Below are 57,671 nucleotides of genomic sequence, written 5' to 3' on the forward strand. Positions count from 1 at the left end.
TCCGGTCCAGCTCTTTCTTGCCGTTGTAATGTGACAATGAGTGTCCGAGCAGCTCCATTGCACTTTGAAATAAAGGTGACTCTATTGCCACAACTCCTCCTTAGTGACTAACAGAAATTGAACTCAAGCCTAGGAGATTGCGAAAATTTGACCGCTTCGTTATTCCGGTCTTTTCGAGCCCCAGCGCGCCAGCCAAAAATCCATAAAACAACAGCTTAGCCCACCTCATGTATTGCTGCCATGCAGTCGTTTGGCCTCTGCGATTCATACTTTCAATAGCACTGTATAAAACAGCCTCAGGCTGGGAACCAAGGTTGTGACGGGATACGAACCCCGGCCTGGTGCCGGGGGTCGCACAAGTATTTTCGGGAGTTACTGCAGCATTAACCTGTACTTCAGCGGCTACCACGCATAACCAGCGCTCCCGCACCCGCAAGCAATGCCCAAGTCCACAACGGAGCATTCTCTGCCCATTCACGGGCTTCTGGTTGGGTGCCTATAATGGCTGCGGCAATCAGTGCCACGGCGGTAATCCCTCGGCGCCAGCGCCGGTCGGTTCTGCGCTGTTGTTCCTGAAGGAGTGCCAGTGTGTCCTGGTTTTGTTTCTCGGTGGGGCCGGCGCTGCGTATTTGTAGCAGGGCGTCGTGGACCAGTTGCGGCATCTCCGGGGACTGTTCCAGCCATGCGGGCAGGTGGGTTTGTAGGGATTTGATCAGGCCAGAGGGGCCAATTCGCTTGCGCATCCATTTTTCCAGGAAAGGCTGCGCGGTGCTCCACAGGTCTAGCTCTGGGTAAAGTTGGCGGCCCAGGCCTTCTACGTTCAGCAGGGTTTTTTGCAGCAATACCAGTTGCGGCTGCACTTCCATGTTAAACCGGCGTGCGGTCTGGAACAGACGTAGCAGGAAGTGGCCGAAGGATATGTCTTTCAGGGGCTTTTCAAAAATCGGCTCGCATACGGTGCGAATGGCCGCCTCAAACTCATTCACCCGGGTATCGGGTGGTACCCAGCCGGATTGAATGTGCAGCTGGGCCACTTGCCGGTAATCCCGGCGGAAGAAGGCAAGCAAGTTGCGGGCAAGGTAGCTTTGATCATCTGGCGCAAGGGTGCCGACAATGCCGAAATCGATGGCGATGTATTTCGGGTCTGCCGGGTTGGAAACGTCTACAAAGATGTTGCCCGGGTGCATGTCGGCGTGGAAGAAACTGTCCCGGAATACCTGGGTAAAGAAGATTTCAACACCCTTTTCTGCAAGAACCTTCAGGTTTACGCCAGCCGCCTCCAGTGCGGGAACATCGGCAATGGGGATGCCGTATATGCGCTCCATCACCATCACGGTTTTGCGGGTGTAGTCCCAGTTGATAAAGGGAATATAGATCAGCGAGGAGTTCTCAAAATTACGGCGCAGCTGGCTCGCATTGGCAGCTTCCCGCTGCAAGTCCAGCTCGTCGTGAATGGTGGAGTCGTAATCGGCAACGACTTCTACCGGGTGTAGCCGTTTGCCCTCTGTCCAATACTTTTCAAGCAGGTTGGCCATTAAATACATCAGGGCGAGATCTTGGCGAATAACCTTGTCTATACCGGGGCGCAGTACCTTTACCACCACATCCTGGCCATTTAGCAGCGTAGCGGCATGAACCTGTGCCACAGAGGCTGAGGCCATAGGGTCTGGCCCGAATTCTTTAAACAGTTCGGATACCGGCGCCCCAAGGGAGGTTTCAATAATTTTGCGGGCAACGTCGCTGGGGAAGGGGGGCACCCGGTCTTGCAGGGTTTTGAGCGATTCTGCCATGTCGTCTGGCAACAGATCCCGGCGGGTAGAGAGGATTTGGCCGAATTTCACAAACACTGGCCCCAGTTCTTCCAGGGCCAGACGCAGGCGGTCGCCACGGTCGAGCTTTGGTTGGGGGAACAGGTGCCAGGGCGCCAGCAAGAAAAACACTTTCAGCGGTGCGGGAAGCTCCGCCATGGGCAAAAATATATCCAGCCGGTAGCGGCAGAATACCCAGGAAATGCGAAACAGGCGTTGCAGGCGGGTCACGGAGTCTCCGGTTTGTTGTGGGTGCCACGGTTTTCAATCTGGTTTATCCGGGCTTCCAGGCGCTCTGTGCGCAAGCTGAGAGAGTCGATATCCTCAAAGGTGGCTTCCAGTTCGCGGCGGCCGGGCAGGGCTCGGCTTTCTTCGTGCACATATTCTTCAATGTTGGCGTTCAGGGTACTGAACGCTGCTTGCTCCAGCTTACGGCGCTGCGAATGCGCTTGCCGATAAAGTGTGCAGGTACATCGCCTATGTGCCTGGCCATGGCGGCTTCCCAGTCTGGGTTAAGCTGGCCTAAGGCTCGTTGAAACTGGTGTGCCAGGGCGGTATCGCCAACTACCGCCAGGCGGTTATCTGTGAACACGCTGCTGTCGCCTGTAGCCAGTGCAGCGAAGGCTAGGGGCTTACCGATGATTTCCAATGCTGGTTCGTCTGCGGGCTGGCTGCGTACCTGCACTCGGTTGCCGGCTCTGTGTAGGGAGCACGTAAGGGGCATTGGGTCGGTAATGTGGAACTGTACCGGCCCCTCAAGCGCACCCAACAGCGCCTGTTGGCCAGCTGGGTCCAGCTCAAGCGCGTGGTTCAGGGCCCGCTCGATAATGGCTGTTACTGCCGCAAGTAAGGTCGGGCCGGGAAACATTAGGGCTTTATTCCTACGTGCAAGGCAACCACGCCACCGGTCATGTTGTAGTACTTGCAGTTCACCAGGCCTGCGTCCTCCATCATGCCTTTAAGCGTATCCTGGTCTGGATGCATGCGGATGGATTCCGCCAGGTATTTGTAGCTTTCGCTGTCGCCGGCAATAAGTTGGCCCATTAACGGCAGGGCGGTAAACGAGTAGGTGTCATACGCTTTGCTGAGCAGCGGGTTGGTGGGCTTGGAAAACTCCAGCACCATCAGTTTGCCGCCTGGCTTCAGTACGCGGGCCATATCCCGTAGCGCCTGGTCTTTGTCGGTTACGTTTCGCAAGCCAAAGGCTATGGATACGGCGTTGAAGTGGTTGTCCGGGAACGGCAGGTGCTCGGCATCGGCTTGCACGTATTCAATGTTGCCGGCATAGCCGCGATCGGTCAGCCGGCTGCGGCCTACCTGAAGCATGGATGCGTTGATGTCTGCGAGAACCACTTGGCCATCCCGCCCCACCAAATCCGAGAACTTCATGGTCAGGTCGCCGGTGCCGCCGGCAATGTCTAGCACTTTGTGCCCCGGGCGCACGCCGGAAAGCTCAATGGTAAAGCGCTTCCACAAACGATGGATGCCCATGGACATCAGGTCGTTCATGAGGTCGTATTTGCCCGCAACGCTGTGAAAAACTTCGGCTACCTGGCTGGCTTTCTGGCTTTTGGCCACATCCCGGAAACCGAAATGGGTGACGTCGTCCTGGCCATTGTCGGGGTTGGCCGGCGTTTGTTGCTCGCTCATGGGGCATGTCCTGTCAGAATCTGAACTTGGTATTCTAACGGTTGAGAGGGTTGCTACAAGGGTGGCGAGACGTTTAATACCGCCTTACACTGTAAAACTCATAACTTTTGAAGAGAAAACTGATACATGTCTGCAATTGATGTACATCGCGCCCATACTCTTGATAAAGACCATGCCCGCGAAGCCGCCGAGGCGCTGGCCCGGGACTTGTCCAGTCAGTTCGATCTCGATTACCAGTGGGAGGGTGATCACCTGAAGTTTAAGCGCTCTGGCGCTAAAGGCCATCTGAACATTACCGGTGACGACCTGCACGTGCATTTGGAGCTGGGTATGCTGCTGCGGCCCTTCAAATCAAAGATAGAACAAGAGATTTATCGCCAGCTTGATCAAATTCTGAAAGCCTGATCCTTCAGGTGTTTCTTAAAGGTCACCCGGGAGCATAAATGGCTCTGGGTGGCCGCTTAGGATGTTGTCTATAACCTGCTGTTCTCGAACAACTAATCGATCGATCAATAAGTCTACTTTGTCCATTTTCCGAAACGCGGAATACCCCCGGTGAAGGAAGTTGTGCAGGTCGGCGAGGTCGGCCATCTCCGCTGGTGTGCGGCTCATTGCGAGCAGCCAGCCCAATGTGCGGTTGCGCACATATCGGTCAAGTTGGTGCCCCACCTCCGCTACCAGTATTACCTGCTTTTTGCGTTGTTCTATCATCTGGCTGGCGCGGTATACCTCGCAGTAGTGTTCAGCGGTTATCGATTTGGCGGGAGTGCCACGTTCATCCAGCAACTCAGCCAGCTCAAGGTCTAGTTGCTGGGTAAGCAGGTTCAGTTCTACCAGCCCCGCAAGCACCTCCAGCTGTTGATCTGGCAGCCACTTGACCATTTTCGGGAATACGCGGTCTATGTTGTCGTCGCGCCGGGTCATGCTGGCGGGCGCGTAAAGATCGGTGAGCAGGAATTCCAGGCCAGAGTGGTAACCCGGGTGCTGATACAAATCCTGATGCGTCGACTTAAGGCGCTCGGCCTGCCAATCGGCAATCACGAGTGTGCTTTCGAGTAGCTGGTGCTCTGCTTTACGGTGCCGGAAATCGTGATAATCCAATAAAAGTTGTTGCAGGCGGCGAGCGCTTTCTGAGCGCACGTTTGTGCTAACAAGGCGCTCCCGATACATGGTGCCAACTCCGGTGTTCTGCGTAGAGGCGGTTAGTTTACCGGAGGGATGGCTCGCATGCAGTAAACCCGGCCAGTTGCCGGGTGTCGTTTTAGAGGCTGGGTTGTTCGGTTTTAGCCGTGAGCGGCAGCAGGCAGGGATTCAAAGCCGGGCAGCCATTCTTTGCTATCGAGGGTCACGAAGTGGCTGCGTGCCTGGGTTTCAATAATACGCACGGTAGTTGGGCTTTGTTGCGCGCTGGCAAGCATAGCCTGTCTGTCCAGAATGCGATCCAGCTCAGGGATCAGAAAGGTGCCGTGGCGCACATTTTGATAAACAGAGGTATCGGTGCGCGCCATCCATTCGAGCAAGTTCTCTATGTTGCGAACAATGGTCAGGTGGTCGCGGGTGGCGCAAAACAGCTTGCTTAACAGTTGTTTTTTACGCGGGTTCATCTTGCCGAAAAACGTTTGCCCGTAGGCGGATGAGGGCGCGCTGTTAACCAGGCGGATCACCCAAGGCCACATGCCGTGGCTCACTGGCTCTAAAAGTGCTGTTACCAGCGGGTGAACTTTTCCTTGCGGCAGAGCCGAGGCTTCAAGAACCACTTCTACGCCTTCGTAGAGTTCCGGCCGCTGTTTAGTGGCCTCGAGAATGACAGCGCCGCCCCGTGAGTGGCCATGAACCCGAATGTTGCGTGTGCTGGGCAAATTCGCCAGAGCCTGGTTCAGAATGCTGGCATCATACTCAATGGTGCCTTCCAGGTGCTTTATTGGCACTTCCCAATCCGAGGTTTCCGGTGTTACGCCGTTAACCGGTATATGGTAGTTGCTGCAAGTAAGCAGAATCAGCTCGGTGGTTGGTGCGTCGTAAGTCTGGGTGAAGTAGCAGTGGTTTTCCAGAAAGCCATGCACGCCGATAACGGTTTGTTCTGCTTCGCCACTGTGGTTGCGAACAGAAACCGCGCCTTCACCCACACGATAAACCCGCCCCGAGAACATCTCCGAGTAGGCGATATCGATTGGCTTGATCAGCTTGCGAATATGGCTTGCTTTCATAATGCGTCTCCTCCCAGCGCGGCTACAGCCTGTTTTTGGACGTTGGTCGTTCGACCTTGGTTGCGCTGGTACCTCTGTTGTACTCCCATTCGGCCCGATCTTTATTGGCACAGGTAACGCCGCTATTGCCTTGCTGTGGCCAATCGATAACCGTATGGATCGTGACATAACTATTACAGCAAGGCTTATAACCAGTATAGAGTGAAGGTATAACCATGTGTAATTTTTTGTAACCTTGTGCGGCTGGTGTGGTATGTCTGGCACAATGGCTGGCGCTGTGTTTTTTAACTCCACACTTCCGGGGACGTTCGGGTTTGAGTCACGAGAAAACGCACCTTATGCTTCCTGCGGATTCAGCCTGGCTGGCTCTGGAGAGCCCTCGAAACCCCATGACCATTACCGTCATGATGCGGGCAGATGGCCTTACAGCGCCTCGGTTACGGGAATTTTTGGGCGTGTACTGGATGGCTTGGGAGCGTTTTCAGTATATGCCGGTCAAGCGGGCGCCCGTTTGGCGGTGGGAGCCAGATCCGGTTTTTGATCTTAAGCATCATCTGGATGTAGTGCTTGACCGTTTTACAGAATCTTCTCTGCAAGAATGGGTTTCTGCCCGTCTGAACCAACCCTTGCCTTTATATCGCCCTCTTTGGAAGTTTTGGTTGGCACCGAACGCCGAGGGCGGCTCGGTGTTGTTGCTTCGTGTACATCACTGTTATGCCGACGGCGTATCCCTCACGGGCATTTTTGATCGCCTGTGCTCGGTCTCGCCACAGCAGCACCCGGCGGTATACGGCGCGCGACACACCGAGGATTGGTCGCCTTGGGTGTCGGCAGCCAAAGATCGGTTTGAGCAAATGCTTGGTGGGGCAACCGCTACCGCAACGGCCGCCAAAGAACAGAACGCCGCGCCTGAAAGCCACTTGGAGCAGGCCAGTGCGCTGTTCGAGCAACTGGCGAGCAACGGTTTGAAGCTGGTCAATGAATTCAGTGATTTTTTGGCAGAGCCAGAGGACACGCCATCCGACCTCAAGCGCCCGCTACTTGGCGAGCGCCATTGCCGGTGGTCTGCACCCGTTCCGCTGGATCGGTTTCGCTCAATTGCCAAGGCGACCAACGTAACCATCAACGATGTCTTGCTCAGCTGCGTGGCGGCGGCGGTTCGGCCTCGCCTCGGTGTTTCTGGGGCAAGCCTGGAAAACGCAATAATGCATGCAGCGGTTCCTGTTGATATTCGCGACCGCCTTCCGGAAGACCTGAAGCCGAAAGCGGGCTCGCTCGGTAACTACTTCGGCACGGTGTTTGTGCCCTTGCCTGTAGATGGCGAGAGTGCACTGGAGCGGCTTTACCGCATCAAGCAGGAAACCCGGCGGTTGAAAAAAAGCTGGCAGCCCGGAATAGCCTGGGGCTTGTCGGCCTGTGCCTCTCTGATTCCCGAACCCCTGCGCCAGCCGCTTTCGGATGTGTTTTATCGCAAAGCCAGCGCTGTGGTGTCGAACGTGCCCGGCACCCCAGAGGCCCGCTATATTGCCGGCTGTCGTATTACCGAGCAGATGTTTTGGGTGCCTCAGGCCGGTGATATAGGGCTTGGTGTCAGTATTGTTAGCTACGCCGGGCAGGTTCAGTTTGGTGTAGTGGCAGACGAGGCTGTGCTAGCCGACCCCGCAGAGTTTCTGAAAGATTGCCTGCACGAACTGACTGAACTCCCTGGTGGTTCACCTATTGTTGTTTGAGGTCTACAGTGAATGGATAGACGCGAAGCTTCGCGTTGTCATTTACAAACACAACAAGAGGTGACGACCATGATATACGCACAACCTGGAAAACACGGTTCTGTTGTTTCTTTCAAATCCCGTTACGAGAACTATATAGGTGGTGAGTGGGTTGCTCCGGTTAAAGGCCAGTATTTCGAAAACATTACGCCGATTACCGGTGAGGTGATTTGCGACATCCCGCGCTCCTCTGCCGAAGATGTTGATTTGGCGCTCGATGCTGCACACAAGGCCGCGCCCGCCTGGGGTAAAACCTCACCAGCAGAGCGCTCCAACATTCTGCTTAAAATTGCCGACCGTATAGAAGCCAACCTGGAGAAGCTTGCGGTTGCAGAAACCTGGGATAACGGCAAGGCGGTTCGTGAAACCCTGAATGCCGATATCCCTCTGGCCGTAGACCACTTCCGTTACTTTGCGGGCTGTATCCGGGCCCAGGAAGGGCACATGAGTGAGATTGATCAACATACCGTGCTTATCATTTTCATGAGCCTCTTGGTGTGGTTGGTCAGATTATCCCGTGGAACTTTCCGATCCTGATGGCTGCGTGGAAACTTGGGCCCTGCCTGGCCGCCGGCAACTGCACGGTGTTCAAGCCGGCGGAGCAGACCCCCGCCAGTATTCTGGTGCTTATGGAAATTATTGGTGATCTGTTGCCGCCGGGTGTTATCAATATTGTGAATGGCTATGGCATTGAAGCTGGCGAAGCCCTGGCAACCAGTAAGCGCATTGCCAAGATCGCTTTCACAGGCTCGACACCGGTTGGTTCGCACATACTCAAGTGCGCAGCGGAGAACATCATCCCGTCAACGGTTGAGCTGGGTGGCAAATCTCCCAATATCTATTTCTCCGATGTTATGAAGGCTGAGCCGGAGTTCGTGGACAAGTGTGTGGAAGGCCTTGTTCTGGCGTTCTTCAACCAGGGCGAAGTGTGCACTTGCCCATCCCGTGCGCTGGTGCAGGAAGATATGTTTGAAGAGTTTATGCAGAAGGTGGTTGAGCGCACCAAAGCCATCAAGCGCGGCAATCCGTTGGATACCGATGTACAGGTAGGTGCCCAAGCCAGCAAGGAACAGTTCGACAAGATTATGTCCTATCTTGAGATTGGCAAACAGGAAGGGGCGGTCGTTCTTACTGGCGGAGGCAGGGAAGAAATGGACGCCGAATTCAATAACGGCTTTTACGTTCAGCCCACCTTGTTTAAGGGTGATAACAATATGCGGGTGTTCCAGGAGGAAATCTTTGGCCCGGTTGTGGGCGTAACCACGTTTAAAACCGAAGAAGAAGCCTTGGCCATCGCCAACGATACGGAGTTTGGGCTGGGTGCCGGTGTCTGGACTCGAGATACCAACCGTGCTTATCGTATGGGGCGTAGTATTCAGGCTGGCCGGGTTTGGATGAACTGCTATCACGCGTATCCGGCACACGCGGCCTTTGGCGGTTACAAAAAATCGGGTGTTGGCCGTGAAACCCACAAGATGGCGCTTGAGCATTATCAACAAACCAAGTGCATGCTGACCAGCTACGACATCAACCGTTGGGTTTTTTCTGACCTGACGGCGGCAGCGGTCTCGATGAGGCCGCGGCCATATCCTTTAGGTGCGTCGTTAAGCCATCCTGAGGCAGGAATAGACAGGAGCAGCTATGAACAAAAATGGAGTCAGTGAAATCAACACCCAGACCAGAATAGAAACCGACAGCCTGGGCGACGTCCATGTGCCCGTTGACGCACTTTGGGGTGCCCAGACCCAGCGCGCCATTGATAACTTTCCGGTTAGTGGCCAGCCAATGCCCTCGGCCTTTATCTCGGCGGTAGCTCTTGTTAAACAGACAGCGGCAGAAGCCAATGCCAGCCTGGGGCTCTTGGATAACGGCCGTTGCGAGGCTATTGCGGAGGCCTGTCAGGCGCTTATCCGTGGGGAATATGCCGATCAGTTTCCGGTTGATCGTTACCAGACCGGCTCTGGCACCAGCACCAATATGAATGTGAACGAGGTGATTGCGGCCATTGCAGCCAGCAACGGCGTAGAGATGCATCCTAACGACCACGTGAACATGAGCCAGAGTTCCAACGATGTGATCCCTACGGCCATTCACTTGAGTTCGGTTATTGGAGTGCAGGAGCGGCTTATTCCTGCACTGACGCATTTGCGCGGTGTTATTTACGAGCGTGAAGCCTTGTTCTCTGAGCAGGTAAAAACCGGCCGCACCCATCTTATGGATGCGATGCCGATTACGCTTGGCCAGGAGTTACGTACGTGGCGGGAGCAGATACATGCAGCTGAAAAGCGCCTTGATGCCGCAGCAAACGAGCTGCTTGCAGTGCCTCAAGGTGGCACTGCCGTAGGCACAGGCGTAAATGCCTTGCCGGAGTTTTCCCGCCAGTTTGTGAAGTTTTTGAAAGCAAATACCAGTTACTCGTTCCGCTCTATGGAGCACAAGTTCGTAGGGCTGAGCGCGGTGGATGGTCCGGTTGCGCTCTCAGCGCAATTACGTGGATTGGGTATAGTGCTCACCAAGATTGCCAATGATTTGCGTTGGATGAACAGCGGGCCAATTCACGGGCTTGCGGAGATCACTCTGCCGGCCCTGCAGCCAGGCAGCAGCATTATGCCGGGCAAGGTTAACCCGGTTATTCCCGAGTCTGTGGCCATGGTGGGGGCTCAGATAATGGGGCTCGATAGCGCTAATGCCGTTGCAGGGCAGTCGGGTAATTTTCAGCTTAATGTAATGCTCCCCCTCATTGGCGCCAACCTGCTGGATATGATCGGTTTGCTCGGAAACGCAACCAGTATGCTGGCAGACAAAGCCATCCGGGGTTTTTCAGTAAACACCGACACGCTGGATGCCGGTGTTCGGCGCAATCCGGTTTTGGTGACAGCACTTAATCCTGAAATCGGTTACAGCCTGGCTTCGGAGATCGCCAAAGAAGCCTACAAAACCGGCCGGCCTGTAATTGATGTGGCGGAAGAAATGAGTGGCCTTGGCCGGGAGCGTTTGGAAGAATTGATGGACCCGCTTAAATTGACCCGGGGCGGAGTCGCTTGAAATAAACGAATCAGGAGTACCGGCGTTTGCTGATATCCCTGAAGTTATTTGTGATGTTGGTTCTGGCTAATGGCGCGCCAGTGGTTGCTGCAATGTTTCTGCGGCGACGCTGGTCAGCACCGGTGGATGCCGGGCTGAACTGGTTTGATGGTCGGCCGTTGCTGGGCAAAAGCAAAACTTGGCGAGGGATCGTTGCTGGTGCGCTGAGTTGTGCGTTGTTCGCCCTGGCTTCTGGGCAGGGGTTTATGTTCGGATTGCTTTTCGGCGTGCTGGCACTGGCCGGTGATCTGCTCAGCAGTTTTATCAAACGCCGAACGGGGCTTGCGCCCAGCGAGCGCATGCCGTGGCTGGATCAGGTGCCCGAGGCGGCTTTTCCTGTGTTGCTGGCTATGGGGTGGGGGCTGATTGGCGCTTGGGCCGGGTTGTTCATTGTTGTGTTCTTCACGTTATCCAATATGTGGATATCGCCCTTGCTTTATCGCCTGGGGGTCCGGCGCCAGCCTCACTGAGACGGCCCGCGTGTCAGGGTGTGAATAGTCACTTCCGGCGGGCAGTTAAGCCGCACGTTAATCACAGAAGTGCCTGACCCTGGCGATGTGTATCCATGCATGCCGTTTGCTCGCCAGTAGCCGCGGCCGAGATGGCGCGGGCAGTCGGCATCCAGTGTGAGGGGGATACCCCCGGGCAGGCAGATCTGGCCGCCATGGGTATGCCCGCACAGAAACATATCGTAGCCAGCGTGGGAGCTTCCCGCCATATTTCAGGTGAGTGGCTGAGTAGAAGGCTGACACCTCCCGGGGGGATGTCATCGCCAGCACGATGCAGGTTGTGAACCTTGTAGAAGTGCGGGTCATCAACCCCTGCGAGATACAGGTGTTCACCACTGCGCTCTATCGGAACCATCTCATTCATCAATAGGGCGTAGCCCATGTCTTCCAGAGCTGGCACCATGCGCACACTGTCGTGGTTGCCAAGCACCGCGTAGGCTGGGCCCCGGATCGCATCGCGCAGGCGCGCCATACCTTCCAGGGCGGCTTCGATTGGCCCCCAGGTCTGCTTGCGGTAATCGCCAGTGAGCACGCACAGGTCGTAATCCAACGGAGAAATCTGTCGTATAACTGCCTGCAGGTTGGCTTCATCCATATCCACATGGAGGTCTGTCAGGTGGAGGATGCGAAAACCCTCGAAACTCGCTGGCAGGCCTGGCAGAAGAAAGCGATTATGGGCTGTATTCAAACGCAGGCTGTTGGCCTGCCCACGACCGAGGAGCCCTGAGATTTTCAGACAGAAGCGAATAAAGCCGGGCGCAGACGTCAGGTTTTCCAGATGAAATGAGAAGCGATCCCGGCCGAACACTCTGGCTTCTGCTTCACGCTCAATGCCCAGACGCTGGCGAGCATGAACTGGCCCCAACCTCAGGCTCAGGCGGTACTCCAGAAGCTCGTCCTGGTGTTCCGGTTTTCTGGCCAGTGAGGTCATCGGTTGTCCTCTGGTTTCGGGCCGGGTCTGTGCATCGCTTTGCCACACCTTTGTTCCTATTATGGTAGCCAACAGAAGGGATGCAACCCGGTTAGCACAATGTTCATGTATTTGCGGGGAACTTTTTTCATTTCAGTTTTCTAACAATCAGTCAGGGCAAACTCTGACAGACATAATAGCGCCAATTGGAAAAGTGGCCGATTAGCAGCCACAATCTGTAGTCTGTACACATTCAAATTCGTAGTAGAGGTCTTTATGACATCATCTTGCAGTATCCCCGGCCTGAACGTAGCTCGTAGCCGCTTCCCGGAGCCGGAACAGGATCTGCCAGCCGCAGAAGGTGAACAAAGGGTCGTTCTTGCTGGTGGTTGCTTCTGGTGTGTGGAGGCGGTGATTCAGGCAATGGATGGGGTAACCCGAGTGGAGTCTGGCTATGCTGGCGGTTTGCCGGAGACTGCCAACTACGAAGCCGTGTGTTCAGGCACCACTGGCCATGCGGAGGCCGTGGATGTGCACTATGACCCCGCCCGGGTCAGCTTTGGGGAGTTGCTCAGGGTGTTTTTCTCGGTGGCTCACGATCCGACTCAGCTGAACCGCCAAGGAAACGACAGGGGCACGCAATACCGCTCTGCCGTGTTTTACGAAACTCCGGAACAAAAACAGGTTGTGGGATCCTACATTCGTCAATTGAATGAGGCGGGAGTTTACTCGGACCCTATCGTAACCGCCCAGGAGCCGTTAAACGCGTTTTACCCGGCCGAAGTGCATCACCAGAATTTTGCTGCCCGCAATCCACGCCAGCCATACATAATGGCGGTGGCAGCTCCGAAAATGGAAAAACTGATTGATGGTTTTAGTGACCGGCTTAAACCGGAATACACCGATACCAAGTCTGATTGAAATGCCAATTCCCATTCTGATTCCGGGGACAACTCGGCCTGAGGAGATGAACAATGAGCAGTTCTGCTGCAGGTTATGACCTGACGCCTCTTACGGAGGCGCAAAGAGAAGAGAAAGCTGCCAGCCTGACACCTGAAGAACGCCAGGTGTTGCTGGATCACGGAACGGAGCATCCGTTCTGTGGCACGTTGCTAGACAACAAACTTGCGGGTGCATACCACTGCAGGCTTTGCGATTTGCCGCTGTTTAGCTCGAACTCAAAATTTGATTCCGGCACTGGCTGGCCAAGTTTTTTTCAGCCGTTCGACAAGGAACACATTCGTTATATTGAGGATGCAAGCATGGGGATGGCGCGCACAGAAGTGCGCTGTGTTCGCTGTGACAGCCATCTCGGCCACGTATTCCCCGACGGGCCTCCTCCCACAGGCCAGCGCTATTGTCTGAACTCCGTTGCTATGGCGTTCCAGGAAAATAGCTAAGTTATACAGTTGTGGCTGTCAGCTTGTGCTGGCGGCCACAACTGTTGATAGCAGGTAGCCGGTATACGCAACGTAAATCAGCAATAGAATGGAGCCGTCAAATCGGCTGATCACCTTACGCCAGCCCGTCATTCCAAAGCCCATAAGCAGTAGGCCCACCGTTAGAGCCAGCATCAGCGTCCAGTCCCGGTATAGAACCTCGGGGGCGACCGCCATAGGCTCGATTACCGCAGCAAGGCCGACAACGGCAAGCGTATTAAAAATGCCGGAACCGAGAATGTTGCCCAGAATGAGGTCGTGCTCATTTTTACGGACAGCGGCTAAGGCCGAGGCCAGTTCGGGCAACGACGTACCAATTGCTACGATTGTTAAGCCGATCACCAAATCACTCACGCCAAGACTCTGGGCAATGGTAACGGCTCCCCAGACCAGCAGGCGGGAGCTGACCACAAGTAGAATCAAGCCGATAACCAGCCACATAATGGCGGCCTTCATCGCCATTAGGTCGCCGGCAATCTGCGCTTCGGCTTCACCGGTCAGCGCGTCATCCTTGCCACGCAGGCCCTGAAAAATCGACCAGCCCATAACCGCCGCAAATACGCCCAGCAGTACCCAGCCATCAAGCCGCGAGAGCTCGCCATCCAGTAGTTGCGCGCCGGCGATCAGGGTGAGCACCACTAGCAGTGGGAGTTCCTTTCGAAGAACCTGCGAATGAACGGCGATGGGCGCAATTACGGCAGTAAGGCCGACAATCAGAGCAATATTGGTGATGTTCGAGCCGTAGCCGTTACCCAGGGCAAGCCCTGGGTTGCCATCGGCAGCGGCCATGGCTGAAACAGCTAACTCCGGCGCTGAGGTGCCAAATCCAATAATCACCATACCAATCAGCAGCGCCGGCATGCCCAAGTGTTTGGCCACTGCAGCCGCGCCTTCCACAAATTTGTCGGCGCTCCAGACAAGCAATATAAGGCCGGCGAGGATTGCGCCAATTGCCATTCCCATAAATGAACCTCAATCAGGTTGTGTCTACATAGAGCGCCCATGAAAACCTCGAGTAGCCAGAGGTGCGCGCGCTAGCTAGAATGGTGAGCAAGATACCGCATATGCCCGGTGGAGGTCAGCCCCTTTCGGATGAAGAGCTATGATCAGGGGTAACCAGAGACTTAAGACTAAAGTTGCGGTGATATTGCTGGCCAAAGAAGGGAGAATTTGCCATACGCATATTGCGTCGCGTGTCCGGACTATTACCTATGACCTGGCGCATTTCACTGTTCGTATGCTAACGATACAACCGCTAGACTAAGGCGCAAACCGCGCACAGATCCGCAATGATTCAGAATCGCAATTTATTATTGCTGTAAAAAACCTGATAATTGCGCGCACATTCAAAACGGACGCACACGGCAGCGCCATTTATACCTCGCGATTTGCCAGCATCCGCCAGACCTCTTTGCTGATCGTGGAGGGGCGAAAGGCTCAAAACTAGCTAGGGTGAAAAACCAATGGCCGTTAAACAGGCAGACGTAGTGCTGGTCGGTGGTGGTGTCATGAGCGCCACTCTCGGCATGATGCTCACGCAGTTGGATCCGTCCATGAAAATTGTCATGTTGGAGCGTCTTGATCACGTTGCACATGAAAGTACAGACGGATGGAACAACGCAGGTACCGGACACGCAGGATACTGCGAGCTGAATTACACGCCGCAAACGGAAGGCGGCGACGTTGAAATTGAGCGTGCCCTCCAGATCAATGCGCAATATGAGGTGTCGCTTCAGTTCTGGTCGTACCTGGTAGAGCAGGGTATGTTGCCCGAACCATCAAAGTTTATTAACCGCACACCACACCAGAGCTTTGTCTGGGGCGAAAAGGACGTGGCTTTTCTCAAGCGCCGTCATGAACGCATGAGCGCTCATCATCTGTTCCGCGGAATGGAGTATACAGAGTCGCCGCGGGAGCTAGAAGATTGGATGCCGCTGATTGTTCAGGGCCGAGACCCCATGCAACGTGTTGCCGCAACGCGTATTCGCCACGGCTCAGATGTGGATTTCGGTTCTTTGACCCGGAACATGATCGAGTATCTGCAAAGCCAGCCTAATTTTGAATTGATGCTGAGCAGTCCGGTGCATTACATAGACCAGCGCGACAATGGCCGCTGGAAAGTTCGGGTTAAAAATCAGCACACGGGCGAGCAAACCAAGCTGGAAAGCGAGTTTGTGTTTCTGGGTGCCGGCGGCGGGGCGTTGCCGATGCTGCAGAAATCCGGAATTGATGAAGCCCGTGGCTATGGCGGGTTTCCTGTGAGTGGTCAGTGGCTGGTGTGTCGCAAGCCCGACGTCGTGCAAAAGCACCACGCCAAGGTGTACGGTAAGGCGCCCATTGGCGCGCCACCCATGTCTGTACCTCATTTGGATACTCGCATTATTAATGGCGAGCCGGCGTTGTTGTTTGGCCCGTTTGCCGGCTTTACCACCCGCTTCCTCAAGCAGGGCTCTATCTTTGATCTGTTTGGTTCGGTACGCACGAGCAACCTCAAGCCCATGTTGTCGGTGAGCAAGAGCAACATGGATCTCACCCGCTATTTGATTGGTGAAGTATTCCAGTCGCACAGTGACCGTGTGGAAGCTCTGCGCAACTTCTTCCCAGAAGCGGAAGAAGGCAACTGGGAACTGCGCAATGCCGGCCAGCGGGTGCAGATTATCAAGCAGGCTGAAGGCGGTGGCGGAAAACTGGAGTTTGGTACCGAGATTGTGGCTGCAAAGGACGGCACGTTGGCAGCCCTGCTTGGGGCGTCGCCGGGTGCTTCTACCGCAGCCAATGCAATGATCAGCGTAATCGAGCGCTGCTTCCCCAAGAAGATCCAGACAGCCCAGTGGCAGGAGCGCATGAAAGTAATGGTGCCTTCCTATGGCCAGTCGTTAGTGGACGATGAGGCTCTACTGACAAAGGTGCGGGAAAGAACGCTCTCTACTCTTAAATTGGGCTGACATTTGCGATTTTCACTTATCGGCGTAGGGTAAAAGGCACACTTTTATTGAAGGAGAAGCCTATGAGCGAGCATAAATATAATCCGGAGAAAGGATTTGTTGCTCTTCTTGGCTGGAGCCTGAACGCTGTAGAGGCCGCTGATAAATTCGACCGCCGCTATGTTGTGGTTGCGCCAGACTGGGCCGAGCCTTATTGCAAAGAGCACGATATTCCCTACGTGCCATGGAATTTTGAGCGCCTCAACGACCGCTCTGTCGAGATTGCCCAAACCCTGAAAGACATGGGGGTGGATGTGTCCATCCCTCTGTTCGAAGAAACAGTTGAGTGGGCAGGCGCGATCAACTCGGTACTTATGGATAAGCCACGGCTGTTTGGCCAAGCCATGCTGCTGCGTGATAAGGCACTGATGAAGCGTCGGGCACAGCTGGGCGGCATTCGTGTGGGGATCTTTGAAGAAGCCCACGACAAGGGCGACGTTGTTCGCTTTCTCAAGCGCGTTAACCAGACCCTGCTCAAGCTTGACGGCGACCCCAATGACCCGATTCACTTGAAGGCATTCGATAAAGCCGGTTGTCTTGGGCACCGGGTGATCCGTACTCCCGATGAAGTGGACACCATTCCCGAGGAAGAATTCCCCGTGCTGATGGAGTCTCACCTGGACGGTTGGGAATTTGCCGTCGAGGCTTGGGTTCATAACGGCAAGATTGCCTTTTTGAATATTTCCGAATACGTCACGCTGGGCTATTCCGTTTTCGTACCGGCGACGCCGGATCTTGAGAAGTATCGCGATCAGATCCGGGGCGAGATCGAAAAGCTGATCAAGACCTTTGATATTGAGTTCGGCTTTCTTCACCCCGAATACTTCGTAACCAGCGACAGCACCATGTACTTTGGCGAAGTGGCGTATCGTCCGCCTGGGTTCAAAGTGTTTGAGCTGCTTGAGAAAGCTTATGGTTTCAACGCTTATCAAGCCTGATTCTTTCGTTCGACCCTAAAACGACGCCTGAAGAGATCAAGGACTTCTTCCCGAAAGAAGTGGTGGATGCCAAGGGTTATGCAGGTTGCTTTGGTGTATACCCAAGACGCCGGGTTGTCAGCAAGTTGGAGATTCCCGAGGAAACCGAGAATCACGAATATTTTGAATCCCATGAGCTAACGCCGCCGGTTGAGGAAACCGTTACCAAGCGCACGGCATTCGGCACCCACTGGGGCTTGATTTACTTCTACGGTGAAGACCCTTATGTGATGCGCGACCTCTTGAAACATCAAGAAGACCTCGATTTCTATGTATAATCGAGCGATGCATTAACAACTATGGGGTTTGATGCAGACCCTGAGGAACATCGTTTGAACGATAACCAATCGGGCAATGCAGTTCCGGCTGTGAATCTGGATAAGTTGGCGCAAAGACTGGACAGCTCTATTCAGGTTCTGGAGGAAAGCCGGTCTTTTGCCAAGCTTGGCAAGCTTCCGGGGGTGTTTGACCTTGTGCGCAGAATACTCCAGCAACCGCAAGGTTGTGCGGTAGTAGAAGCGCAGGCCGAACGCCTGGAAAAAGCTGGTGTGTTCGAAGGCACAGATTGGGCAGAGCCTGCTACATTGCTCCCATCGCTAACTACCCACTCGCTGCAAAGCCCAAATGCAGACACGGTGGTTATCGAAGCGCTTAGCGAACTTCGGCTACTGGCGGTTGTTCGTGGTGCTTATCTGCACCCCTCTATGTCTGCAGAGCAAGCTCATCACTACCTGACTCAAGTTCTCGCAATCAATCTCGGCCTGCTGTTTGGTATGACCGGCGAAGCTGAGCGGGAGCAGGGCAAGTTAGCACTGGTCAGCCAATCTGTTGTGCAACATGTAGCCCAACAGATTGGCTATGAGCACGTTATAGACAGCCTGATTGAAGAGATTTGGCGGATTTTGCAGCAGCGGCCGATTCAAGTGGGTGATGCGCGCAAGATGATCACCCAGATCGCAATTTGCAGGGCTGATCCCGGCGTTGATCTCGGTGGTGCAGGGCACGGGGCGGATAGACTGATATCCAGTCTTTATGGCCCAACGCGAGGAAGTAGTGAAGATCCGGGTACGGTGGTTTATCTGCAGCGCCTGGAATCTATGGATTCCCAGACATTGCAGAATGAAGCTACCGGATTTGCGCGATCCATGCACGATACTGGTTTGGTGTCGCCCTACCATGCGTGCTTTGTGCGTTATATTCTGGAGGGCCAGGATAACCTGCTCAGCGAAGCCTTGGGGCTTTCGAGTACGGGTCGCGATTGCCTGATGTGCTATCGGGAGCTGGTGCACGCGCTTATCACCGAAGGTATTTTTCCTGAGACAGCGCAGGGCTTATACGGCCTTGGGCTTTTGCTAGAGCGGGGTATTCTTTACCAGCCACCGGTGGCACCCGCACTTTGGCGCCAGGCCAAGCTCAATCTTTGCCCGCAAGCCCGTGAACGCCTGCAGCTTGCCTACGGCTACCAACCGCAGGCGGGTGCCTGGCTAACTCAGGGTGTGCTGAACATGTTGGGGCAGCCTTTGGGTGTCGGCCAGGGGAACAATCCAACCTGTCAGTCGGCCCGGGCTTTGTCCATGTGGGCCTACAACGATCCCGACTACCTGTTGCAGATGGTTGCGTGGGCGGCCAGGGACAACGAAATCGTGATGCATTTTGAGGGGCAGCCGGTCTCTTCGGCGCAAAGTCTTAGCGGCGTTGCTTCGGAAGTGACTCTGGATCTCGATCCGGTCTCGCTGGTTGTGGTACCGCATCTCGATCGGATATACGCCGAGATGGGCCGCATGTGCATCGGGCGCGAAGGCGACCCGCACAGGTGGGTGAACCCGGAATTTCACGGATGGTCTGCGGGGCGAGGATTTGCCATTAACGTAGATGTGGCTACCGGTAACCTGGATGACCTGGAAGGCTTTATCCGGCATTTCTATGCCAGTTATCATCCGTATTACAATGGCAATCAGCCTCTTATACACCCTCAGCCCGCAGGTGTTGCCGTAACCGACCGAGCTGCACGCTTTATTGGCTGGCACGCGATCACCGTTCTCAGGGTCGCCCTGGACCCAGAAGGCGAGATGCGAGTGTATTTTTACAACCCAAACAACGACAGCGGTCAGAGTTGGGGTGACGATGTGAATGTGGGCACTGAAGGCCATGGGGAACGTTTTGGTGAGGCCTCTTTGCCGTTTGAGCAGTTCACTTCCCGTTTGTATATCTTTCATTACGACCCGCTTGAGCGTGGCGAGCCGGCGGATGTAGGAGAAGAAGAGCTGCAGCGGGTAATGGATCGTGTATACCGAAGCTGGGGCCAAAACCGCCTACCTGCGAAAGAGCTCCAGGCCGAGCCGCCGAGCACCAGTTGATCCAGGCGCAGGCTGAGCAAGAGGATGACCATGGTGAACGAACATCGCTTGACCTGTAACGGAGCCGAACTGTTTATCCGGGCTCTGGAAAACGAAGGTGTTGAATACATTTTTGCAGTGCCGGGAGAGGAAAACCTGGCGTTCCTGGAAGCCTTGCGCACGTCGAGCATCAAGCTGGTACTCAATCGTCACGAGCAGGGTGCGGGATTTATGGCCGCCACATACGGGCGCCTGACGGGTCGGGTTGGAGTCTGCTATCCACGCTGGGGCCCGGAGCGACGAATCTGCTTACTGCGGGCGCCTATGCCCAGCTCGGCGCTATGCCCATGATGATGATTTCCGGCCAGAAGCCGATCAAATCGTCGAAACAGGGTATGTTTCAGATTCTGGATGTGGTGGATCTCATGCGGCCGCTAACCAAGTACACCCGGCAAATCAGTAACGCCAATACCATTCCCGCCAAGGTGCGGGAAGCTTTCCGGCTGGCGCTGGAAGAGCGCCCGGGAGCGGTGCATCTGGAATTGCCCGAAGACATTGCAGCGGAAATCCCGGAACCTGATGCTCACATTTTCAAGCCCAGCGATGCTCGTCGGCCATCGGCTAGCCAGAAGAGTCTGGACATGGCTTGCGACATGCTGCGCAAGGCCCAGCATCCGTTGATCATGATTGGCGCCGGTGCAAACCGAAAGCGAGTGTCTCAAGCACTGCTTAATTTCGTCAATGAAACCAATGTTCCGTTCTTTACAACCCAGATGGGCAAAGGGGTTGTGGATGAGCGCCATCCTCGATACCTGGGCAACGCAGCGCTTTCTGCCGGAGATTTTGTTCACTGTGCCATAGATCGTGCGGATTTGGTGATTAACGTCGGCCACGATGTTGTCGAGAAACCACCGTTTTTCATGACCCCGGGAGGCAAAAAAGTCATCCACGTTAATTTCAACGCTGCGGATGTAGACCCCGTGTATTTCCCTCAGCATGAAGTAGTGGGCGACATTGCAAACAGTGTCAAATATATGGCTGAAAACTGCGGCCAGTGCTCCAACCACGACTTCACGGGCCTGATGGAGATCAAGCAGGCCTTGAGTGCACACCTTCAGGAGCGGGCTGAAGATAACGGTTTCCCGGTTATTCCCCAGCGTATTGTTCACGATGTTCGCAAGGTAATGCCGGAGGATGGCATCATCGCGCTGGACAACGGAATGTATAAGCTCTGGTTTGCCCGCAATTACTGCGCTTATAACAACAACACTGTGTTACTGGATAACGCACTGGCTTCCATGGGTGCTGGTCTGCCCAGCGGCATGATGGCCGCTATGCTGTATCCGGAACGCAAGGTAATGGCTATTTGCGGCGATGGTGGCTTTATGATGAACAGCCAGGAGCTTGAAACGGCGGTGCGGTTAGGGCTCAACCTTGTGGTTCTGATCATCAATGACAACGCCTACGGCATGATCAAATGGAAACAGCGGCAGGACGGATACGCCGATTTTGGCCTGGATTATAGCAACCCGGATTTCGTCACCTACGCCCAGTCCTATGGTGCGGCCGGGCACCGCATCACACGCACAGAAGACCTGCAGCCAACACTGGAAAACGCACTCGCCACCGGAGGCGTGCATGTGGTGGAAGTGCCGGTGGACTACAGTGAAAACCACAGGGTTTTCGACGAGCAGCTGGCGGAATTAACCTGCAACTTGTAAGCGGTGTGCCCCGGTCTGTCATCCTCAGGCCTGGAAAGGCTATTCGGCAGCGACAGCCTGCCGGGCCTTTTCCGCTCCGGCCCTTAGCATCGCCTGCAAAAGCTCTTCAGCATCAAACTTGGTAAGCGCCTCATTGGCGCCCACCTGATTGGCGTAGCTCAGGCTCATCTCGCTGTTCAATGAGGTGTGCAGAATGATGTAAGGCTGCTTCAGCACGCCGTTGTCCCGCACATCGAATGCCAGCTCGTAGCCATCCAGCCCGGGCATCTCAATATCACTCACCAGAATATCGACCGGCTGCCCGAGCTCGTTGTCTTTTAGCAGAACCTGCAGCGCCTCGTCACCGTTGGTGGTGACCTGGTAGGAGATACCCTTTGCATCCAGCACATCACACAGCTGCTTTCGGGCAACCCGGGAGTCGTCTACCAACAGTATGTTCAGAGCCTTGAGGGCTTCGCTCTGCACATCGGTGAGCGCCACATCCTGAGTGTCTAGCGAACCGGGGTAAACGTTCGCAAGCAATAGCTCGATATCCATTAGCTGAATGGTATCGCCTTCCACGTTCAGCAATCCGGTGATAAAGGCCTTGTCCCCCAGGGCTTTTGGTGGCGCCTTTACTTCCTTCCAGTTGGTTTCGATGATCTTCTGTACACCCCGCACTACAAACCCGATTTCCTGGCGCTGCACATCGGTGATCAAAATTGAGGATGTTTTGAGCTCTTCCGGTGTTAAAGCGGGGTAGCCAACCGCCGCAGCCATATCAATGACCGGTACGGCAGAGCCGCGAAAACTGATTGTCCCGGCAACGGCCTGGTGGCTGTGGGGGAGCTTGGCAAGAGGTCTGAAGGGTAATATTTCGCGGATTTTCAGGGTGCCAATTCCGAACAACCGAATGCCCGACAAGCGGAACAGAAGAAGTTTTTGGGATTGTTTAGCTTTACTGGACATGGCATCTAACCCTTGCAGACAGCGCCCCTCTGAAGCCTTGTAGTTTCAGGGGGCAAAATAAATGCGATACGGGTTAAAGATAGCAAGCTTATGTGCTGTTATCACTAGAAAAGTCGAAACGCTGGGGTCGGTGGTGCTTCTTGGCTCAGGGCACAACCGCGTAGGCGAGTATTTCCACAAGCATTTCTTCCCGGGCAAATCCCGACACAATAATGGCTGCCCGGTTGGGGAAGGGCTCAGACACGAAATCTGCGTACACACGGTTAACGGCAGCAAGGTGCTCCCTATCCGTCACGTAGATAACAACCTGGGTGAGGTCCGACACGCGACTCCCGGCGCTTTCCAGAGTGTGCTTCAGGTTAGCAAGGGTCTGGATGATCTGAGGCTCTATGCCTCCAGCTACAACCTTGCCTTCGGCATCAATGGGGATCTGTGCCGTAAACAGTATGCCATTACCCACTGTGGCCCAGGCAAGGGGAGACTTGGAAGCAGGTAAATCTGTATTCACAGGATATGGGTTCATCTGGGTGTCCTTCGTCTTAGTCGTTGTCGTTGGTGCCGGCACCCGCGCCCTGACGAGAGTCGTCGGAGGCTTCCACCAGCATTTTTGTGGCCAATACTTTCAGCTGTTCCCAAAGCGCCGTGTCGACTTCGATACCCTCAACCAGTGAACGCTCGTGCCAGCTCGCCATCGCGTGCCGATCCTGCTGCAAAAGATCGTTCAATGGCGCATCAGGCTTCAAGTCTGGCAGCAGGTTTACATGGTTTACCATCACCAGTGTTATGCCGTCGTTGGGCTCTGTATCGTCTGGTGTGGATGGCAAGCTGTACATACAAATTTCCGGTTCTGAATCACCGGCTTTAAAGCTCACCAGAATTTCTGTGAGTGGTTCGTGAGAGTTGCGCCAGAATGCAGTAATGCTCATGTCACGGCGGGCAATACGCGACAGGTAGCCCACGATAAGCATGCGATTGTGGCAGTGGCGAATCTTGGTGACTGAAAGCCCCCGGGCCCGGCATTTCGCGTAGCCAAGTTCAATAGCCAGACTGGCATGGCCCAATACTGTTTTGTTGTGGGCATCGACAACGCATAGGTCCGCGTCCTGGTAGATGAGCTCAGGTGGCTGCGATTTGTCCTCGTTGAGCAAAAAGTTCAAGCCTTTTTGGAGCGCTGCAATGCCGTCCAGACCATGTGCCTCCATCCAGGCGACGACGTCTGCCGCGTCGTTGGCATCGCCATCGTCAAAGCCAATACCACTGAATGCTTTTCGGGATAGCCCTTGCAGTTCATTGAACGAAACTTTCATGGTGTGTCACCCCGAATGGTCTGCGCATTTTCTTCGCCGCCAAGGCAAGGCTCCAGAGGAAAGCCCCAGTCGTCCAGTTGTTGCAGCGAGAGGTTGGGATTGCTCAACTCCCACGGCAAAGGCGCGCCCTGAAACAGCGTAATGCGCACCCAGCGGTCAGATTTTGGGTCAAACCGGCTGGCGCCAAAAAATGACAGCTTGGTTCTTAGCAGGTGCATCGGCTTCATGTCTCGGTGCCAGAGATTTGCTCGGATCTCACCATAAGGTGTGTCTCCTATGGTTTGAATGCGACGCACACACTCTTTCTGCTCTGGGTGGGCCAAGAGGAAGTCCACCACTATGGCGTTTGGGTTGTGCGCCAGAAAACGCTCGAGCTTGCCGTAGCAGCGACTGATCCGTGGGCCAATCGCCAGCGCAGATTCTTTTTCAGCGCCGGATTCGGTGCCGCGTACTCCTAGCCGGGGCTCTTCTTTTTCGACAGAGCGATACCAGAACCAGTAGTTATCGTCTGGACAGTCTTCGCGGTAACTCAGCGCCCAATCAAACTTCTCGTTAATCAGGTCCCTCAGCTGCCAGGCTTTCATATCCGGCTTCAGATCCATGGACTCCCGGCAGCCAAGTTGATCATCCAAGCGGTCTACCAGCTCGGGGTATAGCTCTATCAGCATGGTGTTGATGAGCTCTTGGGCTTCCAGGGAGCAGTGCCCTCTGGCCCAGCTTATAAGTTCTTCGTAAAGAGCGTGGTGGGCCGGAGTGCGATCTAACCAATCTATAACTTCTGCGACAGAGCAAACGGTTTTCTGATTGCGCAGGGTTTGCTCCCGGTCTTCTGTTTGAGTCTGCTGCAAGTGTTTGAGCGCTCGGGACATCAGCACGTGTAGCCTTGCATGGGTGTGCGCGGTGGCAGGCTTTTCACGGGCGCGAGCCAACGCGCGCTCTCGGCCGTAAACCCACTGCTGAATCAGTTGCGGGTGGTTAATCAGGAAGGGGGCCATGCCAAGGCCCGTCGAGTTACCAATACCCAGGTAGCGTTGCAGTTCCGGGTGTAAAGGTACGGACGTCTCGGGGGCTTGCACGCTTGCCAGATGGTTAAGCTGCTCGACCGAAAACTGCCTCAGTATGTAAACCAGAAGCATCTGGGCTGCAAACGGGCGATTGAAATCTGCATTGCGCTCAAGCCGGGCAAAGTCAGCGATGCCGAACTTGCCATTGCCATAGACGGCGGTGGTTCTGTAAAGATAGCCCACCGCTGTGAGTAAGGCCGGGTCGGGCTGGTGGCCAGCGGCCAGCGCTGCCACAAACTGGCTGAAGTTGCGCAAGCTTTTGTTGGCGCGCGAGAGCACCAGAACCCTTGGGTGCTGCCGGCCTGCCTCCTGCAAGGGTACGTTCGCCGCCATTTGCTCCAGCAAGGAGTTTTCGGCCTCACCTTCAACCAAGGCAAACGTGACATCCCAGGCTTCCGCAATCACCCGATCGGAGCGCTTCTCAGGCGCTAAGTCTCGGGAAAAAATGACACAGTGATAGCAGTTCGCCGGAGTGGTGATACGGTAGATCGCAAGGCCGTGGCCCTTGGAATCCAGATCAAATACCGTATTAACAATCTGCCAGTGTTCTGTGATCATCTTTCGCATCAGCGATCTAACAAAGCTAAGCCTGCTGGCAAACATGCTACCCAATCGTTCCAGCTTCATTACTTCGCTGGCAGGGCGTAGCTTTTTTGGTGCGGACGCGGCGGTTGCAAAAATCATTGTGTCACCCTCGCCTTTTCAGGCTGCTCTTCTCAAGCGGTTCTTCTCAAACTACTAGGATATTAGGCTCTGTTCACGTGCCATGGCATAGGCTGCTTTTGGGCCAAGCCACAGTGAAGGCAACAGAACCAGGGAAACTGGAATAGCTGTTATGACTATAAATTGCTGAAGCACGCTTATCTGACCTGCCCCCATGTAAAGCAGGATCGCCGCCATACCTGCCATGGCCAAGCCCCAGAATGCGCGCACAACGGTGTTCGGCTGGTCGTGCCCAGAGCTGACAACGGCAATGGAGTAGCTCATGGAATCGCCAGTGGTTGCGACGAAAATGGTGGTCAGCACCAGAATGGCCAGCGCCATGAATGTGCCTCCGGGGAGGGACTGGGCAACCGTAAGGGTAGCCACATCAAAGCGGAAGTTGTTCAGCGCATCGGCAAGGTCGATCACACCTGTCATCTGGTAATAGATGCCGGAGCCGCCAAGCAAAGTGAACCAGATGGTGGTGGCGATAGGTGCCATAACCGCAACTGCCAGAATCATGTCCCGAATGCTTCGGCCGCGAGAGATGCGGGCAACAAAAATTGCCATCAGGGGAGCATAGCCGATGAACCAGGCGAAGAAGAACACAGTCCACCACTGCATCCACCAGCCGGGCGCGGTTTCAGCGGTCATGGTCGCCATTTCCATAAATGAGGAAACATATTGCCCCATGCTCTGGAAGTAGGTGTTGGTGAGGAACAGGGTTGGGCCAAAGATAAAGATAATAGCTGCGACAGCCAGCGCCAGGAACACGTTCAAACGGCTCAAAAACTGAATGCCACGGTGAATGCCGGTAACGGCAGAGGTTACGTAAATAGCCGCAAGAACCACCAGAATGGCCATTTGTGTGGCCAGGCCGTCAGTCAGGCCGAACAGTTCACTCAGGCCGAAACTCATTTGAGTTGCCAGAAAACCTATGGGGCCAACGGTGCCCGCAACCACAGCGATTACACAGCAAGCGTCGACTACGCTGCCCAGCCAGCCGCCCATGATGCGCTCACCAAACACCGGATAAAGCAGCGTTCTTGGCTGCAGTGGCTTGCCCTGCACATAGTGAGCATGGGCCAGAACTATCGCAGCCAGGGTGCCCAGAACCGCCCAAGCCAGAAAACCCCAGTGCATGAATGATTGCGCCATAGCGTTGGAAACCGCAGCCGCTGTGCCAGGCTCTGAGGAGTAGGCAGGGGGAGTCACAACAAAGTGGTAGATCGGCTCGCCGGCCGCAAAGAACACGCCGCCTCCGGCGAGCAGCGTACACATAATGATAGAAAGCCAGCGGAACGTGCTCATCTCTGGCCGGTCCAGGTTGCCGATTTTGGCCTTGGCAGCTGGCGTGCACGCCAAGCCTATGGCAATAAAGAAGGTTGCTAGCAGCAATATCTGGAAGTAAGTGCCAAACACCTGGGCGGTCCACGCAAAGCCGGTGCCAATCACATCGGCCACGCCCTTAAGGTCGAACAGGGAGAACCCAACAAACAGAACAATGAAGCCAATGCTTAACGCAAGTACAATCGGATCACCAAGCTGAGCTATCGAGTAGTCTCCGCTTGACTTGATATTATTGTTTTTCATCACGCTTACCTTTTTTGTTTTGGCACCTTTCGCTATCTGTACTGTATGGCCTCGGGTGCTCTTTGGCCGTACCGACTCATTTAAGAGCCTGGGTACCGACGTTTAGTTGGTTCAGCCAGTTGAGGCCCATAATTTTCTCCACCTCTGTTTCGGTAAATCCCTTTCGCTTTAACCCCTCGATAATTGCCGGGAAGTCGCGATTGTCCTGAAACCATGCCAGCGGTCTGGGCCAGCCGGCGTTGTTCTTGTTGCCTTCGCCAAAATCCATGGCCTTAGACCATCGGCCGTTTCGCATCCAATCCAGAACAGACTGGGGTTGCCCTTGGCACAAGTCCGTTCCAATACCAATGTGGTCGATACCCATTAAATCAGCGGTGTCGGCCACCATGTTGCAGAAGCTTTCCAGCGTGCAGTCTGGCCCGTCTTTCAGGTGGAATGGATACACTGAAAAACCAAGCAGCCCGCCGCTTTCAGCGATGGCTTTCAGAACCTTGTCAGACTTGTTGCGCTTAGCAGGATGGAACGATGCCGGGTTAGCGTGGGAGATAATCACCGGCCTGCTGGATAGCTCAATGGCATCCAGGGTCGATCTTTCCGAGCTGTGGGACATATCGATAATCATGCCCACCCGGTTCATCTCTTCGATGGCTTGGCGCCCAAACCGGCTAACGCCGCTATCCTCAGACTCGTAACAACCGGCAGCCAGCAGGCTTTGGTTGTTGTAGGTTAGCTGCATAATCATCAAGCCGAGGCGGCGCATGACCGCGATCATGTCGATGTCATCTTCAATCGGCGAACAGTTCTGGGCGCCAAAAAAGATCCCGACACGACCGGTATCCCGTGCGATCGCTATATCCGCCGCCTCGTAGACTGGCATGATCAGATCGCTGTGCTGCTCAAAGCGCCGGTTCCAGTCGCCAAAGCGAGACAGGGTTTCGCGGGTGTTTCGTGGTACACCAATGTTGCGTGCACCGCCGAGACACCCCCGGCGCGCATCTGCTCAAAGATCTCCCGGGACCAGTTGGAGTATTGAAGTCCATCAATGGTGAGCATGGAATCCGTCCTTATATCAGGCCCGCACGTAGCAGGTTTTAACAATGGTGTAGAACTCGCGGGCATACTGGCCCTGCTCACGGGGGCCGAAACTGGAGTTTTTGCGGCCGCCGAACGGAACGTGGTAATCGGTACCGGCAGTCGCCAGGTTTACCATCACACAACCGGTTTGAGCCCGTGCCTTGAAGTCAGATGCATGCTTGAGCGAGTTGGTGATAATGCCCGCTGTAAGCCCGTATTGGGTGTCGTTTAGGGTGGTCAGCGCGGTTTTGTAATCGGCAACCCGGATCACGCAGGCAATGGGGCCGAATACTTCGTCACGGTTGATCGCCATGGTATTTGTGGTGTCGGTGAACAGCGTGGGCGCCATGTAGTAGCCGTCTGTTTCAGCCTGCACAAGTGATCCACCAAAGGCGAGGGTGGCGCCGTCTGTTTTTGCCCGCTCAATCCAGGCCATGTTGGAGTCTAGCTGCCGCTTGTCGGCAATCGGGCCTATCTGCACGCCTTCGTGAAGCGCGTGACCAACCTTGGCAAGCTCAAGCCGGGCTTTGAGCTTTGCAACAAACTCATCATGAATCGCATCCATCACGATCAGGCGTGAAGAGGCCGTGCACTTTTGTCCGCTACCTGAGTAGGCGCCGTTGAACGCAGCCTCTACCGCAAGATCCAGGTCTGCGTCGTCGAGCACAATCAGGGCATTCTTTGAACCCATTTCAAGCTGGCATTTTACTAAATTGCCTACAGTGGCAGCAGCAACCCGGCGGCCCACTTCAAGAGAGCCGGTAAAGGTAACGGCCTGAATATCTGGGCTGTTAATCAGGGTTTCACCGGTTTCGCCACCAGAGCCCATTACCAGGTTAAAGGTGCCGGCGGGCAGGTCCTGCTTGCTGATGATCTCCGTTAGCGCCCATGCGCTAGCCGGAACCAAGTTAGCGGGCTTGAACACCACAGCGTTACCGAAGGCCAGTGCGGGAGCAATCTTCCAGACCGCTGTTGCCATGGGGAAGTTCCAGGGGCTGATTACGCCCACAACGCCCAATGGCTCGCGCCGTACATCTATTTCCACGCCCGGGCGCACAGAGTCTGTGCGCTCGTCTATCTGGCGCAGAACCTCTGCCGCGTAATAGTGGAAAAACTGGCCCGAGCGATAAACCTCGCCTTTTCCTTCCGCCAAAGGCTTGCCTTCCTCGCGGGACAGCAGTTCTCCCAGTTCGTCCTGGCGGGCGATCAGCTCGTCACCAATGGCCATCAAAATCTTGTAGCGTTGCTCCAGACCACTTTTGCTCCATTGGGCAAAGCCGTTTTGCGCGGAGCGAATGGCTTCGTTGGTTTGTTCAGCGTTTGCCTGGCCGAACTCACCGATAACATCACTGAGATCAGATGGGTTAGTGTTAGTGATGCTGCTGGCGCCGGTTACCCATTGGCCATTGATATAGAGCGGGTGAGAAGTGGACATGACTGCCTCCTTATTGAAGATGCACTCATGGTAGACAAGATGTAATAATAAGAATAATCAATAATAAAGATTGATTGATAAGTTATATTTATCAGGTGGTAGGTATGTTGCCAGACCTTAAGATTCAGCAGTTGCGCTATGTTATTACCGTTGTGGAGGAAGGCAGTTTTCACGCGGCTTCCAGACGATTGCACCGCACCCAGCCGGCGCTTTCCATGGCAGTGCGTGAGCTGGAACAGCGGCTTGGGCAAAATCTCTTTGAGCGCGGCGCTAAAAACCGACTAACGCCTTTTGGTGAGTACTGTCTGCCCAGGTTTCGTGATTTGATCGTTCAGCACGATCGAATGGCGAAAGAGGTGACCAGCCATGCAGATGGCCGGCAAGGGCACATCGACATAGCCACGGTGCCGTCAGTGGCCAGCCGTATCATGCCGTCGTTTTTGGCGGAGTTTATTGCCCGGTTTCCGGATCTGAATATCAGCTTGCACGATGAAAACGCCCACTATGTGTGTCAGATGGTGGCACACGGTGAAGTTGACCTGGGAATTACCAGCCTTTGGCAGAGCGATGAAGAGCTGGAATATACCCATCTGTTTGAGGATAAAGTGGGTGTTGTGTGTCATCAGGATCATGCTTTCGCCTCTTTAAAGACGTTGGATTGGCGCAGCTGCAGGGTGAAAAACTGATACGTAATGGCACCTCCCGGCTGTTGATGAGCACCGTTGCTGCAGAATTGGTGGAAAACAGTGCGTTCTATATATCCAATATGATCTCACTGATTGCCATGCTCGAAGCGGGAGCGGGTATTACAACTCTGCCGCGTTTGGCGTTCCCGGAACACAGCGTTAATCTTCGTTTCATTCCGCTGAGCGACCCGGTTGTGGTACGCCGTATAGGGTTGGTGAAAGCTGCAAACCGGACACTCAGTCCTGCCGCGCAGGCCATGCAGGCGTTTATATTGGAAAAATTGAGGTATGACGCAAGGGGAAGTTGAGGTGCCGTTAACCACCCGTATCAATCCACCTCTCCCGCGAAAGCAGAGGGCTTTCAGGGAGAGGGTCGATACGGATCAAAACGGCAACCCCATTGGCTAGTGTCCGTTACTAACGCAACGAACAGTATTTAGCCTTTTTGCGGTACTGCTTTCTCGGCTATCAGGTTCTGCTCACGTGCCATAGCATAGGCGGCTTTAGGGCCAAGCCACAGTGAGGCAGAATGATCAGCGAAACCGGAATAGCGGTTATCACGATGAACTGCTGAAGCACGCCAATTTGCCCAGACCCCATATACAGCAGGACTCCCGCTGTAACGGCCATTGCGAGGCCCCAGAACGCGCGAACAAAGGTGTTGGGCTCGTCATGGCCCGAGCTTACAACCGCGATGGAGTAGCTCATGGAGTCGCCGGTGGTTGCAACAAAGATAGTGGTCAGTACCAGAATGGCCAAGGCCATAAACCCGCCACCCGGAAGAGCCTGGGCAACCGTGAGGGTGGCGACGTCAAAGCGGAAGTTGTTCAGGGCTTCGGCAAGATCAATCTCCCCGGTCATCTGGTAATAGATGCCAGAGCCACCCAGCAGGGTGAACCATATGGTGGTCGCGATGGGCGCCATAATGGCAACGGCCAAAATCATTTCCCGGATGCTTCTGCCGCGAGAGATGCGAGCAACAAAAATGGCCATCAGTGGTGCATAGCCGATAAACCATGCAAAGAAGAACACAGTCCACCACTGCATCCACCAGCCTGGAGCAGTGTCAGCGGTCATCGTTGCCATTTCCATAAATGAGGACACATACTGCCCCATGCTTTGGAAATAGGTGTTAGTCAGGAACAGCGTAGGGCCGAAGACGAAAATAATGGCTGCCACAGCCAGCGCCAGAAATACGTTCAACCGACTCAGAAACTGAATGCCGCGGTGAATGCCGCTTACGGCTGAGGTAACGTAAATAACCGCCAAGCCCACCAGAATAGCCATCTGCGTGGCGAGCCCGTCGGTTATGCCGAACAGCTCACTGAGCCCGAAGCTCATCTGAGTGGCCAGAAAGCCGATGGGGCCAACCGTGCCGGCAACAATCGCAATAACGCAGCAGGCATCTACTACGCTACCCAGCCAGCCGCTCATGATGCGCTCGCCAAATACTGGGTAAAGCAAGGTTCTGGGCTGCAGAGGTTTGCCCTGCACATAGTGGGCATGAGCCAGAACAATGGCCGTTAACGTACCCAGAACAGCCCATGCCAGAAAGCCCCAATGCATGAACGATTGCGCCATGGCATTGGACACGGCTTCTGCCGTGCCAGGCTCAGAGGAGAATGCCGGTGGTGTTACAACGAAGTGATAAACCGGCTCGCCGGCAGCGAAAAATACCCCGCCTCCCGCTAGCAGCGTACACAGAATGATAGACATCCAGCGAAACGTGCTCATTTCCGGCTTATCCAGGTTACCTATTTTGGCCTTAGCCGCAGGCGTGCAAGCCAAGCCGATGGCGATGAAGAATGTCGCCAGTAGAAGCATTTGGAAATAGGTGCCAAATACTTTGGCGGTCCAGGCAAAACCGTTACCAATAAGCTCGGCTACGCCCTTGAGATCAAATAACGAAAAGCCAACGAACAGCAAAACGAAACCAACGCTGAGCGTTAGTACAACCGGGTCACCAAGCTGGGCGATGGAGTAATCCCCACCAGACTTGAGATTGTTACTCTTCATAAAACTTAACCTTTGTGTATAAACACAGCGCAAATAAAGCGCGCGACTTTGCCATAAAAGCGACAGTAATACCAATGTGGCACTCAGCATTAAGATACGAAGAGTATGGATATCGGATGACACAGGCCCGGCTAGTCTAGTGACCTGTTAGTCGGTTTCGAAGGATTCGAATAGTGTCGATGTCAGCTGCAATGTGCGCCTGTTGTGCAAAAAAGTCGTAAGGGAGCTCGTCCCCAATCTCCTCCAGGTAACGAGAGCCAAGCTTCGCTTCAAACGCCTGTCGGGCTGCCACTCGAGTTCGTATTCCTCTAGCCCAATGACAAAGTGGTGGAGTGCCGTTGCTCGCAAAACCAATCCGTCTTACAGCTGCTTTCGGCTTAGATCCGCAATGGACGAATCCTTCAGGTCGTTTACTTGAACTACGTGCCCAAATGGCATACTAGCTTCCGTGTTGGACTGGCTTGAAAGCTAGTTGATTACGCATTGTTACGTTAATCCGATGCGGCGTGGAAACGCCGTTAGCGGGTAGGGGGGGGGCTGTTGGAGGTGGCGGGAATTGAGCCTGATGCCGCGACCTTTTAAAGCAACACAAAACCGTGGACACTTGGTCTGGTTGGTTTTGGTTAATCTTGAGTATATACTCTGTATATACAAAATCGATGAGGGACATGATGTCGCTGAAATGTTCATCTGTAGTAAAGCAGAAACTGGCTGAAAAACACGGTGTCAGTCTGGAAGAGGTTCAGCAATGTTTTGCAAACCGTGAGGGTGGACTATTGGAAGACATCAGAGAGAATCACAAGACAGATCCGCCGACCCAATGGTTTATTGCTGAAACCGACTACGGTCGCCGCCTGAAGGTGGTTTTCATCCTCAAGGATGGCAATATATTGCTGAAAACCGCGTATAGCCCTAATCCAAAAGAGGAAGTCATTTATACCAAGTACGCATTTTAACTGAGAATAGTCGCAGAGAAAGAACCAGAAGAACGAAAGCAGCGGGGAGCACGCAACATGGGAAAGAAAATAGTAGGTAGCCCGGAAGCCTGGGAAGAAGGTTCTCTTGGCCGGGAAGAAGAGTTCGTTCGGGTATCAAAAAATGTAGACGATGCCGCTCTGAATGAAGCAGGCGGATTGCAGCCTATTTCAATCCGCCTGCAGAAGTCGCTTATCGAAGACTTTAAGATGATAGCGGATATCAACGGCATTGGTTATCAGCCTCTGATTCGTCAGGTGCTCAAGCGCTTTGCCGATTCAGAAAAGCGCCGCATCCTGCGTGAAAAATCGGCCGATATGCGGGCTCTGGATGACGATAACCACCATGATCCTGATAAGGGCGAAGGAAAAAAGGCTTACGGTTAATCCCAGAAACATGATCGGGGAGCCTTACGTGCGGTCGCTATAACGTTATAGATGACCCAAAGGTTCAGTACCTGCTGGAAATTCTGGGCTTCCCGATCCGCGCTCAAACCCGCCTCAACATTGCGCCAGGTGCAAAAGGCCAGATCGTCTACGAAACCAACCAGGGTAGAACTCTGGAAGACGCCATCTGGTCACTATTGAAAGAGCCCAAACCAGACGGTACCGGCTAACGTCCCTCACCAAAGTACAGCACCTTCAATGCCCGACCGGGGAGCTTGGGAACCACTCCACTCTGGAAAAATCGGTTTCACCCTCAGCGGGCCATCATCCCAGCCAGTGGTTTCCAAGAATGAACTGGAGCGAAAGGGCATAAGCAATGCTACAAAATCCACCCTGTTAATAGCGCTATCACCCTTTCTAGTCACTACGAGCTCTCGGACTTCTAGGGCGATATTGTTCCATCGTTTACCATCATTACCCTGCCCCACACCCGTGAACACATTGTTGACACCGTTCGTAACGGAATACGTCTGCCAAGATGGACTTCGTTTGAGTAGTATACGAACTATTCAATTACTGGTTTTTAGGGGTTAAGGAGTTGGCTTTGAGATTTACAGGGACCGTTCTTGCAGTGCTAGTAGCGAATATTCTCACTATTGCCGTGCTCACTGGGGCATATGTTTATCTTAGGTCTGACCACGGCCAGGAGCTCCTGTACGAACTTGGACTTCACACCGTTTATTTTAGCCTCGCTGCTTCGGCACATGATCCTGAGATTGGAGGTAACCCCTCAAGCCCGCTTGTACAGCCCCGAACCTCAGATATGAAACCGATGAAGGTGGAGTCGCGTCGATCGATTCAGCCACAGGTGTCTAGTTCTTCGTCCAGGGGAGCTAGTACGTCCAGTCCTGTACGCAAGAATCAATCCGCTATAAATTCAAGCCTGAATTTGTGCCGATTCTGGAGTGCTGAGTACAAGAAAGATGGGGCTTCGCAGAGTAGGGCACATCGCAATTCTGCCTGTAAGCGCTATGAACGGCTTTCAGGTCGAGACAGTAGCAACGTAGTTGCGTTGGTAAGTTCCCAAACGGCAAAGTCGACCTATCAGGAACCGCCCCAGCTCGAAGAACGGGAAAGGCAAGAGAGACGTGAGGCTAAAGAAAAACGAGAACACGAGCTATATTGTGATCGAGTGCGAGATCGCATTGATCACTACGACTCTTTGCTCCGTGCAGGAGGAAAGGCACATTATGTCAATCGGTTGAGGGGAGAGCGCAGGGAGATCAGCCTGGACTACTCGCGTATATGCCTTTTGGGTCAATAACTCTCTATGCTCATCCCCCTTGCTTGGGTAATCCCCCATTTTTAGCGGAGTTCTGAAGTAGACCTCAGGCCACCATGGCTAGTTTCTGTTGAGGGGTAATCCCTCCGAGCCCCATATTGGGCCGTTCGTTATTGTAATGCCAGAGCCAGCGGGTGGCGTAGTTCTGGACTTCTTCTGTACTCTCGAACAAGTGCTGAGCCAGCCAGTCATATCGGACTGTGCGGTTGTAGCGTTCGACATAAGCATTCTGTTGTGGCTTGCCAGGTTGTATAAAGGCTAGGTGAATGCCGTGGTTTTCTGCCCAGGCTAGCAACTTGCCGCTGACGTATTCTGGTCCGTTGTCACAACGAATTGAATGCACCACCGCTCTTTATCGGAGGGATAACCTCTCACCTTGCCCCTGATCATTTGACGCCTAGCTTTTAGATGCATGCAAATAAATGTTTACTGCAGGTGGCAGAACTCTTCTTACTGCCTTTTTTTCTTCCTCGGTGAAGTTGCCATCTATTACTTCTGAAATCTCTTTGGTAATTACGATTTTATGGTCGTCGCCTCCCATACATAGGTTCTCGTATAAAAGCTTCCCCTTTAGCTCACTCTCTCTTTCGCCGTCTGTGCTCACAAAAATCTCCTTTGGGATAGCTGCGGTTTTTATTGCATGGAAAAGGCGCTCTTTTAATGATTTTGGTCGCAACACTGATTTGCACTGTACATATTTTTCTTGAATTGCCCAAAGGCTGTTCTCTTCCAGTTGAGCGCTATGGAAGTTAGAGCATTCGTGGAGGGAGTTGACGCAAACAATGTGCTTGTCTATACGCTTTTCTAGCTTTGAGAGAAAAAGCTCTCTGTCTAAATCGTCGGAGAAAACTGCTTGGGTATAGTCCCGAAAATCCCATTCAAGGTCGTCGAATAGGTCCTCTACTTCGATCCAATTCGTTTGTTCGTTGTAAGTTGTTGATTCTATTTTTTTCCTCAATATGTCCAGTCGCTTAGGTAAAGTTTCGAAGAATCTGACCAAGGTTGAGCTGACTTTGAAGTTGCCTTTTTCCGACGTGGAGAAAAGCCTGCCATACATCTCCCATTTGGAGATGCTGGATACGTTGGTCAGCGGATTTTCTTCGTCCATGAATTTATTGAATTGATCTCGATGGGCTAGATAGTTAGAAAAAACGTTTTGGTCCTGTTGAGTTTCTATCTGCTTCTTCGTCTGTAAAGACCGCAAGTGACTTGCTATGAGTCCTAGTATCGGTAGTGAGATCCCCGCGATTAAAGCAGGGTTTTTAAGATTGGCCACTACTGAGTGTAGGTGCGCAGGAGAGAGTGGTTCAAGGTCTCCGGAATCGTAGTTTAATATCACTACCGCTGCGTAGAGCAGCGCTGAATAGCCAAAAACGCGAACCGTCCATCTGAAAGCCGAGGATTCGAGCAGCGTAGTGTTCGCATCCATTTTTTTCCAAAGGCCTTCCTTCGAGATCTTTCTTTGTGGTTGCTTTGTGGACATTTCAGATGTCCCTATTTCCGGGTGCATAAAAAAAGCCCCGGCTAGCGGGGCTTTTCTCTTGGTTGGTGGAGACGGCGTCACGCTAATAAATCTTTTAAATTATTGTTTTAAAGTATAAAAATAATATCACAGAGCTTAATTACCCGCATAGTTACCCTCATTTGGTGATGCCAAGGAGGTAATTGCTGAAGTTAAACTTTAATTCAGTGTCGTAGCCAGCTGAGCTTGACGGATCAGAGTGACGCACTTGAAATTGGTGTTGTCTCTGAAAATAAAGAAAGCAATATTTAGTTGTCTTTATGACTAATAAGCATGCTTCTCATGATTGCCCATCGTTTTCTGCTGTGACGCTCTCGGCTTGTAGTTTTGAGAGTAATTCTGAGTAATTTTGTATTAGCTTCTCTTTTTCCATGTCAAGGTAGCTTTTGATCATAGACGCATAAGGCTTGTTAGTTTCTGCAAGGCGATAGATCTTGCCGAACCCGGACATGGCTTTGTGCAGGCTTTTTCTTATCTCGTTTTCGTCTGTAGATTGAGCTATCTCTATAAAGTCGTCTTGAATGAAAGACAAAGAAATTTGGGCAGCTTCGAGAGTAGAAAGGCGATGCTCTACTAGACCTCTGCGATTAAGACCTAGTATTTCTATCGTAGCCTTCCCATGAGGGTCAGGTTGATCCCCGCATGTGATAGGTGTTAGCAAAGGAAGCTTATTAATGATTTTCCATTCTAAGTGATCTTCTGGGTTTCTTTTCGTTGGATCAATCAAAAGCGGATCTTCCTGCTCGAGGTCTTCGCCTTCATGCATGGCATAACTCGGACCAAGAACTGGAAAAGAGCATTCTTTGCCCTGTATTTGCTTCTTTTCTGATAGGAAACACTCGGCTTTGGTTGCATCATAATAATTGTGGTAGCGTCCTCTGTTGCAGTCCGTGCAACTCATCAGTAGATTTTTCCAATCCGCTGCGATCCACCAGTAACCAGGATGGGTTTTCTCTTCTTTCACTTTCGATTTGGGACGATAGTGTTCTACGTCGCCTGGAGATGTTGACTCGAAATTAGATTCACAATATGCACATATTCCCTGAAATAGAGAGTTAAGAGAGTTTGATACATCAATTCCCTTTTTGTAGGCGCTAAACTTAAAATTCTTTTTCGATGTAGTCCTCAAAAACGCTCTTGCTGCCCGAAGCTCTTTCGAAGCATTTGATTTAGGATTACTTAGATCTAATGAGTCGGGCTCGGGAACGGAGCTTCTATTTATGAACTTCATTTTTCTAATTACCTACCTTTTTAAGGGCTTCCAGAACCTTTGTTACTGCGTATTCCTTTGCATTTTTTAGTTGAACCGGGTTTGCATCTTCTCGTTCCATCATGTATCGACGAATAGCCTCGCTAATTACCTGCTTTTCTGGAGAGTCTGTAATCAGGGGTAGATAGCCTTCCCCTAGCTGATCTATGAAGCTCTCAGTCGTGCCTTCAAAGCCCTTTTTTTGGTGATCGTAAGCGAGGTTTTTAATTGTTAAATCGAGATCCGGGTCAGAGGTGCTATTCAAGCCAAAATATTCAGACGTGAGTAATTGTTCTGCTCTTAGAAGCTTGACATTTGGCAAGTCCTCGAAGGTTTGGATTTGCTCCTTTGAGTCCCTATAAAGGACTTGGACTTCACCTGCCTCTAATCCTCGTAAACAAAGTGGGTCATGGGTGGTTGCGATGATTTGCATTCTGGGCATTGCACGGCGCAAAGCGGCCACCACTCTCATTTTCCATCGAGGGTGCATGTGAATTTCTATTTCATCAATGAGCGCTACACCGGAAGCATTTTCTAAATTTCCCCAGTAGCTAATGAGCTCCCGCATTATGTTGATGATCATGCAAAATAGTGATCGATATCCATCACTAAGGTTCTCTATCGGTGTTTCTATCCCATGAGCTTTAACGAAAATTTGGCCTTCATCATTTCTGATTATCGTATCTTCTCTTGGTAAAGCTAGAACTTCTCTGATGGCTCGAGCAACAGAAAAAAAGGTCTGATCATCGACCCCTTTGAGCCATTCGGTGGGTGGTGAAAGCAATTTAGTAGTGTCGAAAAGTGAATAGATATTGTCTTTTTTCAGCGTTTGACGGCTGGCATTTCCGAACTGTCTGTTTGCTCCAAATCCGAATATTTGCTTAGTTGGAACGTGCTCGCGGCTCGTAGAAAAGTCAGTGTCTGTAGGCTTGATTACAAGTTCTGCCGGCGGAGTTGAGTCAAAATGAATAGTAACTCGAGCCTCTTTGAGGCCTTTATATTTCCACCCTTGTCTTTCACGAGGCAAATATTGCTGTGGCTTAAGCTTGAGCTTCTTTCTGAGTTGCTCGTCCATAAGACAAAGAGCTACGGCTTGCAAAACAGAGCTTTTGCCCGTCGCGTTCTCACCTATCAGCATGGTGCAGGGTGCGAAGCCAGAAGACGGGGTCGATTCAGGGAGGTCTATGTGAAGTTTGGAGATGCCTTTGAAATTCTCAATTTCTATTCTGGTTATTTGAGCTGAATTTGAATGTCTGTAAGACGCTGCGGAGCGAGAGCGTTGTTCAATTGGGCGAAGCTCGATTACCTGATCAGCTTTTCCTTTACTAGCATTGGGGGCTATTGTTAACCAGTTCTCCGAATCCATATTTTTAAAGAACTGAGGGAAACGTTTAGCAAACCTCTCGAATGATGGTGGCGTAAGGCCTTCAGACTTGGTTGTTTCGCAAATTGCATGATATAGCAATATCAAGCAGCAGCCCGAAAACGGAGAGTCATCTTTCAAATAGTTTTCTAAAGGGCTAAAAATACTCTCACTGTAGGGGTGAGAGTTGCGCTGGTAAATTTCTGATGCCAATCGCCTCATGGCGCTGAAATGTTCTGATCGAGCTGATATCAAATCTGGTCGGTTTAAGCCCAGCGTTTCAATGGTACATTTTCCGATTTCAGTTTTGCCAAAAACGCTTCCATCCCAGGCAAACGCTAGGTGCTTATAGGGCTTATCGTTACAGGGGTTTAGCAAGAGAGTCTTTTCATCTCTTTCCGCATCATCCCAAGCCGAAAGAATATTTGCCTTTGGGCCACGAACTGGGAAAAATGAGCGTTTGGTGCGGTTACACCTAGCACACGCTGGGAACAAGTTTCTCCACTCGTAGGCGAACCAGCCGTAATGATCAGAACTCTGTTTTTTTTGACTAAGATTTTGAGCGTTGCTTAATGGCCTAAAATGCTCAATTTCTATCTCGAAGCCTCCTGCTATGGGTGATTCGCAGAATGCGCATTTTCCTGAAAACAAACGTCGTAAAGAGTCTCTTACGGTTTCATGAAATAGGATTTCACGATTAATAGGCGGACGGAGCTGCCGTCGATCACTCTGGGGCAGCATAAAATACTCAACCAACTTGGACTGAGACTGTCTCGATTCCGGGCCAGTTAGAATTTCCGGGCATGCTACTGTTTGACGACTTACTGACCGCATAGTTTTCTCTGTCCTGTTCGCAAAAGCCTGTTGGCAGTTCTTTTGTTTGTAATTCAGGGGGTAGTTCAAGCGAGTTCAATATGACTGCCCTTCTAACCCCATGTTATCAAAGCCTATCCTAAATATTCTCAAATCTATATCACCTCTGTGAACCAGGGCACTGACTGTGCCCTTCCTCCCATTTCACAGAGGTGATTTCCAATGTCTGAAAAATGCCCAAACTGCCTGTCCGTTCGGATCGGCAAGAACAACTACGGCAAAAAAACCGCTGGCGTGGTCGGTGCGTCTGCAGGTGCCTATGGCGGGTTTGCTGCTGCGACAGCCGGTGCTCGAGCAGGTGCAACCCTGGGGATCGCTGCCGGTCCCGTAGGCGCAACGGTGGGCGGAATCGGAGGAGCGATCATCGGAGCGCTACTTGGTGGCGCTACTGGCGCTTCCGCTGGCGTGATTCTGGGCGATGTCCTGGATGAGCGTGTGCTCGACAACTACCGCTGCCTTGATTGCGGCTATTCCTTCAGTGTCGATCCTGACTCCCCAGACGACATCCGTTAATTCCCCTCGCGCATTTCAAAGGAGAACAACCATGGCTCATCTCATCGAGCAAATGGCGTACGTTGGTCAAACCCCGTGGCATGGCCTGGGGAACGAACTGACCTCAAATCAGCCCCTGGAAGTCTGGGCCAAGCAAGCCGGTCTGGATTGGCAGATCGAGGAAAGCCCCGTTCGCTACGTCACCAATGCCGGTGGCACCCTCGGGGAGATCCTGTCTTACCCGGATAGCAAGGTGCTGTACCGGTCAGACACCAAAGCTCCGTTGTCTGTTGTTGGTAACCGTTTCAAAGTGGTCCAGCCCGAAGAAATTCTGGAGTTCTATCGGGATCTGACCGAGGTTTCGGGTTTTGAGCTGGAAACAGCGGGCGTGCTGAAAGGTGGCCGGAAAATGTGGGCGCTGGCTCGCACCGGTCAGTCTGGAATGCTCAAAGGCAATGATCAAACCAATGCCTATGTGCTTCTGGCAACTTCTTGTGACGGGACCTTGGCGACGACTGCGCAGTTCACCAGCATTCGCGTGGTGTGCAACAACACCCTTGCCGTTGCCCTGAAGGGGGCCGCGGCCAACGCAGTCAAGGTGAAGCACAACACCGCATTCGATGCGAACCTGGTGAAGAAGCAGCTTGGCATATCCGTCTCGGCCTGGGACGACTTCATGTATCGCTTGAAGACTCTGAGCGAGCGGAAGGTGAAAACCACTGAGGCCAGGAACTACTTCCTCAAGGTGTTCACCGATGATTCCGGTAATGGCGTCGGCAAAACCAACGAGCGGTCCATGGCCAAAGCCTCGGGCTGTATGAAGGCGATGGCATGGGCGCCACGCTGGCTTCATCCGAAGGTACTGCCTACGGTTTGGTGAATGCTGTGACTGAATTCATCGATCACCAACGCCGGGCCAAAACCGTTGACCACCGGCTGGATTCCGCCTGGTTCGGAACCGGCGCGGCCATCAAGAACCGAGCGTTGGAACAAGCCATGTCTCTCGTGGCTTAACCACTTCCCGTAAATCAAAACCCTCATAAAGCCCACCGGAGCCTGTTGCTCTGGTGGGCTTTTTTATGTCTGGAGGAAACACCATGGGCATGAATGCAAAGGCAATCGAAAAACAGCGACCAGCGTTGCGGCTGGTTTCCACTAAGGGCCTCAGTCGGGATGAATGGCTGAAGGTACGTAAGCAAGGCATTGGCAGCAGTGATGCCGCTGCATCGGTTGGCATAAACCCCTATCAATCTCAACTTGAACTTTGGATGGTCAAAACTGAGCGGGACGCTGGCCTGCCTAAACCGGACTCCGACGATCCCAGCTCACCGGTCTACTGGGGCCATATCCTGGAACCCATCGTAGCTGAGCAGTACAGCCAACAGACGGGCCGAAAAGTGCGCCGGGTAAATGCTGTGTTGCAGCATCCTGATCCGGACAAGCATTGGATGTTGGCGAACCTCGATTACTCCGTGGTAGCCGATGAAGAAGTGCAGATCCTGGAATGCAAAACGGCAGGTGAGTTTGGTTCACGCCTATGGAAAGACGGTGTGCCGGACTATATCCAGTGCCAGGTTCAGCACCAGCTGGCGGTTACTGGCAAACAGGCGGCTGACGTGTGCGTTCTGCTGTGTGGTCAGGCGTTGAAAATTTACCGGATTGAACGGAATGAGGAACTCATCGAGGCACTGATGGTGCTGGAACGGCAGTTCTGGGATTACGTGGAAACGGACACGCCACCACCGGCTGACGGCACTGATTCTGCCGATCGTGCCTTGCGCCACCTTTACCCGGTGGACAGAGGGGAGACCCTGGACTTCAGCCAAAGCAAGGAGCTGTCCGATGCGTTCGACGAGCTGCTGGCCATCCGCTCGGAAATGGAAAGCCTCAAATCCACCGAATCTCACCTGAAACAGCGAATCGAGAGCCAGATGGGCGAAGCTCAAAGGCAACCTTCCCGAGTGGCAGTGTGAGCTGGAAGCGGAGCAAGGATTCCATTGGGCTCAATGTGAAGCAGCTACTGACGGATCAGCCAGACCTACTAGATCAGTACCCACTCACCAAGCCGGGAAGCCGGCGATTCCTTATCCAAGCATGAATACCCCATTGGCCACGCGGGTGTGACGAGTGCCCCGTGGTCCTTTTTCTCAGGAGAGTTTTTATGATTAAAGGTTTAGCCATCACGCCTCCGGTATTGGGGCGTATCAGCATTGGTCGGGTTGTTGAGAAAAACGGCATCCGGCTGCCACAGAAAGACAACCAGTTCACCATCACCTCCCAAATCCAGGAGAAGGTGGGTGGATTCTACACCCCCTCGATGAAGAGCTCAGAAAGGATGCTCCAAATAGCAAACTGCGAACCATCCCGGTACGCATGCTATTCAACGAAGCGGATCTCAACCTACGGGCGGAATACACCATGTTCGACCGTAAAAGCGGACGGCCCTTGTGTGTAGGTAACGGCGACACCTGCAAGCGCCTGACGCAATCAGGCGTGCAGTCTTTGCCATGCCCGAGTCCAGCGCTGTGTGAGTTCGGCAAAGGTGGCCTGTGCAAGCCCTATGGCCGATTGAACGTGAAGATCGGTGACGATGACGATCTGGGTACGTTCATCTTTCGCACCACTGGCTATAACAGCATCCGGACCCTTGCGGCCAGGCTGAGCTACTACCAAGCGGTCTCCGGTGGTCTATTGGCCTACATGCCGTTGGAATTGAAGCTGCGAGGTAAGAGCACGACACAGAGCCATCGCACGCCAATCTACTATGTGGATCTGGTGATCAAAGATGGGGTGTCTTTGCAGCAGGCTGTTGCTCAGGCACGGGAGAAATCCCAGCAGGTGAAAGAGGAGGGCGTTGATCAGGCTGCGCTCGATACGGCAGCTGCGAAAGGATTTGGTAATGCGTTGTTAGAGTACGATGAGGATGAAATGACTCAGGTGATTGAGGAGTTCTATCCTGCTACGGCAGGCGAGAGTCCGCCGGATAATTCCTCTATCGTGTCAAAACTGAGGAAAGACCTGAGTTCCACTAGGTCGGCTTCTGGATAGAATTTGACGGGTGGTCCTACGCGGGCCACTCGTCTGGGCCGGTGTGCGTTTATTTTTTTTGTAGGGGTTGGTACGGGGGCAAATCAGATAAGGTTGATCATTCTTAGGCGCAAGCGGGTCAACAAAGAATTCAGAAGATTACTTGGCAAGGAATCAAGTGGTAGTCTAAGCTGCTGATATATATGGTCCAGTTCTACGCATGCCTATACGTGATATTTGGGATTATATAAGCCCCCGTTATCATGGCATGGCAGAATTCGGTTTAGTTCAATACCTAAGCGTTTACAGGTCATGCTGCGCACGGCCATTGAATGCTTAGGTATTGTGACCAACTCAAAATCGGAGGATAAATGGGCTGGAAAGATAAGATCTCGGGTGCTTTCGGCGTAGCTGATGCAAAGTTTGCCAGTCATGCAATTGAAGCGGAGAGAGCAGCTGAACTACTTGAAGCTGCGAGTAAGGAGGGAGTTGGATTTGCAGATTACCTTTCAGGTATTGAGGACTGGCTGAAATCCAAAGGTTGTCGCCAGGAGCATATTGATCAAGAAATGGTGAAAGTAAAAGATGTCTCTTCGTACCTGAAACACGACTAAAATTCTGGTTCAATTCACAACGAGTCGGTATCAACGCAGCTACACTCTTCCCAGTTGAGTGGGTACGAATCGGTGAAGTCTGAAAATGTTGAAAATCACACCCGCTATCATTGGTTCTGACAAGCCACTGTGACATTGTGGGGCTGAAAAGCTGAATTTAAGTTCGTAACTAGTTGAAATTAAAAGTAGTTCCTGAGTGTAAGAAAAAGTACATCCCGCACACGTAGTGGAGGTTTATAAATAGCGCTCTGTGACATGATGAGGGTGGCGCATGGTAGTAAATGCACTAAAGCTGCTCGGTCCTTGTCTGAGCACAGATCTGACAGATTACTTGGTCAAGAATTTCGGCCTAACGCCTACAGCGGCCCGTCAACGAGTGAGCAGAGCGCCTGCAGAGGTCAAACGCCTTGGACACCTACCGTTCCAACGAAAGGCTCGGTTCCTTTACCTTCAATCTGACTATGCCTCTCCGTGGTATTGGGAAAGCCTCTACAAAGCGATTTATGCCACCAAAGGGGCCTACGCTCGGGCGCTGGGTGCAGTAGATGCCAGAGAGATAGTTCCGCTTGAGCACTTCAGGATTGCCTGCGGCGCGCCGATTGCACAGAAAAAGCACATTTCAGCGGATACTGTCCTGGCGCGTCTGGTCTCGGCAAACGTGCTTGCTACTTTAACACTGCCTGGACTCGGCCAGTGCGTGATGGCCAAGCCCACATTTGAGGCACTAAATTCCGGTGAGGAGGATTTGGTGGCCACAACTCGATCTAGGCTTATTGCCGAAGGCATACTTCTCGACAGCATCAAGGAATGGTTGAGGCGGCTGGCCTTCGGTAGTTACAACAGCATTAAGATGCGCACAGGTACGGAGTTTTCGGCACCCAAGGTAGGGACCTTCACATGGGACCTGACCGCGCCGAGTTATATCGCGGGCCTGGTAACTTGGGGGAAAAACAAAGTGAAGCCGGGCTTAGTGGTTTGCGATGTTTTGTTAAACGAAAACGTTCGTGCTCGGCATGTGGAGCCATTCCTTTACAAGGTCAAATCACTGCAAGCCCTGAAGAACGTTGGGCGCGCGATGTATATCTTCGTTGCGCAAAGCTATGAGATCGAGGCTTTCAAGGCGCTTCGTTCAGCTGGCGTGGTGCCGGCTACGCCTGAATCGTTATTCGGCAAGGACATTGCGGAGGCTTTCCGTGATCTCATCGGGACCCTTACGAGTGCAGCCAGAGGTTCATTAGACCCTATCAAATTCGACGAGCTTTTCAACAGACTCGACAAACTCGAAGGTGCAGCGGGGAATATGCGTGGTGCTTTTTTTGAGTTGTTAGTCGCGGAGATCATACGTAAAACGTCGCCCGCGCAAATAGAGCTAAACAAGATCTGCACAGGAGAAGATGGTACGGCAGAAGTAGACGTGTGGGCGCTGAAAGAGGGAATCATTGCCCGGCTGATTGAGTGTAAGGGTATGGCACCTGGTACCCTAGTCGACGACGAAGAAGTCGGCCTGTGGCTCACGAACCGGATAACTAGGGTGAGACAGTACTTGTTAAAGCAAGGCTGGAAAGGGCCAAAGCCGAAATTTGAGCTATGGACGAGCGGAACTCTGTCAAGTGCTGCTTTAGAACGGATAAAAAAGACACGTATCGCCAATGCTGCCAAATACGAACTTGTTGTCGTTGGTCCTGCCGAGCTGAGGGACGCAGTCGAGGCTGTTAATGATCCGCCTCTCAAAAAGGTGCTCGAACAGCACTTTCTCCCTCCACTATAAAAACAGAGAGCGAATTGCAGGGAAAATTGGAGCGAAACAATAAGCCAAAACCGACGAAGTCACCCTGAATCAATCTATTCAGGCTGTTTATAACAGCTCCGTGCCACGCTTTCTTACACGCGCTACACACCAGCCCTGGGATTTGAGCAGGTCAACTTCCTTGCTTTTGAATTCGTCCATACGAATAGCGATACAAAGAATTTTCGACGGCCGAGTCATCGCCACATAGTGCAATTTAAGACGCTGAGTGTCTCTAGGTTTTATATTGCTTCCCCCGTTCTTTTTTCCTAATAGCCAGGGTTTGAGTGCCTTAAAATGAGATCCATGATAGAAGGTGTCGAGAACCAAGGTAGCAGTATGTGTCTCGCCTTTGACGGAATGAATTGATCCGACCTTGATCTTGAGCCCGTTATCTTGGAAGTAGATCGTATTATGTTTAGCATTCGAAGATGAAATTTGGTCGGTAACAGGTTTAGCTTGAGGCCAATCCAGGTAGTTTTGAGTGGCTTTCCCCAGCCGCATTGTTTCGCAGACCTCGCAGATAATTCTTTCAATCCTCGGTCGGTAATCGAGGTTCCAGCGATCCTCTGTTAGTTCATCGGTCTCTAGGCATACCTCGTGCGCCAACTCCTTGTAATCGAGCTCCGCCTGTTCGAATGGTGAAAGTAATCTGATCACGTCACGATGAGCGCTTCTCGTTGCACTACTTCTCTTCGATGGGTCTGTTAGAGCGACTCCCCGTAATATGGCTGCACCAAATGCTTGGATAGCGGGGTGAGAATGGCTCTCTTGGGCAGACTTGTCTTTACCGCTACTCAAATGGGTTACAAAGTTTCGTGACAGTGCGTTGTGGTTAGCATTGGTGGGACTATACGCAGGCCAATAGTGGCAAACTGTATATTTTTTCTCGTCGTTGCTTAGTTTGTGAACTCCGCCCACAGCCACAAATTTTCCCGTACTCACTTCTTCATCAGATAGCTCCCGTCTCAGGTGCTCCCCAAACGCTGGTATGACCTGGTCGATGGAATCTGAATCAAATAGAAAAACCACGTTTTTACAGGTGGGTGGTTGGTGAGTATTGTCAGTATTTGCTACGCCTATCAAATTTTGAGGAAGAACTCCGAAAGGACCAGCTAGATCAGCGATTCCTTGATGGAACCGAAAGCTATTTTGAATATCACACCTTATTAGTTCATCTGGGAAAGGATCGGTGGTAGCAGTATTGTCGGTGGTGGAGCCAAAGATTCCCTGATTCACATCTCCAAAACGCTGGCGAATAACGGGGTCTGTCCCTTCCATAAAAACATTATTGAGCACCTTTGATTGTTGTTCTGTTGTATCTTGCACCTCATCCATGAATAGCATTGGGAAACGATATCGAAGGTCTTCGCTAATGTTATCTACTTGTTCAAGACATTCCTCCGCCCAGACGAATGGTTCTTCGTAACAATGTATGCCTTTCAAACAGGAATTGACGCAGACTTCATGGATGGCCTTGTATGTTGAAGTATGAGAACCAAGTGTTCCCCCTTTGCCCCATGAAAGGCGTCCTGGTTCACAAGAAGTGTTTACATATTTCAAGTTAGTTTTTGATAGATGATTTTTCTCAAGGGCGGACCGAATTCCATGTGGCAGATCACGCCAACGTCTTTCCTGGGCAAACTCACTATCGATGACCTCTATGGGTATACCTTGAGAGCGCATATAGGGCAGCGCAAGATATTCATTTACGAACCCATGAATGGTGCCAATAAAGTGGGGGTAGCGTAGGAGCTTTTCCCCTTCTTCGCTGGTTTTAAGCCGTTCTTCAATTTCAGCACGCGCGACATTTGTATGGGAGAGAACACAAATTCCCCGCTGCCGGTCTTTCCAATGGCGGGCAAGAATGGCTAGTTTAGCTACCAAAAGCGTCGTTTTACCACTACCGGGGCAGGCCTCAATGTCAAGTGTTTCATTGCTTTTCAGGATGCTGGCACGCTCATCGTTTCCATCACCATAAAAAGCACTTTTCGGGAGTTTCATCACCCGACAAGCCCAAGCAATATCTTCATCAGTAATAGTCGGGAGATCGAACATTCTATGTCGCTTCCTTTTTTACCTTGGGCTACCCTTTGTCGACTTCAGCACCGTGCCTAATAGGTGAAGTCACATACTTAATTGCATCAACAATGTATTGCGGTAGCTGTTCTGAAAGCTCCGCACTCCCTCCCTCGTTATTCCCATATTTCTTCTCTAATAGCTCGGCAAGGTACTGAGCGGTGATAGCTTTCGAGGCTTTCGTCCCAGTAGTAAACTGGGCGTATATATGGCTGGCCAGAACCTCAGGATCAGTGTGTTCACGCTGAAGTGCTTTGAAGCTCTCATTGGCGTTACATTCAACATCATCAAACTGCGCTTTGCCAACGCTAATGTTTTCATCCTCCTGAGCGAGATTCGAAGCTATCCATACTTCTTTTGTGAGCCCAGAGAGCGCAAGGTCGTACTCTAGCGTCCAACTATCCGAAACAAACGTCCGGACGTTCTGGCCGTGAGCTTTTTGTTCTATTTCAGCCCGCCTTTGGAGGAGTTGTGGCGGGGTGAAATCTTTGACCGCTTTCCAACGTCGACCCTTGGGCCAATCCTCACCGGGTTTAACCTTCCCGGTAATTTCAGGGGCGCAGTCTGGCATGACATCAAGATCAGTGAGGCAAGCTACTGGGACGTTTATATAGCTATCGATCTCATCTTCGCTTCGCATAAAAATTTTGGCATAACGCCGTAAACCTACCCCTCCAACATTCACTATTGAGACCCCATGAGCGCCAAAGTCTCGGCCCAAGAGTTTTGCTAATGTGGGTAAGAGAATATTCTCCGCATCACCCTCAACTATCATGAGCCCTCGAGCGAAGAAGAGGTTTGCCTTGGTAATGTCCAAGAAACGTTGCAGGAAGCGATAATCTGATTCCGCCAGCTTAGTTCTATTTGGTGCCATTGAAAAAGCTTCGCCGCCTTGAATCATCACTAGATTTTCCAACCTTATCTGGGAGGCGAGTTGGGGGCTATGCGTAGAGACTAATGCCTGAATCGGGTGATCGCCCTGTTGGCTGGTTTGGAGGTGATTTTGTAAGAATTGCATCAGTCTGAGTTGGCGCTGTGGGTGTATATGTGCTTCAGGCTCTTCTATCAGCAATAACGGTAGCCTTCGGCGTCAGATCCAAGTAAAAGCAGCTCACAGGCCATAAACAGTAGATTATGGGAGCCAAGACCTCTTTTGTCCCCGAAGTTCGAGTCCATTTGTTCAGTCAGAGATAGTTCCAGTTTCTCCAGTAGCCGACGCAGACGAAAATCTGAATTGCCAGGCGTGCTTACAGAAATACGACTGTTGAGGATGTCATTCTGGAATGATAGCGGTCTCAAATACTCTGTGTTGAGTCGATCCTTGGTCTTCTCGATGCCTTCTCGGTTCTCCAAAAGATAGGTGGTGTAGTCGCCAACGCCGAGAACGCTCAGGGTCTTCGGATTCAAGGTTTCAGGGTTTACCTCTTCGAAGCTCTGTCCGGATTCTGTGATTTCGGGCGTTTGGAGCAAAACCTGCGATAATCGTGAGCTCCTACCACTAGCCAGTGCTTTCTCTGCATCGCGAAGGGGTCTCAAATAGGTGGTTTTGAGTAACTCGCGTGCCAAGCCGTCTAGAACCGGCCCTTTGCCATCTTTTCCTGACCTCACTTCAGTTGGGAAGAATGTACGGGCATTTGAATGGGTGGATCGCATAGAAGCAATCCAATTTAAATATAGTGCCGTGTTGGGCTTTTCGGTTTCGCCCATCTCGTATGATAGATGCTCCACGAAACTAGCCCTCTCCCGTCTAGATAGGTTGTCAAAGCGAAGTCGAATACGGATTTGAGTTGCTCGAGTGTTGCCGCCATCAGGAGAATAAAAGTCTGATTCGGTCAGGCGAAGCCATTCCTGGTCGCGTGTTCCTAGCGCGTAACGAATGGCATCAATTGCAGCTGTCTTGCCGCTGTCGTTTTCACCCACTAAAGTTGTTAAGCCAGGATTTAAGGGCAACATGAATGGGTTTCCCTCGCCTCCTAAGCAACGAAAATTCTCGACCCATACTTCACTTATATACATAGCGAGCCTAATCCTTTAGATGTTGAGGCTGAGTGTTTACCGTATCTCGATAACGACATTCTGAGCTATGGTTGATCTCAGATGCGCCGCGTTTTGCTGTACTGGGTTCTTTTGAATCGCCTCCAGGACTTATTTTTGCGATGTGGCTCGTGGAGAGGAGTGAGCACGTGCACCCCAAATAATTAAAAGAATCTTGGACTTGTTCTATTTGCCGTGTGTAACTTGCCCGATTCCTGTATTTATCCAATCCTGAGATTCTCGCAGCCTTGAAACGATGGTTTCGAAGTCATCTGGAACGCCAAAAAACATTCTTCCCTCAATTGCATCGGAGTGATCGGCTGCAATCTGATTGAGCCGCTCGCCTTCGGGGACAAGAATCAACCGGCCGTCCAGTACTTCCTCAAAGCTCACGCCTCTCTGTGCCCACCGTTGGCCCTTCATTGCGACTACATCTTTCATTGCAACAGTTTCATCAAGAGGGTTAGCAAAATCCTCTTGTTGAAGGAGACAGTCCACGTCGTACCAGTGTCTAGCCAGGCGATGTGGATCTGGGTCTCTTTCCTGAGTCGAAAATTGGTGCAGTGCAGTTAGCTTTTCCCAAAGAACATACCCTGGGTGATATGCGGCAACCGTTGCTTGAGGAAATGCGATAGCTTGAAGTTCTTCCAATTCTGCTAGGTAGCATCCGACCTCATGGCTTACCGTTGGTCGGCCCCGGTTGCGGCCACCAAATTCCAGCAGTATGTAGTCAAGTTGGTAATTGCTGTCGTAGCTGCTTAGTCTCGGAAAATGGACGTTGACCTTCTCCCCCTCTGAGCCAGGTTCCAGCTCTGCTCGCAGACCATCAATTTCATATTGAGCCAGCCTTTCGTTGAGGCGATCAATCAGGTCGGTAGACCACTCTGTCAGAAGCTTTGTCTGCCGCTTACGAAATTTCTTCTTCTGGCTGTTGTTTTCAGTGGATTGCTCCCACGCTGCTATTTCATCAGCTTCGCCAGCAAGATCACTCCAGTGTATCGAGAGATCGATGTCTTCCGAGAAGCGTTCAATGGCTCTCCAGCACTTGCTCAGGGCGGTACCACCTTTGAAGGCGGTTGAGTGAGTGCCAAGCAGGTTCTCGTTGTAGAGTAGGCGAAGGACCTCCGCCACCCAGATATCCTTCTCAAGGAAATTCTGGGCCAGACCAGCGGGATGCTTTTGGGTGCCAAGGTTCAGGATGGCTTTCAGCTCGTCATGCTTTTTTGGATCGCGATAAAGATCGAAAATGTCCGTCAAGCCATCATTTCCTCTTCAAACTGCTCTAATTTGACATGCCATCCTTCAGGGAGATGTGTCGCTTTGAGCTTTTTGATTGCCATAAGACTCTCCGCTTCGGAAAGCTTTAGCCTGGAAAGTGCCTTTTTCAATTCGCTGAGTTTAACGGAATTGGCTGGGGTGACGGTGAAGCTTCGCAGCAACTCACCTTCCGGGCGTGATTTCCATCGCAGCTTTGACTCTGCGACATGCCGCACCTCGACGACTTCATTGCCTATCGAAAACGTTCTGCTGGCACCGTTACTCCAAAACACCGTTTTGACAGGGGCCTGTGTTTGGAGGCCGAGCCGATAAGCGGACTCAACGCCTTGCCTCACCAGCGTGTAACCATGCTGCTGTGCCCATTTTTTAGCGATCTGTTCTGCACTAGCCGTGATCTTGATAGATGGCATGCTGGCCAGGGGCTTTGGGCGAACATACATACCTTTGGCCACGCGCTCGACCACGCCTTCTTGAGCGAGCCTGCTTAATGTTTTTTGCACAGACGCACTGGAGCCCAGCTCATGGAACTGACTAATGGAAAACGGGACGCCCCGCCTCATGTGCCGCAATCGACGGGTTATTTTTTCTGATGTAGACATGACTTAACCTGACATAACGATAACACAGTGAATTTAGTCTAGCCCCTTAATGACAAGGAATGCAAGCGCATTAGTGTCAGGACCGTGTAGGTTATTATAGCGAAAATAGAAAGGCTGGAGCTGAGTTAGGGTTTTTCTCAATGTTCACTTTCCGTTCTATTTCAACCGGGTAATTTCGCCTGCTAGGCCCTCGGTTGGGTCGGTGGAATAGCTTTTAAAATAGCTGATCCCCGACTAAATGGGTTAAACACCTGATACGGAGGGCTCTTTCTGCTACTTTTACCCGCAATACTCGGTCTGAAACCGGCTGGCAGCATGACGGCATTCTCCGTCAGTCGCTGGTTGTTAAGCCCATGCCCTTTCGCGAGGGCCAGAGGCAGGACGGAACCACTAAATTCGTAGCGAGCATCCCATGAGCACCAACATCGAGCAGATCAAATCCCTGCTGCTGTCTTTGTTACCAAAAGATGGCTCTACTGTCGGAAACCTCAGTCTCAAAGAGCAGTTGCGTACTCAGCATCAGTTGAAAATCTCTGATGAGGAATTTGATGCAGCTAGACAGAGCCTGTTGACGGAGGGGGTCGTCGGCAAGGGGCGTGGTCGTGGAGGTGCAACGTATCTTAACCAGCCAAACGCCGCTGAGCAGCCAGCTCCTGCTGGATTTGAGTTGCAGGCGCAGGTAGCTCCGTCCCAGGAAGATCTGACCTTTGGCGAGAAGCAGAAACCTGCTCGGCCTCAAACTAATCGTCAACCCGGTAAGAAAAGAGGCGAGCACAATCAGGTGCTGTCTTACCGGTACGACGAAAAGAGAAAGAATAATCCACACGTGGGGATGGTCGATACTCACTCCGACGGTGTCGAGCAGAAAACAACCTGGCAATATGACCCTCACCTCTCTCCAGAATTGCAGTTTGACCCAGCTAGATCGCGCGTTGAAGACCTGATTGAAGATGCCCTGCAGGCCAGAGAGGTGGAAGCAAAACAGGCCAAAGATGATCTGCTGTCTTGGTTGGACCATGCCTTGGCTGCGGATAACGAGCAGGCTGTTCGGGAGGTTGTATCCAACCTAAGAAAGAGGGTGGCTGACAAAGAATTTCTGGACCGCGAGCGGGATGATCTTGCTGAGCTCAAACGGATGCAGGCACCGTATCTGAACTGGACCGGCAAGGCGGAGCGGACCAGTTTCGAAGTGGATACTGTATCGCTACATGTGCACGAGCGTATCGACCCGGCGACCATTCTTGCCGCTGTTCAGAAGCGGGTTAAAGATTCAAAAGGGAAATCCTCACCAGCTCTGCAGCCAGACTTATTTCACGCTCCGTTTGAGAACCTGCCGCTACGGGATGCTATCGATTTTTATAAGCATGAGCGGGACTGGGCTAACCGTATGATCGCCGGTGATTCTCTGTTAGTGATGAATTCTCTTCTGCAAAAGGAAAGTATGGCTGGTCAGGTGCAGATGATCTATGTCGATCCTCCCTATGGGATTAAGTATGGCTCAAACTTCCAGCCTTTTGTTCATAAAAAAGACGTAGCGGATCGTAAGGATGAAGATCTTACACAAGAGCCCGAGATGATAAAAGCATTTAGAGATACGTGGGAGTTAGGTGTTCATTCTTATCTCAGTTATTTGCGTGACAGATTATTATTGTCAAGAGAGCTTTTGGCTGAATCTGGAAGTATTTTTGTTCAGATTTCTGATGAAAATCTACATCATGTCCGGGAATTATTGGATGAAGTTTTTGGGGAGAAAAACTTCGTTGCGCAAATAGCTTATGTGACGACAAGCTCTCAAGGAAGCGGGTTGATTCCAGTCGTTAATGATTATGTTGTATGGTATTCAAAGAATATTAGTGAGGCCAAATATCGCGCCCTGTATGAGGTGAAGGAATTTGGCTCTACGGGCAGCTCTGGCTACTCGTATATTGAGACAGATAATGGGAAGAAATCAAGAATCTCAAAGTGCTCGGATAAAGAGCTTGAAGAAGGAAAAGCGTTTGCAGCTAGTGATCTTACGTCCTCCCATTACAGTATATCTGAGCCCATTAGTTTTCAAGAAAGTATTTTTTCTTCTAATGCAAGGTACTGGTCTACGTCTACACAGGGGATGTATCGCCTTTCCAAGGCTGGGAGAATTCTAGAGTCAGGTAACAATATAAGATATAAACGGTATTTTGATGATTTTTGTGCATTTCCTCGAACTAACGTTTGGACTGATACAGGAGTCGCGGGATTTACGAGTTCTAGAAAAATGTATGTGGTTCAAACTAACGAGAAAGTAATAGAAAGATGCGTTTTAATGACAACAGATCCCGGAGATCTAGTTTTCGATCCCACATGCGGATCAGGTACAACTGCGTATGTTTCAGAAAAGCTAGGCAGGCGCTGGGTTACCTGTGACACTTCTCGTATTTCGATTACGCTTGCAAAACAGAGGTTAATGACCTCTGGCTTTGATTATTTTGAATTGAAATATCCTAACGAGGGCTTAAAAGGTGGATTTATATATAAATCCGTTCCCAGAATTACTTTAAAGTCGATAGCCAATAACCCTGAAATAACCGATATTTATGATGAGTACCATCCTGATATAGTCGAAGCCCTGGAAGGTCTGAACTCTAAACTCCATGACGCTGATGAAAGCTTGCCGTGGTTTGAAGTGCTAGAAGGAGCTCGAAAAGGGATCGCGCTTGACTTTTCGCCAGGTAACGATAATCAAGATACTCTCCCAACTGGAGAAGAGTTACCGAACAATAGCCTACTTGAATGGGAGGTGCCGCTGGAGCTCCCGCAAGAATGGATTCCGGAAGAAGAGAGATTGTTTGATGAGCGGAACCAGCAGGGGCAAAGCCGAGATTTGTCTGGCATTGAGTATTGGTTCGACAAGTTTCATGAGGCACGTATGGCGATGCAACGTCGTATGGATGCAAGCATTGCAAACCACGCGGGGCAGGAAGTGCTTTATGACCAGCCAGAGGTTAGCCGCGACAAAGTTCGCATTACTGGTCCGTTCACTGTAGAGGCTGTGCCATTCGCCACGGTACTTGGTCTGGATGAGGCTGAGCAGCCTAAGGAGGCCGATGTAGCGGTCGCCCGTTCCGGAGCAACCTCACGCCAGGGACAATGGCAAGAAGAGTTATTGAAAGCAGGTATTCGCGGAAAAGGCGGGCAGCAAATCAAGCTTCAGGATCTCGAGACACTTCCGGGTGCTCATTACATTCACGCTGTTGGCACCGTAGCGGAAAGTGGCGACCGTGTGGCAGTCAGCTTTGGCCCGGAACACGCTGCACTTGAGCAACGCCAGGTTGAGATTGCTATGAGGGAAGCTGGTGATCTATTTCCGCTCCCCAAAATGCTCGTTTTCTGCGCTTTCAACTTCGATCCTGAGGCAGCAAAGGATATCGACAACATAAAGGGTGTCCAGGCACTGAAAGTGCACATGAACACGGATTTGCTCACCGAAGATCTCAAAAAAGGACGGGCCAGCAATCAGTCATTCTGGCTGATGGGGCAGCCCGACGTTGAGGTACATGAGCTGAAGGGTGGAAAGCTCCAGGTCGAGGTGCACGGATTCGACTATTTCGATACCAAGACAGGAGAGCTGAAATCTGGCGGCAAGAAAAACATCGCCATGTGGCAGCTTGATACCGATTACGATAACCGATCACTGTACGCCCGCCAGGTATTCTTCCCCATGGCAGGCAAGAAAGACGGATGGTACCGACTGAAGAAGGATATCCGAGCTGAGCTCAATGAAGATCTCATGGATAAATTCCATGGCACCAAGTCAATTCCATTCGAGCCCGGCGATAATCGCTGCATCGCGGTTAAGATAGTGGACGACCGAGGCATCGAATCACTAAAAGTCATCAGGCTGAACTGAGGAGGGATGCATGGCTGATAAACCGAACTCCCTAGTAATCAATTCGCCTTATGATAAGCCAGATCAGTTCTGGTCACAGGATGATAATGGGCGTGTTGCCGGTGTAGTGAGTGGCCGTAGACCTGCCGCCTATGAGCTCTATGATTCCCGGAATAATACGCGTCGAGTTGAGGAGCTGGAGACAGTTAACCGAATCCGTCAGCGTGTCGATGCGTGGCGCGAAGCTGGCTGGCCAGGGGTGACAAGCGTTTCTCGCGAGTTACTCAACCACTGGTACTCAAGAGGCGAGTGGGATTCTGACTCAAAACGTTGGAATGGTGGCCCACGACCTTTTCCGTTTTACTTTTGCCAACTTGAAGCCATTGAATCTCTGATCTGGTGGCTGGAAGCTCCAGAGGATTATCGCCAAGGTATTTTTCTGCAAGGTGATGGGGGGCCATGGGAGCGCATCTGTAACAAAATGGCGACAGGCTCCGGTAAAACGTCGTTGATGGCTTTGATCATTACGTGGCAAACCCTTAACGCCGTCACCTACCCGAAGGATAAACGTTATTCAAAGGCTGTTTTTGTGGTGGCGCCAGGTCTTACGGTAAAAAGCCGATTGCAGGTGCTCAACCCTGGCAACGAGAGTAACGTTTACGATGAATTCGTGTTGTGCCCGAACGAGGCAATGCGCCAAAAGCTGAACCAGGTGGTTTTGGTCATCGAAAACTGGCACAGCCTGATGCCCCTCAAAGAGCAGGTACGCTCCGTCGTGAAGAAGGGTAAAGAGAGTGACGAGGCGTTTACCCGACGGGTGCTTGGCAAGCTGGCTTCTTACAAAGACATCTTGGTTATTAACGATGAAGCCCACCACGCATACCGCCAGAAGGCTGAGGTAAAAGTCAGCAAGAAAGAAGCGGAGGAAATGGGGATCGACCTGGAGGAGGCGACCCGTTGGATCGAGGGGCTGGATCGTATTCACAAGACCCGTCGAATTCGCCGATGCTTTGACGTAACCGCGACACCCTTTTCACCTACGGGTAAGAAAAACACAGAGAAAGGGCTGTTCGAGTGGATCATCTCTGATTTCGGCCTTAACGATGCCATTGAAGCAGGATTGGTCAAGACACCTCGAATTGTTGTTCGGGATGACGCGCTACCGGATGCGAAGACCTACGCCAGCAAGCTCTACCATCTTTACCGGGACGAGTCCGTAAAACAGGATCTTGCCCGAAAAGCCCAGCCCGCCGACCCCTTACCGGATCTGGTCCAGAAGGCCTATGCGATCCTTGCCTACGATTGGCAAGAGACGGCAAAAAGCTGGGAGGCGGAAGGTCACACAATCCCACCTGTGCTGCTTACCGTCTGCAACCGGACGGAAACTGCGTCCCGTATCGAGCATTTCTTTAACAGCGGCGACTGCCTGATTTCTGGAACTCAGAATCCGCTGGCTACCTTGCGTGTTGATTCGAGAGTTCTGGAAAAAGCCGAGCGTGGGGAAAGCCTCACCAAGGATAAAGATTACGCGGTGAGAATGGAGGAAATCATCAATGCATCCATGCTCCCCGCCGACAAGAAGGAAGAGCTGCTTTCATTGAAGCAAGAAGAGCAGCTCCGAGCTCTGGTCGATACGGTCGGCAAGCGAGGAAAACCCGGTCAGAATCTTGAGAACGTGATTTCGGTAGCCATGCTGTCCGAGGGATGGGACGCGGCCAACGTAACTCACATCATGGGCTTGAGAGCGTTTAGCAGCCAGCTTCTATGTGAACAGGTTATTGGCCGGGGGTTGCGACGGGTAGCACACGATATGGATGAGAACGGCAAGTTTATTCCTGAATATGTGAATGTATTCGGTGTTCCGCTTTCGATCTTCCAGGAAGTGGGCGAGGGTGGCGAGACACCGCCTCCTCCCAAACCCAGTGTCCGGGTAGAAGTCGAGCCTGGCAGAAACCACTTTGAAATCCGTTG

General features: G+C 52.2%; 36 protein-coding genes and 11 pseudogenes (1 of these 47 running past the window's edge). 22 read left to right on the plus strand and 25 right to left on the minus strand.

Annotation, left to right across the window (positions count from 1 at the left end):
• Positions 1-395 precede the first annotated feature (395 nt).
• From ubiB to ubiE, 3 genes and pseudogenes are all read right to left on the minus strand, one after another.
• Complete coding sequence (ubiB, locus tag BCA33_RS04310) at positions 396-2,039, minus strand: ubiquinone biosynthesis regulatory protein kinase UbiB (RefSeq protein ID WP_071263701.1); 1,644 nt, start codon at positions 2,037-2,039, stop codon at positions 396-398.
• Positions 2,036-2,676 (minus strand): annotated as a pseudogene (locus BCA33_RS04315) (SCP2 domain-containing protein). The gene ubiB and the pseudogene BCA33_RS04315 overlap by 4 nt, the downstream one beginning before the upstream one ends.
• Entirely contained in the window at positions 2,676-3,458 is a 783-nt protein-coding gene (ubiE, locus tag BCA33_RS04320) for a bifunctional demethylmenaquinone methyltransferase/2-methoxy-6-polyprenyl-1,4-benzoquinol methylase UbiE (protein WP_071263703.1), read from the minus strand. Before ubiE ends, BCA33_RS04315 begins: the two are co-directional and overlap by 1 nt.
• A gap of 126 nt (positions 3,459-3,584) precedes the next feature.
• Between ubiE and BCA33_RS04325 the strand changes: the two genes are divergently transcribed.
• Entirely contained in the window at positions 3,585-3,863 is a 279-nt protein-coding gene (locus tag BCA33_RS04325) for a polyhydroxyalkanoic acid system family protein (protein WP_071263705.1), read from the plus strand.
• A gap of 15 nt (positions 3,864-3,878) precedes the next feature.
• On the opposite strand, the gene BCA33_RS04330 is transcribed toward BCA33_RS04325, so the two are convergent.
• The gene (locus BCA33_RS04330; RefSeq protein WP_071263707.1) at positions 3,879-4,628 is read right to left on the minus strand and encodes a hypothetical protein; all 750 of its coding nucleotides are present in this window, start codon (positions 4,626-4,628) and stop codon (positions 3,879-3,881) included.
• 113 nt (positions 4,629-4,741) lie between these two features.
• A complete protein-coding gene (locus BCA33_RS04335; RefSeq protein ID WP_071263709.1) occupies positions 4,742-5,665 on the minus strand; it encodes an alpha/beta hydrolase in 924 nt (307 codons plus the stop codon).
• 314 nt (positions 5,666-5,979) lie between these two features.
• Here BCA33_RS04335 and BCA33_RS04340 point away from each other — a divergent pair, with 314 nt between their 5' ends.
• The 4 genes and pseudogenes from BCA33_RS04340 (at position 5,980) to BCA33_RS04355 (ending at position 10,988) form a co-directional block, all read left to right on the plus strand.
• Positions 5,980-7,395: a WS/DGAT domain-containing protein gene (locus BCA33_RS04340; protein ID WP_071263711.1), complete on the plus strand. Its 1,416-nt coding sequence runs from the start codon at positions 5,980-5,982 to the stop codon at positions 7,393-7,395.
• 69 nt (positions 7,396-7,464) lie between these two features.
• A pseudogene (locus BCA33_RS04345) lies at positions 7,465-8,966 on the plus strand (aldehyde dehydrogenase family protein); the annotation flags it as partial.
• A 109-nt stretch (positions 8,967-9,075) separates the two neighbouring features.
• The gene (locus BCA33_RS04350; protein WP_071263713.1) at positions 9,076-10,479 is read left to right on the plus strand and encodes a lyase family protein; all 1,404 of its coding nucleotides are present in this window, start codon (positions 9,076-9,078) and stop codon (positions 10,477-10,479) included.
• 26 nt (positions 10,480-10,505) lie between these two features.
• Positions 10,506-10,988: a CDP-archaeol synthase gene (locus BCA33_RS04355; protein ID WP_071263715.1), complete on the plus strand. Its 483-nt coding sequence runs from the start codon at positions 10,506-10,508 to the stop codon at positions 10,986-10,988.
• Positions 10,989-11,049: 61 nt separating this feature from the next.
• Here BCA33_RS04355 and BCA33_RS04360 read toward each other — a convergent pair whose 3' ends face one another.
• Positions 11,050-11,958, minus strand: a complete 909-nt coding sequence (locus tag BCA33_RS04360) for a metallophosphoesterase (RefSeq protein ID WP_254774177.1) — start codon at positions 11,956-11,958, stop codon at positions 11,050-11,052.
• Positions 11,959-12,213: 255 nt separating this feature from the next.
• Here BCA33_RS04360 and msrA point away from each other — a divergent pair, with 255 nt between their 5' ends.
• Together msrA and msrB are read left to right on the plus strand one after the other, a co-directional pair.
• Entirely contained in the window at positions 12,214-12,858 is a 645-nt protein-coding gene (msrA, locus tag BCA33_RS04365) for a peptide-methionine (S)-S-oxide reductase MsrA (protein ID WP_071263717.1), read from the plus strand.
• Between the two features lie 53 nt (positions 12,859-12,911).
• Positions 12,912-13,337: a peptide-methionine (R)-S-oxide reductase MsrB gene (gene msrB, locus BCA33_RS04370; protein WP_071263719.1), complete on the plus strand. Its 426-nt coding sequence runs from the start codon at positions 12,912-12,914 to the stop codon at positions 13,335-13,337.
• An 18-nt stretch (positions 13,338-13,355) separates the two neighbouring features.
• On the opposite strand, the gene BCA33_RS04375 is transcribed toward msrB, so the two are convergent.
• Entirely contained in the window at positions 13,356-14,339 is a 984-nt protein-coding gene (locus BCA33_RS04375) for a calcium/sodium antiporter (RefSeq protein ID WP_175469706.1), read from the minus strand.
• Between the two features lie 500 nt (positions 14,340-14,839).
• Between BCA33_RS04375 and mqo the strand changes: the two genes are divergently transcribed.
• The 4 genes and pseudogenes from mqo (at position 14,840) to BCA33_RS04395 (ending at position 21,394) form a co-directional block, all read left to right on the plus strand.
• Complete coding sequence (gene mqo / locus BCA33_RS04380) at positions 14,840-16,321, plus strand: malate dehydrogenase (quinone) (protein ID WP_071263721.1); 1,482 nt, start codon at positions 14,840-14,842, stop codon at positions 16,319-16,321.
• 62 nt (positions 16,322-16,383) lie between these two features.
• Positions 16,384-17,615 (plus strand): annotated as a pseudogene (locus BCA33_RS04385) (acetyl-CoA carboxylase biotin carboxylase subunit family protein).
• A gap of 54 nt (positions 17,616-17,669) precedes the next feature.
• Complete coding sequence (locus BCA33_RS04390) at positions 17,670-19,694, plus strand: hypothetical protein (protein WP_071263767.1); 2,025 nt, start codon at positions 17,670-17,672, stop codon at positions 19,692-19,694.
• Positions 19,695-19,724: 30 nt separating this feature from the next.
• Positions 19,725-21,394 (plus strand): annotated as a pseudogene (locus tag BCA33_RS04395) (acetolactate synthase large subunit).
• A 39-nt stretch (positions 21,395-21,433) separates the two neighbouring features.
• On the opposite strand, the gene BCA33_RS04400 reads toward BCA33_RS04395, so the two are convergent.
• From BCA33_RS04400 to BCA33_RS04430, 7 genes and pseudogenes are all read right to left on the minus strand, one after another.
• Positions 21,434-22,342 carry a chemotaxis protein gene (locus BCA33_RS04400; protein ID WP_071263723.1) on the minus strand — a complete coding sequence of 303 codons (909 nt, stop codon included), beginning with the start codon at positions 22,340-22,342 and terminating at the stop codon, positions 21,434-21,436.
• A 145-nt stretch (positions 22,343-22,487) separates the two neighbouring features.
• The gene (locus BCA33_RS04405; RefSeq protein ID WP_071263725.1) at positions 22,488-22,865 is read right to left on the minus strand and encodes a RidA family protein; all 378 of its coding nucleotides are present in this window, start codon (positions 22,863-22,865) and stop codon (positions 22,488-22,490) included.
• Between the two features lie 16 nt (positions 22,866-22,881).
• Positions 22,882-23,649 (minus strand): DUF3726 domain-containing protein, encoded by a 768-nt coding sequence (locus BCA33_RS04410; protein ID WP_071263727.1) that lies wholly within the window; start codon positions 23,647-23,649, stop codon positions 22,882-22,884.
• The gene (locus tag BCA33_RS04415; RefSeq protein WP_071263729.1) at positions 23,646-25,397 is read right to left on the minus strand and encodes a hypothetical protein; all 1,752 of its coding nucleotides are present in this window, start codon (positions 25,395-25,397) and stop codon (positions 23,646-23,648) included. The genes BCA33_RS04410 and BCA33_RS04415 overlap by 4 nt, the downstream gene beginning before the upstream one ends.
• Before the next feature lie 54 nt (positions 25,398-25,451).
• Entirely contained in the window at positions 25,452-27,008 is a 1,557-nt protein-coding gene (locus BCA33_RS04420) for a BCCT family transporter (protein WP_071263731.1), read from the minus strand.
• 76 nt (positions 27,009-27,084) lie between these two features.
• Positions 27,085-28,061 (minus strand): annotated as a pseudogene (locus BCA33_RS04425) (dipeptidase).
• A 16-nt stretch (positions 28,062-28,077) separates the two neighbouring features.
• Complete coding sequence (locus BCA33_RS04430) at positions 28,078-29,517, minus strand: aldehyde dehydrogenase family protein (RefSeq protein ID WP_071263733.1); 1,440 nt, start codon at positions 29,515-29,517, stop codon at positions 28,078-28,080.
• Between the two features lie 104 nt (positions 29,518-29,621).
• On the opposite strand from BCA33_RS04430, the pseudogene BCA33_RS04435 reads away from it, so the two are divergent.
• Positions 29,622-30,511, plus strand: a pseudogene (locus tag BCA33_RS04435) (LysR family transcriptional regulator).
• Between the two features lie 128 nt (positions 30,512-30,639).
• On the opposite strand, the pseudogene BCA33_RS04440 reads toward BCA33_RS04435, so the two are convergent.
• Both BCA33_RS04440 and BCA33_RS20675 read right to left on the minus strand, forming a co-directional pair.
• Positions 30,640-32,219 (minus strand): annotated as a pseudogene (locus BCA33_RS04440) (BCCT family transporter).
• A 136-nt stretch (positions 32,220-32,355) separates the two neighbouring features.
• A complete protein-coding gene (locus tag BCA33_RS20675) occupies positions 32,356-32,511 on the minus strand; it encodes a hypothetical protein (protein WP_217632607.1) in 156 nt (51 codons plus the stop codon).
• 376 nt (positions 32,512-32,887) lie between these two features.
• On the opposite strand from BCA33_RS20675, the gene BCA33_RS04445 reads away from it, so the two are divergent.
• Both BCA33_RS04445 and BCA33_RS04450 read left to right on the plus strand, forming a co-directional pair.
• The gene (locus BCA33_RS04445; protein WP_254774180.1) at positions 32,888-33,175 is read left to right on the plus strand and encodes a DUF4258 domain-containing protein; all 288 of its coding nucleotides are present in this window, start codon (positions 32,888-32,890) and stop codon (positions 33,173-33,175) included.
• A 57-nt stretch (positions 33,176-33,232) separates the two neighbouring features.
• Positions 33,233-33,580 (plus strand): hypothetical protein, encoded by a 348-nt coding sequence (locus BCA33_RS04450; RefSeq protein WP_071263737.1) that lies wholly within the window; start codon positions 33,233-33,235, stop codon positions 33,578-33,580.
• Positions 33,581-34,968: 1,388 nt separating this feature from the next.
• Here the strand turns inward: BCA33_RS04450 and BCA33_RS04460 are convergent.
• The 4 genes and pseudogenes from BCA33_RS04460 to BCA33_RS19660 all read right to left on the minus strand — a co-directional run.
• Positions 34,969-35,256, minus strand: a pseudogene (locus BCA33_RS04460) (transposase); the annotation flags it as partial.
• A gap of 63 nt (positions 35,257-35,319) precedes the next feature.
• The gene (locus tag BCA33_RS04465; RefSeq protein WP_139172896.1) at positions 35,320-36,405 is read right to left on the minus strand and encodes a hypothetical protein; all 1,086 of its coding nucleotides are present in this window, start codon (positions 36,403-36,405) and stop codon (positions 35,320-35,322) included.
• 319 nt (positions 36,406-36,724) lie between these two features.
• Positions 36,725-37,675, minus strand: a complete 951-nt coding sequence (locus BCA33_RS04470; RefSeq protein WP_139172897.1) for a hypothetical protein — start codon at positions 37,673-37,675, stop codon at positions 36,725-36,727.
• Between the two features lie 4 nt (positions 37,676-37,679).
• Positions 37,680-39,797: an AAA family ATPase gene (locus tag BCA33_RS19660; protein WP_175469708.1), complete on the minus strand. Its 2,118-nt coding sequence runs from the start codon at positions 39,795-39,797 to the stop codon at positions 37,680-37,682.
• Positions 39,798-40,091: 294 nt separating this feature from the next.
• Here BCA33_RS19660 and BCA33_RS04480 point away from each other — a divergent pair, with 294 nt between their 5' ends.
• The 6 genes and pseudogenes from BCA33_RS04480 (at position 40,092) to BCA33_RS04505 (ending at position 45,830) form a co-directional block, all read left to right on the plus strand.
• Positions 40,092-40,442, plus strand: a complete 351-nt coding sequence (locus BCA33_RS04480; protein ID WP_071263747.1) for a hypothetical protein — start codon at positions 40,092-40,094, stop codon at positions 40,440-40,442.
• A gap of 31 nt (positions 40,443-40,473) precedes the next feature.
• Positions 40,474-41,435, plus strand: a pseudogene (locus tag BCA33_RS04485) (DUF932 domain-containing protein).
• A gap of 83 nt (positions 41,436-41,518) precedes the next feature.
• Positions 41,519-42,519 (plus strand): annotated as a pseudogene (locus tag BCA33_RS04490) (YqaJ viral recombinase family protein).
• A gap of 63 nt (positions 42,520-42,582) precedes the next feature.
• Positions 42,583-43,469 (plus strand): annotated as a pseudogene (locus BCA33_RS04495) (hydrolase or metal-binding protein).
• Positions 43,470-43,819: 350 nt separating this feature from the next.
• The gene (locus tag BCA33_RS04500; protein ID WP_071263749.1) at positions 43,820-44,062 is read left to right on the plus strand and encodes a hypothetical protein; all 243 of its coding nucleotides are present in this window, start codon (positions 43,820-43,822) and stop codon (positions 44,060-44,062) included.
• A gap of 271 nt (positions 44,063-44,333) precedes the next feature.
• On the plus strand, positions 44,334-45,830 hold the full coding sequence (locus tag BCA33_RS04505) for a hypothetical protein (protein ID WP_071263751.1): 1,497 nt from the start codon (positions 44,334-44,336) through the stop codon (positions 45,828-45,830).
• Positions 45,831-45,917: 87 nt separating this feature from the next.
• Here BCA33_RS04505 and BCA33_RS04510 read toward each other — a convergent pair whose 3' ends face one another.
• The 5 genes from BCA33_RS04510 to BCA33_RS04525 all read right to left on the minus strand — a co-directional run bounded on the left by BCA33_RS04510 (position 45,918) and on the right by BCA33_RS04525 (position 51,838).
• Positions 45,918-47,906 carry a UvrD-helicase domain-containing protein gene (locus BCA33_RS04510; protein WP_071263753.1) on the minus strand — a complete coding sequence of 663 codons (1,989 nt, stop codon included), beginning with the start codon at positions 47,904-47,906 and terminating at the stop codon, positions 45,918-45,920.
• 28 nt (positions 47,907-47,934) lie between these two features.
• Positions 47,935-48,999 carry an ATP-dependent endonuclease gene (locus BCA33_RS20680; protein WP_217632608.1) on the minus strand — a complete coding sequence of 355 codons (1,065 nt, stop codon included), beginning with the start codon at positions 48,997-48,999 and terminating at the stop codon, positions 47,935-47,937.
• Positions 48,993-49,943 carry an ATP-dependent endonuclease gene (locus tag BCA33_RS20685; RefSeq protein WP_254774181.1) on the minus strand — a complete coding sequence of 317 codons (951 nt, stop codon included), beginning with the start codon at positions 49,941-49,943 and terminating at the stop codon, positions 48,993-48,995. The genes BCA33_RS20680 and BCA33_RS20685 overlap by 7 nt, the downstream gene beginning before the upstream one ends.
• Before the next feature lie 204 nt (positions 49,944-50,147).
• Positions 50,148-51,218 carry a nucleotidyl transferase AbiEii/AbiGii toxin family protein gene (locus BCA33_RS04520; RefSeq protein WP_071263755.1) on the minus strand — a complete coding sequence of 357 codons (1,071 nt, stop codon included), beginning with the start codon at positions 51,216-51,218 and terminating at the stop codon, positions 50,148-50,150.
• Positions 51,215-51,838, minus strand: a complete 624-nt coding sequence (locus tag BCA33_RS04525) for a DUF6088 family protein (protein ID WP_071263757.1) — start codon at positions 51,836-51,838, stop codon at positions 51,215-51,217. The genes BCA33_RS04520 and BCA33_RS04525 overlap by 4 nt, the downstream gene beginning before the upstream one ends.
• Positions 51,839-52,250: 412 nt before the next feature.
• Here BCA33_RS04525 and BCA33_RS04530 point away from each other — a divergent pair, with 412 nt between their 5' ends.
• The gene (locus BCA33_RS04530) at positions 52,251-55,721 is read left to right on the plus strand and encodes a site-specific DNA-methyltransferase (protein WP_071263759.1); all 3,471 of its coding nucleotides are present in this window, start codon (positions 52,251-52,253) and stop codon (positions 55,719-55,721) included.
• Positions 55,722-55,731: 10 nt separating this feature from the next.
• A protein-coding gene (locus BCA33_RS04535; protein ID WP_217632610.1) for a BPTD_3080 family restriction endonuclease crosses the window boundary here: on the plus strand, positions 55,732-57,671 show its 5' portion. It continues 283 nt past the right edge of the window; 1,940 of the gene's 2,223 nt are visible here — the first part of the coding sequence; its start codon is at positions 55,732-55,734; its stop codon lies beyond the right edge, outside the window.

It is taken from the genome of Marinobacter sp. AC-23 (genome assembly GCF_001858325.1).
Classification (GTDB): Bacteria; Pseudomonadota; Gammaproteobacteria; order Pseudomonadales; family Oleiphilaceae; genus Marinobacter.

Coding starts and splice junctions, on each gene's coding strand:
- ubiE (WP_071263703.1), bottom strand. CDS start 3,458: ATGAGCGAGCAACAAACGCCGGCCAACCCCGACAATGGCCAGGACGAC.
- BCA33_RS04325 (WP_071263705.1), top strand. CDS start 3,585: ATGTCTGCAATTGATGTACATCGCGCCCATACTCTTGATAAAGACCAT.
- BCA33_RS04330 (WP_071263707.1), bottom strand. CDS start 4,628: ATGTATCGGGAGCGCCTTGTTAGCACAAACGTGCGCTCAGAAAGCGCT.
- BCA33_RS04335 (WP_071263709.1), bottom strand. CDS start 5,665: ATGAAAGCAAGCCATATTCGCAAGCTGATCAAGCCAATCGATATCGCC.
- BCA33_RS04350 (WP_071263713.1), top strand. CDS start 9,076: ATGAACAAAAATGGAGTCAGTGAAATCAACACCCAGACCAGAATAGAA.
- BCA33_RS04360 (WP_254774177.1), bottom strand. CDS start 11,958: ATGACCTCACTGGCCAGAAAACCGGAACACCAGGACGAGCTTCTGGAG.
- msrA (WP_071263717.1), top strand. CDS start 12,214: ATGACATCATCTTGCAGTATCCCCGGCCTGAACGTAGCTCGTAGCCGC.
- msrB (WP_071263719.1), top strand. CDS start 12,912: ATGAGCAGTTCTGCTGCAGGTTATGACCTGACGCCTCTTACGGAGGCG.
- BCA33_RS04375 (WP_175469706.1), bottom strand. CDS start 14,339: ATGGGAATGGCAATTGGCGCAATCCTCGCCGGCCTTATATTGCTTGTC.
- mqo (WP_071263721.1), top strand. CDS start 14,840: ATGGCCGTTAAACAGGCAGACGTAGTGCTGGTCGGTGGTGGTGTCATG.
- BCA33_RS04400 (WP_071263723.1), bottom strand. CDS start 22,342: ATGTCCAGTAAAGCTAAACAATCCCAAAAACTTCTTCTGTTCCGCTTG.
- BCA33_RS04405 (WP_071263725.1), bottom strand. CDS start 22,865: ATGAACCCATATCCTGTGAATACAGATTTACCTGCTTCCAAGTCTCCC.
- BCA33_RS04410 (WP_071263727.1), bottom strand. CDS start 23,649: ATGAAAGTTTCGTTCAATGAACTGCAAGGGCTATCCCGAAAAGCATTC.
- BCA33_RS04415 (WP_071263729.1), bottom strand. CDS start 25,397: ATGATTTTTGCAACCGCCGCGTCCGCACCAAAAAAGCTACGCCCTGCC.
- BCA33_RS04420 (WP_071263731.1), bottom strand. CDS start 27,008: ATGAAAAACAATAATATCAAGTCAAGCGGAGACTACTCGATAGCTCAG.
- BCA33_RS04430 (WP_071263733.1), bottom strand. CDS start 29,517: ATGTCCACTTCTCACCCGCTCTATATCAATGGCCAATGGGTAACCGGC.
- BCA33_RS04445 (WP_254774180.1), top strand. CDS start 32,888: ATGATGTCGCTGAAATGTTCATCTGTAGTAAAGCAGAAACTGGCTGAA.
- BCA33_RS04450 (WP_071263737.1), top strand. CDS start 33,233: ATGGGAAAGAAAATAGTAGGTAGCCCGGAAGCCTGGGAAGAAGGTTCT.
- BCA33_RS04465 (WP_139172896.1), bottom strand. CDS start 36,405: ATGTCCACAAAGCAACCACAAAGAAAGATCTCGAAGGAAGGCCTTTGG.
- BCA33_RS04470 (WP_139172897.1), bottom strand. CDS start 37,675: ATGAAGTTCATAAATAGAAGCTCCGTTCCCGAGCCCGACTCATTAGAT.
- BCA33_RS19660 (WP_175469708.1), bottom strand. CDS start 39,797: ATGCTGCCCCAGAGTGATCGACGGCAGCTCCGTCCGCCTATTAATCGT.
- BCA33_RS04480 (WP_071263747.1), top strand. CDS start 40,092: ATGTCTGAAAAATGCCCAAACTGCCTGTCCGTTCGGATCGGCAAGAAC.
- BCA33_RS04500 (WP_071263749.1), top strand. CDS start 43,820: ATGGGCTGGAAAGATAAGATCTCGGGTGCTTTCGGCGTAGCTGATGCA.
- BCA33_RS04505 (WP_071263751.1), top strand. CDS start 44,334: ATGGTAGTAAATGCACTAAAGCTGCTCGGTCCTTGTCTGAGCACAGAT.
- BCA33_RS04510 (WP_071263753.1), bottom strand. CDS start 47,906: ATGTTCGATCTCCCGACTATTACTGATGAAGATATTGCTTGGGCTTGT.
- BCA33_RS20685 (WP_254774181.1), bottom strand. CDS start 49,943: ATGTATATAAGTGAAGTATGGGTCGAGAATTTTCGTTGCTTAGGAGGC.
- BCA33_RS04525 (WP_071263757.1), bottom strand. CDS start 51,838: ATGTCTACATCAGAAAAAATAACCCGTCGATTGCGGCACATGAGGCGG.
- BCA33_RS04530 (WP_071263759.1), top strand. CDS start 52,251: ATGAGCACCAACATCGAGCAGATCAAATCCCTGCTGCTGTCTTTGTTA.